The 48,664-nt window shown below is 71.7% G+C and carries 36 protein-coding genes and 1 pseudogene (1 of these 37 only partly in view); 23 read left to right on the top strand and 14 right to left on the bottom strand.

Features of this window, described 5'->3' with window-relative positions; translation table 11 throughout:
• Positions 1–128: 128 nt before the first annotated feature.
• The gene (locus ACH4SE_RS24890; RefSeq protein ID WP_398545676.1) at positions 129–803 is read right to left on the bottom strand and encodes a potassium channel family protein; all 675 of its coding nucleotides are present in this window, start codon (positions 801–803) and stop codon (positions 129–131) included.
• Positions 800–1,468, bottom strand: coding sequence for a potassium channel family protein (locus ACH4SE_RS24885; RefSeq protein ID WP_398545675.1), 669 nt, complete (start codon positions 1,466–1,468; stop codon positions 800–802). The genes ACH4SE_RS24890 and ACH4SE_RS24885 overlap by 4 nt, the downstream gene beginning before the upstream one ends.
• A gap of 238 nt (positions 1,469–1,706) precedes the next feature.
• Here ACH4SE_RS24885 and ACH4SE_RS24880 point away from each other — a divergent pair, with 238 nt between their 5' ends.
• Both ACH4SE_RS24880 and ACH4SE_RS24875 read left to right on the top strand, forming a co-directional pair.
• Positions 1,707–3,752, top strand: a complete 2,046-nt coding sequence (locus ACH4SE_RS24880) for an APC family permease (RefSeq protein ID WP_398545674.1) — start codon at positions 1,707–1,709, stop codon at positions 3,750–3,752.
• Positions 3,753–3,869: 117 nt separating this feature from the next.
• Entirely contained in the window at positions 3,870–5,189 is a 1,320-nt protein-coding gene (locus tag ACH4SE_RS24875) for a class I SAM-dependent RNA methyltransferase (protein ID WP_398545673.1), read from the top strand.
• A 100-nt stretch (positions 5,190–5,289) separates the two neighbouring features.
• On the opposite strand, the gene ACH4SE_RS24870 is transcribed toward ACH4SE_RS24875, so the two are convergent.
• The gene (locus ACH4SE_RS24870) at positions 5,290–5,835 is read right to left on the bottom strand and encodes a DUF1697 domain-containing protein (protein WP_398545672.1); all 546 of its coding nucleotides are present in this window, start codon (positions 5,833–5,835) and stop codon (positions 5,290–5,292) included.
• A 258-nt stretch (positions 5,836–6,093) separates the two neighbouring features.
• Between ACH4SE_RS24870 and ACH4SE_RS24865 the strand changes: the two are divergent.
• The 9 genes and pseudogenes from ACH4SE_RS24865 to argF all read left to right on the top strand — a co-directional run.
• Positions 6,094–7,293 (top strand): annotated as a pseudogene (locus tag ACH4SE_RS24865) (AAA family ATPase); the annotation flags it as partial.
• A gap of 359 nt (positions 7,294–7,652) precedes the next feature.
• Positions 7,653–8,057 (top strand): nucleotide pyrophosphohydrolase, encoded by a 405-nt coding sequence (locus tag ACH4SE_RS24860; protein WP_398545671.1) that lies wholly within the window; start codon positions 7,653–7,655, stop codon positions 8,055–8,057.
• 151 nt (positions 8,058–8,208) lie between these two features.
• Positions 8,209–8,670: a DUF6099 family protein gene (locus ACH4SE_RS24855; protein WP_398545670.1), complete on the top strand. Its 462-nt coding sequence runs from the start codon at positions 8,209–8,211 to the stop codon at positions 8,668–8,670.
• 33 nt (positions 8,671–8,703) lie between these two features.
• Positions 8,704–9,624: an LLM class F420-dependent oxidoreductase gene (locus ACH4SE_RS24850; protein ID WP_398545669.1), complete on the top strand. Its 921-nt coding sequence runs from the start codon at positions 8,704–8,706 to the stop codon at positions 9,622–9,624.
• Between the two features lie 123 nt (positions 9,625–9,747).
• Positions 9,748–10,608: a homocysteine S-methyltransferase gene (gene mmuM, locus ACH4SE_RS24845; protein ID WP_398545668.1), complete on the top strand. Its 861-nt coding sequence runs from the start codon at positions 9,748–9,750 to the stop codon at positions 10,606–10,608.
• 75 nt (positions 10,609–10,683) lie between these two features.
• On the top strand, positions 10,684–12,192 hold the full coding sequence (locus tag ACH4SE_RS24840) for a 3' terminal RNA ribose 2'-O-methyltransferase Hen1 (protein ID WP_398545667.1): 1,509 nt from the start codon (positions 10,684–10,686) through the stop codon (positions 12,190–12,192).
• On the top strand, positions 12,189–14,765 hold the full coding sequence (locus tag ACH4SE_RS24835) for a polynucleotide kinase-phosphatase (protein ID WP_398545666.1): 2,577 nt from the start codon (positions 12,189–12,191) through the stop codon (positions 14,763–14,765). Before ACH4SE_RS24840 ends, ACH4SE_RS24835 begins: the two co-directional genes overlap by 4 nt.
• Before the next feature lie 80 nt (positions 14,766–14,845).
• Positions 14,846–16,069: an arginine deiminase gene (locus tag ACH4SE_RS24830; RefSeq protein ID WP_398545665.1), complete on the top strand. Its 1,224-nt coding sequence runs from the start codon at positions 14,846–14,848 to the stop codon at positions 16,067–16,069.
• A gap of 154 nt (positions 16,070–16,223) precedes the next feature.
• Positions 16,224–17,234, top strand: coding sequence for an ornithine carbamoyltransferase (argF, locus tag ACH4SE_RS24825; RefSeq protein WP_398545664.1), 1,011 nt, complete (start codon positions 16,224–16,226; stop codon positions 17,232–17,234).
• A 77-nt stretch (positions 17,235–17,311) separates the two neighbouring features.
• Here argF and ACH4SE_RS24820 read toward each other — a convergent pair whose 3' ends face one another.
• Positions 17,312–18,184, bottom strand: a complete 873-nt coding sequence (locus ACH4SE_RS24820) for a geranyl diphosphate 2-C-methyltransferase (protein ID WP_398545663.1) — start codon at positions 18,182–18,184, stop codon at positions 17,312–17,314.
• A 90-nt stretch (positions 18,185–18,274) separates the two neighbouring features.
• Positions 18,275–19,330: a family 2 encapsulin nanocompartment cargo protein terpene cyclase gene (locus tag ACH4SE_RS24815; protein WP_398545662.1), complete on the bottom strand. Its 1,056-nt coding sequence runs from the start codon at positions 19,328–19,330 to the stop codon at positions 18,275–18,277.
• A 394-nt stretch (positions 19,331–19,724) separates the two neighbouring features.
• Here ACH4SE_RS24815 and ACH4SE_RS24810 point away from each other — a divergent pair, with 394 nt between their 5' ends.
• Positions 19,725–20,141 (top strand): cold-shock protein, encoded by a 417-nt coding sequence (locus ACH4SE_RS24810; RefSeq protein WP_398545661.1) that lies wholly within the window; start codon positions 19,725–19,727, stop codon positions 20,139–20,141.
• Positions 20,142–20,189: 48 nt separating this feature from the next.
• Here the strand turns inward: ACH4SE_RS24810 and ACH4SE_RS24805 are convergent, their stop codons facing one another.
• Both ACH4SE_RS24805 and ACH4SE_RS24800 read right to left on the bottom strand, forming a co-directional pair.
• Positions 20,190–21,086, bottom strand: coding sequence for a DUF4231 domain-containing protein (locus ACH4SE_RS24805; protein WP_398545660.1), 897 nt, complete (start codon positions 21,084–21,086; stop codon positions 20,190–20,192).
• 52 nt (positions 21,087–21,138) lie between these two features.
• The gene (locus ACH4SE_RS24800; RefSeq protein WP_398545659.1) at positions 21,139–21,900 is read right to left on the bottom strand and encodes a hypothetical protein; all 762 of its coding nucleotides are present in this window, start codon (positions 21,898–21,900) and stop codon (positions 21,139–21,141) included.
• A 185-nt stretch (positions 21,901–22,085) separates the two neighbouring features.
• On the opposite strand from ACH4SE_RS24800, the gene ACH4SE_RS24795 reads away from it, so the two are divergent.
• Positions 22,086–24,671 (top strand): NACHT domain-containing protein, encoded by a 2,586-nt coding sequence (locus tag ACH4SE_RS24795; RefSeq protein WP_398545658.1) that lies wholly within the window; start codon positions 22,086–22,088, stop codon positions 24,669–24,671.
• A gap of 171 nt (positions 24,672–24,842) precedes the next feature.
• Here the strand turns inward: ACH4SE_RS24795 and ACH4SE_RS24790 are convergent, their stop codons facing one another.
• From ACH4SE_RS24790 to ACH4SE_RS24780, 3 genes are all read right to left on the bottom strand, one after another.
• A complete protein-coding gene (locus ACH4SE_RS24790) occupies positions 24,843–26,372 on the bottom strand; it encodes a helix-turn-helix domain-containing protein (protein WP_398545657.1) in 1,530 nt (509 codons plus the stop codon).
• Positions 26,373–26,628: 256 nt separating this feature from the next.
• Positions 26,629–27,972 (bottom strand): hypothetical protein, encoded by a 1,344-nt coding sequence (locus tag ACH4SE_RS24785; protein WP_398545656.1) that lies wholly within the window; start codon positions 27,970–27,972, stop codon positions 26,629–26,631.
• Positions 27,969–28,790 carry a class I SAM-dependent methyltransferase gene (locus ACH4SE_RS24780; RefSeq protein ID WP_398545655.1) on the bottom strand — a complete coding sequence of 274 codons (822 nt, stop codon included), beginning with the start codon at positions 28,788–28,790 and terminating at the stop codon, positions 27,969–27,971. Before ACH4SE_RS24780 ends, ACH4SE_RS24785 begins: the two co-directional genes overlap by 4 nt.
• Positions 28,791–29,039: 249 nt before the next feature.
• On the opposite strand from ACH4SE_RS24780, the gene acnA reads away from it, so the two are divergent.
• The 10 genes from acnA to ACH4SE_RS24730 all read left to right on the top strand — a co-directional run bounded on the left by acnA (position 29,040) and on the right by ACH4SE_RS24730 (position 43,742).
• Complete coding sequence (gene acnA / locus ACH4SE_RS24775) at positions 29,040–31,757, top strand: aconitate hydratase AcnA (protein WP_398545654.1); 2,718 nt, start codon at positions 29,040–29,042, stop codon at positions 31,755–31,757.
• Between the two features lie 423 nt (positions 31,758–32,180).
• Positions 32,181–33,608: an N-acetylglucosamine/diacetylchitobiose ABC transporter substrate-binding protein gene (gene ngcE, locus ACH4SE_RS24770; RefSeq protein ID WP_398545653.1), complete on the top strand. Its 1,428-nt coding sequence runs from the start codon at positions 32,181–32,183 to the stop codon at positions 33,606–33,608.
• Positions 33,609–33,650: 42 nt separating this feature from the next.
• Positions 33,651–34,574 (top strand): carbohydrate ABC transporter permease, encoded by a 924-nt coding sequence (locus ACH4SE_RS24765; protein ID WP_398545652.1) that lies wholly within the window; start codon positions 33,651–33,653, stop codon positions 34,572–34,574.
• A gap of 10 nt (positions 34,575–34,584) precedes the next feature.
• Positions 34,585–35,508 (top strand): carbohydrate ABC transporter permease, encoded by a 924-nt coding sequence (locus ACH4SE_RS24760; RefSeq protein WP_398545651.1) that lies wholly within the window; start codon positions 34,585–34,587, stop codon positions 35,506–35,508.
• A 289-nt stretch (positions 35,509–35,797) separates the two neighbouring features.
• Entirely contained in the window at positions 35,798–37,000 is a 1,203-nt protein-coding gene (locus ACH4SE_RS24755; protein WP_398545650.1) for an ROK family protein, read from the top strand.
• 139 nt (positions 37,001–37,139) lie between these two features.
• On the top strand, positions 37,140–38,246 hold the full coding sequence (locus tag ACH4SE_RS24750; protein WP_398545649.1) for a sugar ABC transporter substrate-binding protein: 1,107 nt from the start codon (positions 37,140–37,142) through the stop codon (positions 38,244–38,246).
• A gap of 266 nt (positions 38,247–38,512) precedes the next feature.
• Positions 38,513–39,301 (top strand): ATP-binding cassette domain-containing protein, encoded by a 789-nt coding sequence (locus ACH4SE_RS24745; protein WP_398545648.1) that lies wholly within the window; start codon positions 38,513–38,515, stop codon positions 39,299–39,301.
• Positions 39,302–39,315: 14 nt separating this feature from the next.
• The gene (locus ACH4SE_RS24740; protein WP_398545784.1) at positions 39,316–40,581 is read left to right on the top strand and encodes a sugar ABC transporter permease; all 1,266 of its coding nucleotides are present in this window, start codon (positions 39,316–39,318) and stop codon (positions 40,579–40,581) included.
• 225 nt (positions 40,582–40,806) lie between these two features.
• Positions 40,807–42,738 (top strand): 1-deoxy-D-xylulose-5-phosphate synthase, encoded by a 1,932-nt coding sequence (dxs, locus tag ACH4SE_RS24735; protein WP_398545647.1) that lies wholly within the window; start codon positions 40,807–40,809, stop codon positions 42,736–42,738.
• A gap of 143 nt (positions 42,739–42,881) precedes the next feature.
• Positions 42,882–43,742, top strand: coding sequence for a DsbA family protein (locus ACH4SE_RS24730; protein WP_398545646.1), 861 nt, complete (start codon positions 42,882–42,884; stop codon positions 43,740–43,742).
• A 76-nt stretch (positions 43,743–43,818) separates the two neighbouring features.
• Here ACH4SE_RS24730 and ACH4SE_RS24725 read toward each other — a convergent pair whose 3' ends face one another.
• From ACH4SE_RS24725 to ACH4SE_RS24710, 4 genes are all read right to left on the bottom strand, one after another.
• Positions 43,819–45,945: a 3-hydroxyacyl-CoA dehydrogenase NAD-binding domain-containing protein gene (locus tag ACH4SE_RS24725; RefSeq protein WP_398545645.1), complete on the bottom strand. Its 2,127-nt coding sequence runs from the start codon at positions 45,943–45,945 to the stop codon at positions 43,819–43,821.
• On the bottom strand, positions 45,942–47,162 hold the full coding sequence (locus ACH4SE_RS24720) for a thiolase family protein (RefSeq protein ID WP_398545644.1): 1,221 nt from the start codon (positions 47,160–47,162) through the stop codon (positions 45,942–45,944). The genes ACH4SE_RS24725 and ACH4SE_RS24720 overlap by 4 nt, the downstream gene beginning before the upstream one ends.
• Before the next feature lie 108 nt (positions 47,163–47,270).
• Complete coding sequence (locus ACH4SE_RS24715) at positions 47,271–48,521, bottom strand: HRDC domain-containing protein (protein ID WP_398545643.1); 1,251 nt, start codon at positions 48,519–48,521, stop codon at positions 47,271–47,273.
• A gap of 141 nt (positions 48,522–48,662) precedes the next feature.
• Positions 48,663–48,664, bottom strand: partial view of a LuxR C-terminal-related transcriptional regulator gene (locus ACH4SE_RS24710; RefSeq protein WP_398545642.1) — a 2-nt sliver only. The gene runs 667 nt beyond the window's last position; only 2 of the gene's 669 nt are visible here; its start codon lies beyond the right edge, outside the window; its stop codon straddles the right edge of the window (only 2 of its three bases are visible, at positions 48,663–48,664).

Genomic DNA, 48,664 nt, shown 5'->3' with positions numbered 1-48,664 from the left:
CGGGCCGCGGGGGGGGGGGGGGGGGGGCCCCGCGCCCCCCCCCCCCCCGCGCCCCCGGGGGGGGGGGGGGGGGCCCGGGGGCGGGGGGGCCCCGGCCCCACCGCCGTACGCGCGCCGTGCGCGGCCGCTCAGCCGCCGTTGCGCTCCTGGACCGACAGCAGGTCCTCCAGCTGCTCCTCGCGGTGCGGTGCGGCCACGAACAGCAGCTCGTCGCCGGCCTCCAGCGCGTCGTCCTTGGACGGTGTCAGCACCCGGTTGCCGCGGATGATGGTGACCAGCGAGGTGTCCTGAGGCCACGCCACGTCGCCGACCCGGGTGCCGACGAGCGCGGCCTCCTCGGGCAGCGTCAGCTCCACCAGGTTGGCGTCGCCCTGGCTGAAGCGCAGCAGCCGGACCAGGTCGCCGACGCTCACCGCCTCCTCGACCAGCGCCGACATCAGCCGCGGGGTCGACACGGCGACGTCGACGCCCCAGGACTCGTTGAAGAGCCACTCGTTCTTGGGATTGTTCACCCGGGCGACGACCCGCGGCACGCCGTACTCCGTCTTGGCGAGCAGCGACACCACCAGGTTGACCTTGTCGTCGCCCGTCGCGGCGATCACCACGTTGCAGCGCTGGAGCGCGGCCTCGTCGAGCGAGGTGATCTCGCACGCGTCGGCGAGCAGCCACTCGGCCTGCGGGACCCGCTCCACCGAGATCGAGGTGGGGTTCTTGTCGACGAGCAGCACCTCGTGCCCGTTCTCCAGCAGCTCGGCCGCGATGGAGCGGCCGACCGCGCCGGCGCCGGCAATGGCCACCCTCATGAGTGGGCCTCCTCGGGTCCCTTGGCGAAGGCCGCCTCGACGTCCGCGACCTCGTCGGTGCGCAGCATCACGTGCACCAGGTCGCCTTCCTGCAGCACGGTCTGCGCGCCGGGCAGCATCGCCTCGCCGAGCCGGGTGAGGAACGCCACCCGGGCGCCGGTCTCCTCCTGCAGCTCGCTGATCTTGTGGCCGATCCAGGCCGGGGACGTGTGCACCTCCGCCAGCTGCACCCCGCCGCTGGGGTCGCGCCACAGCGGCTCCGCGCCGGCCGGCAGCAGCCGGCGCAGCATCTGGTCGGCCGTCCACCGCACGGTCGCCACGGTCGGGATCCCGAGCCGCTGGTAGACCTCGGCCCGCCGGGGGTCGTAGATCCGGGCGACGACGTTCTCGATCCCGAACATCTCGCGCGCCACCCGGGCCGCGATGATGTTGGAGTTGTCCCCGCTGCTGACCGCCGCGAAGGCTCCCGCCTCCTCGATCCCGGCCTCGCGCAGCGTGTCCTGGTCGAACCCCACCCCGGTCACCCGCCGCCCGCCGAATCCGGACCCGAGACGGCGGAAGGCCGTCGGGTCCTGATCGATCACCGCAACCGTGTGACCTTGCTGTTCGAGGGAGTGCGCGAGGGTGGACCCCACCCGCCCGCACCCCATAATCACGACGTGCACGACCGTCCTTCCGGCTGCCAACGTTTCTGCCTGAGACCGGCCCGCGACCGATCTGGTCGTCAAGGCTTCCTCCAGCGTCTCAGACCGCGGCCAAAGCTACACACGCGCCCGGCACCGCAGAAGGTTGCGTCCCCGCGGGCGCCCGGTGACCGGGCGCACGGCGAGCACACAAGATCGCCACAGGCCGGGTACGACCCGGGGGGATCCGCACGTATTGACGATCCCTTAACATCGCGGGGTGTCCAAACTGACCGACCTGCCGAAGCGGATCCTCATCGGACGGGCTCTCCGCAGCGACAGACTGGGTGAGACGCTGCTCCCCAAGCGGCTCGCGCTCCCCGTCTTCGCGTCCGACTCGCTGTCGTCGGTGGCGTACGCGCCGGGCGAGGTGCTGCTCGTCCTGTCGATCGCCGGCGGGGCCGCCTACCACTACAGCCCGTGGATCGTCGTCGCGGTCGCGGTGGTGATGTTCACCGTCGTCGCGTCCTACCGGCAGAACGTGCACGCCTACCCCTCCGGCGGCGGCGACTACGAGGTCGCCACCACCAACCTGGGTCCCAGGGCGGGCCTGACCGTCGCCAGCGCCCTGATGGTGGACTACGTCCTCACCGTCGCGGTGTCGATCGCCTCGGGCATCGAGAACCTCGGTTCGGCGGTGCCGTTCTTCATCACCCACAAGGTGCTCGGCGCGGTGGCCATGATCATCGTGCTGATGCTGATGAACCTGCGCGGGGTGCGCGAGTCCGGCACGATCTTCGCGATCCCGACCTACGCCTTCGTCTTCGGCGTCTTCTGCATGATCGCCTGGGGCCTGCTGAAGATCGCTACCGGGCATGACATGCACGCGCCTACGGCGCACCTCACCATCCACGCCGAGTCCTCCGGTATCGGCGGCTTCGCCCTGGTCTTCCTGCTGCTGCGCGCCTTCTCCTCCGGCTGCGCCGCCCTCACCGGTGTCGAGGCCATCAGCAACGGCGTGCCGGCCTTCCGCAAACCCAAGTCGAAGAACGCCGCGACCACGCTCGCACTGATCGGCCTGCTGGCCGTCACCATGCTCCTCGGCATCATCGCGCTCGCGGTGAACACCAAGGTCCGCATGGCCGAGAACCCCGCCTCCGACCTGCTCGACCACGGCAGGCCGGTCGGCTCCGGCTTCACCCAGGACCCCGTGATCGCCCAGGTCGCCGAGGCGGTCTTCGGCAACAACTCGGTGCCGTTCATCTTCCTGGCCGCCTCCACCGCCCTGGTGCTCTTCCTGGCGGCCAACACCGCGTACAACGGCTTCCCGGTGCTCGGCTCGATCCTCGCCCAGGACCGCTACCTGCCCCGCCAGCTGCACACCCGCGGCGACCGGCTGGCCTTCTCCAACGGCATCGTGCTGCTCGCCGCCTTCGCCTGCATCCTGGTCGTCGTCTACGGCGCCGACTCCACCCGGCTCATCCAGCTCTACATCGTCGGTGTCTTCGTCTCCTTCACCCTCAGCCAGACCGGCATGGTCCGGCACTGGAACCGGCTGCTGCGCACCGAGACCGACCAGGCCAAGCGCCGCCACATGGTGCGCTCCCGCGCCATCAACACCTTCGGCGGCTTCCTCACCGGCCTGGTGCTCGTCATCGTGCTGCTGACGAAGTTCACCCACGGCGCCTGGGTCGCCGTCCTCGGCATGTGCGTCTTCTACGCGACCATGACCGCGATCCGCCGCCACTACACGCGCGTCTCCGACGAGATCGCCGCCGACGACGAGCCCGGCGACGACTACGTGCGCCCCTCGCGTGTGCACTCCATCGTGCTCGTCTCCAAGCTCCACAAGCCCACGCTGCGCGCCCTGTCGTACGCCAAGCTCGTCCGCTCCGACACCCTGGAGGCGCTCAGCGTCAACGTCGACCCCGACGACACCAGGGCCCTCCAGGCCGAATGGCAGCGGCGCGGCATCGACGTGCCGCTCAAGGTCCTCGACTCGCCCTACCGCGAGATCACCCGGCCGATCATCGACTACGTCAAGGGCCTGCGCCGCAACAGCCCGCGCGACGTGGTGGCCGTCTACATCCCCGAATACGTCGTCGGCCACTGGTACGAGCACCTGCTGCACAACCAGAGCGCGCTGCGGCTCAAGGGCCGACTGCTCTTCACCTCCGGCGTCATGGTGACCTCGGTGCCGTACCAGCTGGAGTCCTCCGAGGTGGCCCGGGTCCGGGCCCGCCGCCGCGCCGACTGGAACGCTCCCGGCTCGATCCGCCGCGGCCCCGTCGGCCCGCGGTCGCAGCCGCCGCCCCGCGACCAGTGAGGCGCGCGGCGGCGGGTGTCCTCCCGGGCCCGTAGAGTGGACCGACGCACGACCCGGCGCGCTCCCCGCACGCCCGCCACCGCACCGGACCCACGCACCCGCAGGAGCACCACCGTCATGCAGACCGAGCCCGCCCCGTCACTGGTCGGCCAGGAGTACGAGGTAGAGATCGGGCCGGTCGCGCACGGCGGTCACTGCCTGGCCCGCAACGACGCCGGGCAGGTGCTCTTCGTGCGGCACGCGCTGCCCGGCGAGCGGGCCGTCGTCCGCGTCACCGAGGGCGAGGAGGGCGCCCGCTACCTGCGGGCCGACGCCGTACGCGTCCTGTCCGCGTCCAAGGACCGGGTCGAGGCGCCCTGCCCCTTCGCCGGGCCCGGACGCTGCGGCGGCTGCGACTGGCAGCACGCCGCTCCCGGCGCGCAACGCCGCCTCAAGGCCGCCGTCCTGACCGAGCAGCTCGAGCGGCTCGCCGGGCTCACCCCCGAGCAGGCCGGCTGGGACGGCACGGTGGAGCCCGCTCCCGGCGACAAGGTCGCCAAGGGAGAGGTGCCCGCCTGGCGGACCCGCGTGCAGTACGCGGTGGACGCCGAAGGGCACGCGGGCCTGCGCCGGCACCGCTCGCACGACGTCGAGGTCGTCGACCACTGCATGATCGCCGCGCCCGAGGTCTCCGAGCTCGGCGTCGAGGCCCGGACCTGGCCGCAGATGGCGGCCGTCGAGGCCATCGCGGCGACCGGCTCCAGCGACCGCCAGGTGGTGCTGACGCCGCGCCCCGGCGGGCGGCTGCCCATCGTCGAGCTGGACCGGCCCGTCTCCGTACTGCGCATCGGCGAGCGCGACCACGCCGTGCACCGCGTGCACGGCCGCGACTTCGTGCGCGAGCGCGCGGCCGGGCGCACCTGGCGGGTCGGCGACGGCGGCTTCTGGCAGGTCCACCCCAAGGCGGCGGACCTGCTCGTCGAGGCCGTCATGCAGGGTCTGATGCCGCGCAAGGGCGAGATGGCGCTCGACCTCTACTGCGGCGTCGGCCTCTTCGCCGGTGCGCTGGCCGAGCGCGTCGGCGAGACCGGCGCCGTCCTCGGCATCGAGTCCGGCAGGCGTGCCGTCCAGGACGCCCGCCACAACCTCCAGGACCTCCCGCGGGTCCGCATCGAGCAGGGCAAGGTCGACCACGTCCTGCCCCGCACCGGCATCACCGAGGTCGATCTCGTCGTCCTCGACCCCCCGCGCACCGGCGCCCGCCGCCCCACCGTCCAGCACCTCACGACCCTCGCCCCCCGCCGCATCGCCTACGTCGCCTGCGACCCCGCCGCCCTCGCGCGCGACCTCGCCTACTTCGCGGAATCCGGCTACCGCCCCGTGCGCCTGCGCGCCTTCGACCTCTTTCCGATGACGCACCACATGGAGTGCGTGGCGATCCTGGAGCCGGCGAAGTAGGGCGGCCACCGCCGCCTCGCCCCCCGGTGACCTGCGTCCCGGGGGCTCGGCGTCCCGCGCACTGCTCGCGCACGGCGCGTGGTCCGGGGGCCGGGGCTGCTCAGCGGCCGCAGAGCTCCAGCAGCCGGGTGACCGTGTTCCAGTTGCGGGAGGTGGCCGCGACGCCGAGGCCGCGGTCGGTGAGGCGGGCGGCGAGTTTGGAGTCGCGGATCGAGTTCGGGAAGTGGGCGTAGATCTCCCGCTCGCCCGCGCGCAGTTCGTCCGGGGCGAAGGCGGGGAGGTCCAGGGCGGCGACGCGGTCCCGCGGGACGGGCCCCGCGAGGAAGACGACCAGGAAGCGGGAGCCGTCGACGCCGGTCATGTCGAAGGGATTGGCCGCGACGACCCGCGCGAGATCCGCCGCCGTACGCACCATGCACGTGATGTCCAGGTCCAGTTCGTCGGCGAGCGCCTGCCGCAGGGCGTCCTCCAGGCGGTGCGGGTCGCCCTCCTCGTGCGTGAAGACCGCGTTGCCGCTCTGCAGATGGGTGCGGACATCCGTGGCGCCGAGGGCGGCCAGCAGCTCGCGCAGCGTCTGCATCGGGACCTTCGCCCTGCCGCCGACGTTGATCCCGCGCAGCAGCGCGGCATATCGGGTGGTGGTCACGTCCGACACGGTAACCGCCGGGTCCGACAAAAGGGTGCGGGCGCCCGGGCGGGGCCGGCACCGGCATGCCGGACGGCGGCGCGCGAGGGCGTTCCGGCGGGGGCGGCCCCGGAGCGCGCCGGGGGAGGGCGTGCGGAGGCGGCACGGGAGCGCGAACGGCGCGTTTTTTCACGGAAACACGGGTGACGTCCCTCGTTCGGATTACGACAGGGACGAGGGAACGGTTCCGCACGCCGGACGCTGGCTACCTTCGCCGCCATGAACACCAGTGCCCCCCGGCGCGTCGGCCACCTCCGCCCCGTCGTCACCGAACTGCGGCTGTCCGCCTTCAAGTCGCACCGCGGGGCGACCTTCCGGATCGGGCCGCTCACCCTCCTCACCGGCAGCAGCGGCACGGGCAAGTCCAGCGCCCTCGAAGGGCTCGCCGCGCTCGGCAGGCTGGCCTCCGGCGCGGAGCTGGCCGAGGTCTTCGACGCCGGGGTGCGCGGCGGCGCGGGCGCGTGCGTGCCGCAGGGACTCCCGGCGGACGCCGAGGGACGGCGCGGCTTCCGCCTCGGATGCACCGTCAACGGCCCGATGGGCCCCGTCCGGCTGGACGTCGCGGTGCAGGCCGAACCGTGCTTGCGGATCGTCGGCGAGCGGCTGATCGGCGCCGGCCGGACCCTGCTGACCACCGCGCTGCGCGACCCCTCCCGGCCCACGGTGCAGGCCGCGTGGCACACCGCGGGCGACGTGCCCGTGACACGCGCCCCGCTGCCCGACAACGTCCTGGCCACCGCGCTGCTGCCGCTGCGCGTCTCGGGCCGTACGGACGGCCAGCGGCAGGTGCTCGCCGCGGCCGAGCAGCTGGTCGTGGCGCTGCGCGGTGTCTTCCCCGTCGCACCGCGGCCCGAGCTGATGCGCGCGCCCGTCGTGCCCGGCGACGGGCGGCTGCGCGCCGCGTGCGACAACCTGAGCGCCGTCCTCGCCAGGACCGAGGGCGAGTGCGTCACACGGCACGCCGCGCTGGTCAACGCGGTGCGTGAGGTGTGCAGCCCGCCCGTGGAGGGGCTGACGGTGCTGCCCGCCTTCCTGCGGTCGCCGCGCGACGGGCTCGCGCCGCTGGACGCCGTGATCGCCGCCGTCGACCGCGGGCCGCTGGGTGTGGTGCCGGTCGACCGGCTCGGCGACGGCGAACTGCGCTTCGTGGCGCTCGCGCTGGTGCTGCTCACCGGCCCGGGCGTGCTCGACGTCGACACGAGTACGGAGCTGCTGCCCGCCGGCCAGGTGCTGACCGTGCTGGCCGACGGCCTCGACGTGGGGCTGGACCGCAGGCAGGTGCGCGAGCTGCTCCGGCTCGCCCGGCTGGCCGCGGCCCGCGGTCACATCCGGCTGCTCGGCACGCTGCAGGACGCCGAGTGCGCCGAGGGCACGGCCGGGGTGACCCTGGCACGGCTCGGTGCGAAGCGGCGCGTACCGGCCCAGGACGCGGGGGAGGACGGCGCGGCCGGCGCGGGGGAGGGCCGCGTCGTGGCGCCGGGCGCGCGGGCGCCGGCTCCGGCGGCGGACGGCACGGAGGAGGACACCGACGGCGGGGAGGGCGGTCCCGGCGCGGGGACGGGCTCCGCGGGGGGTGGGCCGGCGGCGGACGACGCGGGCGGGCCGGGCACCGCCGCCGTGACGGGCGGCGAGGCCGGGTGGGCCGGCGACCTCGTGCGCGGTGGTGACTCCGGGCCCGGCAGGGATTCCCCGGCGGGCGAGGAGCCGGGCGACGAGGTCGCGGGGGCGGCGGGCGGCCGGCGTGAGACCGGCGGGGGCGATGCGGTAGACCAGTCGGGGTGACCGGACACCCACTGGACGTCGCGGGCTTGCAGCGCCGCCTCGTCGACTTCGCCGCGGCTCGCGACTGGCAGCCCTTCCACACCCCCAAGAACCTCGCGTCGGCGCTGAGCGTCGAGGCCGCCGAACTGCTGGAGATCTTCCAGTGGCTGACGCCCGAGCAGGCGGCGGCGGTGATGGCCGACCCGGCGTCCGCCCACCGGGTGCGCGACGAGGTCGCCGACGTGCTGGCCTATCTGCTCCAGTTCTGCGCGGTGCTGGACATCGACGTGCTGGCGGCGCTCGACGCGAAGATCGACCGCAACGAGCAGCGCTTCCCGCGGACGCGCCGGGGCGCGGGGGAGGGCCGGCCGGGAGGAGGCGCGGGCCCGGCGGGGCCTGGAGGGGCGGCGGAGGCCGGCTGACCTGCGCCGCTGCCCGCCGGGACGGGCGGGTGCGCGAGGTTGTCCACAGGCGCCGCGAAGGCCCTTTCGCCGACTGTCCACCATCTGTCACGCTGAGTGATGTCGGCAGGTGGTGAACGGGTCACCGCCCCGTGGACGAGGGGGTAGGGCGATGGACGCGGCACGGCTGGTGGCGGAGTCGGAGCGGGTGATGCGCGGTGCGCCGCGGCCCGAGGACGTCATCGAGGAGGCCTGGCAGGCGGGCGAGCTGGTCGAGGCGGTGTCGCGGCTGCTGTCCGCGGGCCGCACGGGTGACGGGGCCGCGCGGGAGGAGCCGCAGCCGGGCCGGGCGGTGCCGCCGGTCGCGGTGCCGGGGGCCGGACCACCGCGCGCCGCCCGGCTGACGGCGGTACGCGATCCCGCGGGGACGCTGCGGGCGCTGCGGGTGCTGCTGGGCGAGATCAAGCAGGCGCTCGTGGTGCTGACGTGCGCGGTGGAGGACGAAGGGGCCTACTGGAGCTGCGTCGAGGCGCTGGACGCGGTGGACGAGGCGAGGGAGCGGGTACGGGCGCTGGTCCGTACGGGCGCGGGCGACGGCGGGGCGCGGGGCGGGGAGTCGTCATGTGGCGTTTGACGTGGCGGCGCGCGAGGGGTGCAGGATGGGGGAATGGACCTGCGAATCTTCACCGAGCCCCAGCAGGGGGCCGACTACGACACCCTCCTCCGGGTCGCCAAGGCGACGGAAGACCTCGGCTTCGACGCCTTCTTCCGCTCGGACCACTACCTGGCCATGGGCGGGGACGGGCTGCCCGGCCCGACGGACGCGTGGATCACGCTCGCGGGCCTGGCCCGGGAGACCAGCCGGATCAGGCTCGGCACCCTGATGACCGCGGGCACCTTCCGGCTGCCGGGCGTGCTGGCCATCCAGGTGGCGCAGGTCGACGCGATGTCGGGCGGGCGGATCGAGTTCGGGCTCGGCGCCGGCTGGTTCGAGGCGGAGCACACGGCCTACGGCATCCCCTTCCCGAAGGAGAAGTTCGGCCGGCTCGAGGAGCAGCTCGCGGTGGTCACCGGGCTGTGGGCCACCCCGGTGGGCAAGACCTTCGACTTCGAGGGCACGTTCTACACGCTCGCGGACTCCCCGGCCCTGCCGAAGCCCGCGCAGGCGAAGGTGCCGGTGCTGATCGGCGGGATGGGTGCCAAGCGCACCCCGGAGCTGGCCGCTCGCTACGCCGACGAGTTCAACGTGCCCTTCGCCTCGATCGCCGACACCGGCACGCAGTTCACCCGGGTGCGGGAGGCGGTGCGGGCGGCGGGCCGGCCCGCGGAGAGCATGACGTACTCCAACGCGCTGGTGGTGTGCGTGGGGAAGGACGACGCGGAGGTGGCCCGCCGGGCAGCGGTGATCGGCCGCGAGGTCAGCGAGCTGAAGGAGAACGGGCTGGCCGGCTCCCCGGCGGAGGTCGTCGAGAAGATCGGGCGCTACGCCGAGCAGGGCGCCACGCGCTTCTACCTCCAGACCCTGGATCTGCACGACCTGGACCACCTGGAGCTGATCGCCTCCCAGGTCAAGCCGCAGCTGGGCTGAGACCACCTCATGACCCCGCCGTCCGCCCAGCCGCCGGACCTTCCGCCGGGCCGCCGGCCGGGTTGTGCACCGGCTCCCGCCGCAGCGCGGCGGCGGTGGCGGCCGGCGGCGGGGGCCGCCCTGGTGCTCGACGGCGGCCTGTCCAACCAGCTGGCCGGCCAGGGCTGCGACCTGTCGGACCCGCTGTGGACGGCCCGGCTGCTGGCCGACGATCCAGGGCAGATCCGCGCCGCCCACACCGCCTACGCCGAGGCCGGCGCGGACGTCCTCACCACCTCGGCCTACCAGGCGAGTTACGAGGGCTTCGCCCGCCGCGGCATCGGCCGGGCGGAGGCGTCGGCGCTGCTGCGGCGCAGTGTCCTGCTGGCCCGGGAGGCGGCGGCCGCGCGCCCGGGGATCGCGGTGGCCGCCTCGGTCGGGCCGTACGGCGCGGTGCTGGCGGACGGCAGCGAATACCGCGGGCGGTACGGCAGGACGGTGCGGGAGCTGACCGGCTTCCACCGGCCGCGGATCGAGGCCGCGGCCGAGGCGGGGCCCGACGTTCTGGCCCTGGAGACGGTGCCGGACATCGACGAGGCCGAGGCGATGCTGCGCGCGGCGGCTCCGACCGGGCTGCCGGTGTGGCTGTCCTACACCGTCGAGGGCGGCAGGACGCGGGCCGGCCAGCCGCTCGCCGAGGCCTTCGCGCTGGCGGCGGGGCGCGACGAGGTGGTGGCGGTGGGCGTCAACTGCTGCGCGCCGGAGGAGGTCCTTGCCGCGGTCGAGCTGGCGGTCGCGGTCACCGGCAAGCCGGCGGTGGCCTATCCGAACAGCGGCGAGCGGTGGGATCCCGCGGGGCGGTGCTGGGCGGGCCCGCAGACCTTCACCGCCGAGTCCGCCCTCGCGTGGCAGGCGGTCGGCGCCCGGCTGATCGGCGGCTGCTGCCGCGTGGGCCCGGAGACGATCGCGGCCCTGCGCGGTGCGCTGGACGGCGGGCCACGGTAGCCAGGACCGGACGTACCGGGTGCCGGACGCGAAAAGGCGTCGTCACGGGGCGCGCCACGGGCGGATACTCGGCAGGTGTTCCTGACGATCTCGACGAGCGGGACTCCCGCGGGTCCGGCGACGGACCTCGGCTTCCTGCTCCACAAGCACCCCGGCAAGGCGCAGACCTTCGCCACCTCCTACGGCGACGCGCACGTCTTCTACCCCGAGGCGGACGCCGAGCGCTGTACCGCGGCGCTGCTGCTGGAGGTCGATCCGCCGGCGCTCGCCCGGCGCGGGCGCGGCAAGGGCGGCAAGGGCCCGGCGGCCGACGCGGCCCTGGCGCAGTACGTGAACGACCGCCCGTACGCGGCGTCGTCGCTGCTGGCGGTGGCGCTGCGCACGGTGTTCACGAGCGCGCTGCGCGGTGAGTGCCGGGCGCTGCCCGAGCGGGCGGCCGCGCCGCTGCCGCTGCGGATCGAGGTGCCCGTGCTGCCCGCCCGCGGTGGGGCCGCGCTCGTGGCCCGGCTGTTCGAGCCGCTGGGTTGGCAGGTGACGGCCGAGGAGGTGCCGCTGGACACGGCCTTCCCCGAGTGGGGCGCGTCGCGCTACGTGCGGCTGGTGCTGGAGGGGGAGCTGCGGCTCGCCGACGCCCTGCGGCATCTGTACGTCCTGCTGCCGGTGCTGGACGACGCCAAGCACTACTGGGTGTCGGCGGACGAGGTCGACAAGCTGCTGCGGTTCGGAGAGGGGTGGCTCGCCGCCCATCCCGCGCAGCAGCTGATCACCCACCGGTACCTGGCCCGGCGCAGGTCGCTGGCCCGGGAGGCCGACGAGCGGCTGGAACTGGTGCGGCTCGCGGACGCCGACGACGTCGCGGTCGAGGAGATCGACAACGCCGTCGCGGCCGAGGAGACGGAGGAGACGGAGGAGGGCACCCGCCCCGCGCAGGCGCCGGAGCGCTCCGAGCCCCTCGCGGTGCAGCGCCGGGAGGCGATACTCGCCGCGCTGCGCGCGGCGGGCGCCGCCCGGGTGCTGGACCTGGGCTGCGGCCAGGGCCAGCTGGTGGCCGCGCTGCTGAAGGACCCGCGCTTCACCGAGGTCGTCGGCATGGACGTGTCGGTGCGGGCCCTGGAGATCGCGGCCCGCCGGCTGCGGCTGGACCGGATGGGCGAGCGGCAGTCGTCCCGGCTCACCCTGCTCCAGGGGTCGCTCGCGTACACCGACAAGCGGCTGGCGGGCTACGACGCGGCGGTGCTCAGCGAGGTGGTCGAGCATCTGGACCCGCCCCGGCTGCCCGCGCTCGAATACGCGGTCTTCGGCGCCGCCCGCCCCGGAACGGTCGTCGTGACGACGCCCAACGTCGAGTACAACGTGCGCTGGGAGACGCTGCCCGCTGGCCACCGCAGGCACCACGACCACCGCTTCGAGTGGACGAGGCGGGAGTTCCGCGACTGGGCCCGGGCGGTGGCCGGACGGCACGGCTACACCGTCGACTTCCGGGCCGTCGGCCCCGACGACCCCGAGGTCGGCCCGCCGACCCAGCTCGCCCTGTTCACCCTGCACGGACCGCTCGACGAGAAGAAGAAGGAGGAGGCGGCATGACCGGCACCGACGACACCGGCACCGCTCCCGCCGAGGGACGCCGCCTCGCGGTCACCGACCTGTCCCTGGTGGTGCTGATCGGCGCCACCGGCTCCGGCAAGTCCACCTTCGCGGCACGGCACTTCAAGCCCACCGAGGTGATCTCCTCGGACTACTGCCGCGGCCTGGTCAGCGACGACGAGAACGACCAGAGCGCGACGACCGACGCCTTCGACGTCCTGCACTACATCGCGGGCAAGAGGCTCGCCGCGGGCCGCCGTACGGTCGTGGACGCCACCAGCGTCCAGCCCGAGGCCCGCCGGCAGCTGGTGAACCTGGCGCGGGAGCACGACGTGCTGCCCGTCGCGATCGTCCTCGACGTCCCCGAGCACGTGTGCGCCGAACGCAACGCGGCACGCCCCGAGCGTGCCGCGCTGCCCCGGCACGTCATCCAGCGGCACCAGCGCGAGCTGCGCCGTTCGCTGCGCGGCCTGGAGCGCGAGGGCTTCCGCAAGGTCCACATCCTGCGCGGTACCGCCGAGATCGAGGCCGCCCGGGTGGAGACCGAGCCGCGCTACAACGACCTGCGCCACCTCACCGGCCCGTTCGACATCATCGGCGACGTCCACGGGTGCAGCTCGGAGCTGGAGGCGCTGCTGTCGAAGCTCGGCTACGACGACGGCCGGCACCCCGAGGGCCGCACCGCGGTCTTCGTCGGCGACCTCGTCGACCGCGGCCCGGACAGCCCCGGCGTGCTGCGCCGCGTCATGGGCATGGTCGAGGCCGGCACCGCGCTGTGCGTGCCCGGCAACCACGAGAACAAGCTCGGGCGCCACCTCAAGGGCCGCCGCGTCCAGCTCACCCACGGCCTGGCCGAGACCGTGGAGCAGTTCGCCGCCGAGGACGAGCGCGACCCCGGCTTCCGGCGCCGCGTCGGCACCTTCATCGAGGGTCTGGTCAGCCACTACGTGCTGGACGGCGGCCGGCTGGTGGTGTGCCACGCGGGCCTGCCGGAGAAGTACCACGGCCGCACCTCCGGCCGGGTGCGCTCGCACGCCCTGTACGGCGAGACCACCGGGGAGACCGACGACTTCGGCCTGCCCGTGCGCTACCCGTGGGCGGAGGACTACCGGGGCAAGGCGGCCGTCGTCTACGGGCACACGCCGGTGCCCGCCGCGTCCTGGATCAACAACACCCTCTGCCTCGACACCGGGGCCGTCTTCGGCGGCCGGCTGACCGCGCTGCGCTGGCCGGAGCGCGAGCTGGTGGACGTGCCCGCCGAGCGCGTCTGGTACGAGCCGGTCCGGCCCCTGCTCAGCGAGGCGCCCGGCGGGCGGGAGGGCCGCCCGCTGGACCTCGGCGACGTCGCGGGCCGGCGGATCGTGGAGACCTCCCGCATGGGGCGGCTCGCGGTGCGCGAGCAGAACGCCGCCGCGGCACTGGAGGTGATGAGCCGCTTCGCCGTCGACCCGCGCGTGCTGTGCTACCTGCCGCCGACCATGGCGCCCTGCGCCACCTCCGCCGAGGAGGGTTTCCTCGAACACCCCGCGGAGGCCTTCGCCTACTACCGCGACGCCGGGGTGCGCGAGGTCGTGTGCGAGGAGAAGCACATGGGCTCGCGCGCCGTCGCCCTGGTGTGCCGGGACGAGACGGCCGCCGCAGAGCGCTTCGGCGCGCCCGCGGGCGTGGCGGGGGCGCTGCACACCCGCACCGGGCGCCCCTTCTTCGACGACGCGGCCGTCACCGGGGAGGTGCTCGCGCGGCTGCGGGCGGCCGTGGACGCGGCCGGCCTGTGGGAGGAGCTGGACACCGACTGGCTGCTGCTGGACGGCGAGCTGCTGCCCTGGTCGCTCAAGGCCTCCGGCCTGCTGCGCACCCAGTACGCAGCCGTCGGGGCCGCCGCGGACGCCGCCTTCCCGCCGGTGCTGGCCGCGCTGGAGACAGCGGCGGGCCGCGGCGCCGACGTGGCCGGGCTGCTGGCCCGGCAGCGCGAGAGGGCCGCGGACGCGCAGGCGTTCACCGACGCCTACCGCCGCTACTGCTGGACCACCGACGGCCTGGCGGGCGTCGAGTTCGCGCCCTTCCAGATCCTGGCCGCCCGCGGCCGCAACCTCGCCGCCGAGCTGCCGCAGGACCGGCAGCTGGCCCTGGCCGACCGGCTGGCCGCCGGTGACGGCAGCGGGCTGCTGCGCACCACCCGGCGGCTGCGGGTCGACACCGCCGACGAGGCGTCCGTCGCCGCGGGCACCACCTGGTGGCTCGACCTCACGGCGGCGGGCGGCGAGGGCATGGTCGTCAAGCCGGTCGGGACCGGGCTCCGCGAGTCCGGCGGGGCACTCGTCCAGCCGGGCCTGAAGTGCCGCGGCCGGGAGTACCTGCGGATCATCTACGGACCCGAGTACACCCGCCCCGACCACCTCGCCCGGCTGCGCGGGCGGGCCCTGGGCCACAAGCGGTCGCTCGCCCTGCGCGAGTACGCCCTCGGCCTCGAAGCCCTGGACCGCCTCGCGGGCGGTGAGCCCCTGTGGCGCGTCCACGAGCCCGTCTTCGCCGTCCTGGCCCTGGAGTCCGAGCCGGTGGACCCGCGGCTGTGACCGGGGGCCCGCACCCGCGCCGGGTGCGGGCCCGTCCGCGTGCGTGATAAAGCCCACCCCAGGTGGGAAGGTCTGATCCCATGGGATTCCACGTCGACTCCGAGACCGGGCGGCTGCGCCGCGTCATCCTGCACCGCCCGGATCTGGAGCTGAAGCGCCTGACGCCCAGCAACAAGGACGCGCTGCTCTTCGACGACGTGCTGTGGGTGCGCCGGGCGCGGGCCGAGCACGACGGCTTCGCCGACGTGCTGCGCGACCGCGGCGTCGAGGTGCACCTGTTCGGCGACCTGCTGACCGAGGCCCTGGAGCGGCCCGCGGCCAAGGCGCTCGTGCTGGACCGCGTCTTCGACGAGAAGGAGTACGGCCCGCTCGCCACCGAGCACCTGCGGGCCGCCTTCGACGAGCTGAGCACCCCGGAGCTGACCGAGGCCCTGGTCGGCGGGATGACCAAGCGCGAGTTCCTGGCGCGCCACGAGGAGCCGGTCTCGGTCCGCTTCCACGCCCTGGAGCTGGACGACTTCCTGCTCTCGCCGCTGCCCAACCACATCTTCACCCGCGACACCTCGGCCTGGATCTACGACGGGGTCAGCATCAACGCGATGCGCTGGCCCGCCCGGCAGCGCGAGACGGTGCACTTCGAGGCGATCTACCGGCACCACCCGCTCTTCGCGGGGGGCCGCTTCCACGTCTGGTCCGAGGGGCAGGGCGCCTACCCCTCGACGATCGAGGGCGGCGACGTCCTGGTGCTGGGCTCCGGAGCGGTGCTCATCGGGATGAGCGAGCGCACCACCCCGCAGGCGGTGGAGATGCTGGCCCGCAGGATGTTCGCGACCGGCTCGGCCCGCGCCATCGTGGCGCTCGACATGCCCAAGCGGCGCGCCTTCATGCACCTCGACACGGTGATGACCATGGTCGACGGCGACACGTTCACGCAGTACGCGGGCCTGGGGATGCTGCCGTCGTACACCATCGAGCCCGGTGGCGGGGAGGACGAGCTGAAGGTCACCGACCACCCGCCGGAGCACATGCACCGCGCCATCGCGGCCGCGCTCGGGCTGGACTCGGTCAAGGTGCTCACCGCCACGCAGGACGTGCACGCCGCCGAGCGCGAGCAGTGGGACGACGGGTGCAACGTGCTGGCGGTCGAGCCCGGTGTGGTGGTGGCCTACGAGCGCAACGCGACGACCAACACCTTCCTGCGCAAGCGCGGCATCGAGGTCATCGAGATCCCGGGCAGCGAGCTGGGCCGCGGCCGCGGCGGCCCGCGGTGCATGAGCTGCCCGATCGAGCGCGACCCCGTGTGAGCCGGCGCGAGCCGTGTGAGTGCGGTCTCCGCCGGGCATCGCACAGGGAGGGAAGCGGCCGTCCCGGCTGCCGGAAAGAGGGTCTGTATAAGAATGTGAGCGCTCGTATAGACTTCCATGGTTGCCGTGTACCACCAACCGAGGAGTCCCCGCCATGGCCGTCGACCTCAAGGGCCGCCCCTTCGTCAAGGAGCTGGATCTCACGCCCGAGGAGTTCTGGGGCCTGGTGGAGCTGGCCGCCGAACTGAAGGCGGCGAAGAAGGCGGGCGCCGAGCAGCCCCGGCTGCGCGGCCGCAGCATCGCGCTGATCTTCGAGAAGACCTCGACGCGTACGCGCTGCTCCTTCGAGGTCGCCGCCGCCGACCAGGGCGCGGCCACCACGTATCTGGACCCCGCGGGCTCCCAGATAGGGCACAAGGAGTCCGTCAAGGACACCGCCCGGGTGCTCGGCCGGATGTTCGACGCCATCGAGTACCGCGGCGCCAGCCAGGCGGCCGTCGAGGAGCTGGCCGCGCACGCGGGGGTCCCCGTGTACAACGGCCTCACCGACGACTGGCACCCCACCCAGATGCTGGCCGACGTGCTGACCATGGCCGAGCAGGCCGGCGGCGTCGCGGCCCTGCGCGAGCACGGTGCGTCCTTCGCCTACCTCGGCGACGCCCGGTTCAACATGGGCAACTCCTACCTCGTCACCGGCGCCCTGCTCGGCCTCGACGTGCGGATCGTCGCCCCGCGCGCCTACTGGCCGGCCGACGACGTCGTCACCCGGGCCCGCAAGCTCGCCGAGTCCTCCGGGGCCGGGATCACCCTCACCGAGGACATCGCCGAGGGCGTGCGGGACTGCGACTTCGTCGTCACCGACGTCTGGGTGTCGATGGGCGAGCCCAAGGAGGTCTGGGCGGAGCGGATCGCCGCGCTCGCGCCCTACGCGGTCACGATGGACGTGCTGCGCGCCACCGGCAAGCCGGACGTGAAGTTCCTGCACTGCCTGCCCGCCTTCCACGACCTCGGCACCGAGGTCGGCCGGCTGATCCACGACCAGTACGGGCTGAGCGAACTGGAGGTCACCGACGAGGTCTTCGAGTCGGCGCACTCCGTCGTCTTCGACCAGGCCGAGAACCGCATGCACACCATCAAGGCCGTCATGGTCGCCACGCTCGCCTGACCCGGCACGCGGGGACGGCCCCGCGGCCGGGCCCGGTCCGGGGCCCGGCACGCGGGGCCGACGGCGGGGGAGCGGCCTCAGACCCGGTCGGCGACGATCAGCAGGTACTGGAAGCTGCCGTTGCGGTAGGCGTCGAGGAACGCGTCCTCGACGCCCGTCACCAGGTGGTCCGCGGTCCTGCGCAACTCCCAGTAGGGGATCGTGGCCTGCGTCAGATCCTCCACGTGGACGGGGACGAGGCGGTGCCGGGCCATCGCACGGAAGTACTCCGACCGCGGGTGGATGTCGCAGATGTAGTGCGCGTTGATCAGTGACACCTCGCGCGAGGCGCGGCCGTAGGTGTCGTTGTAGCAGCCGGTGATCACCACGTAGCGGCCGCCGCGGCGCAGCAGCCGGGAGTGCTCGGCGAAGAGCAGGTCGAGTTCGACGTACATGGTCGACTCGTTGTTCCACGAGGCCGCGTAACCGCCGGCCGCGAAGCCGGTCTCCAGCATGTTGCGGTGGTGGTAGCGCACCTTGTCGTCGATCCCGCGGGCGCGCGCCTGCTCGTTGGCGAAGTCCGCCTGCTTGGTGGAGAGCGTCACGCCGTCGGCGTGGCAGCCGTAGCGCTGGTGCGCCACGACGCTGCCGCCGCCCCTCCCGCAGCCGGCGTCGAAGACGCGGTCGGCGGGGGAGAGCGGTCCGAGGTGCGAGGCGAGGAGTTCCGCCTGCGCGTGCTCCAGGCGGTGCAGCTCGGCGGTCACCCGCTGCTGCCGCCGCGCCGGGTCCGGGTCGTCCGCGACGGACCAGTCGACCTCACCGATCCCGTAGTGGTGGTGGTAGAGGTCGTCGATCCTGCCGAGTTCGAGGTTGACCGGATTCTCCTCGGCGTTCCAGTAGTCCGCCACGCGGGACTGGTACGTCGACTGGGCGGGCAGCGAGACGGTGGCGCCGGACTGGGGGATGGCCAACGGTGGCTCCTAGCGGTGCTGGTACCGGTACGGATACGGCTGCGGGTATTCGCCCGCGGTGGACACGCCCGCCGTCGGGGCAGGGCGCGCTCACCAGTAGTGGGGCAGGTGGTAGCGGTGGCTGTTGGTCGCGTGCCACTCGTGGTTGCCGGCCACCCAGTCGGACAGGCCCTGGGCGTAGCGGCCGACGAGCGGTGAGGTCAGCGCCAGCGCCGCGGCCTCCTCCTCGAAGGCGTCCATCACCTGGTTGTGGATCTCGATGCTGCGGAAGTAGGCGTGCTTGAGCCCGCGGCCCTCGTTGCGTGCCACCACCTGGGGCAGGTTGAGGTGGTCCGGGTCGCTCTCCAGCTCCTTGGCGAAGGAGTAGAGGTCGTTGACGATCGTCGTCGCGTTGCAGGCCAGGGCGGTGATGCGCTGCACCTCGGGCCGGGCGTAGAGCGCCTCGGGCAGCTCGTAGCCGTCGACCGCGTCCACGATCGACAGGCACGGGCGGAAGTTGTTGAACTGCCGCATCACCAGGTACTCCCACACCTTGGGGGCATAGCGCGTCTCGGCCCAGGCGGCCTCGGCGAGGTACCCCAGGTGCAGCCGGGCGATGTCGTGCACGAACCGGTCGGTCTGGCTCGGCGTGGCGAAGCGGCCGAGGTCCTTCATCGCCCCGTGGTACGAACGCAGCGGGCCGTCCGTCTGGACCCCGAGCCGCCAGTCCTGCTCCAGCTCCGGCGTGCCGTGGAAGGGGTCGATCGCCGACTGCGCGAGCAGCAGCGGGCCGCCGAGGCCGTGCCGGGAGGCGCCGCGGCCCTCGTCCTCCTCGCAGTAGCAGCTGTCGACCAGGTTCTCCGCGAGCAGCAGCTCGCCGGCGACCGTCAGGCGCTCCAGGTCGAGGGCGTTCGGGTGCTGGAGCACCACCGCGCGGCCGAACTGGAAGCCCGCGAAGTCGCCGTTCCAGGCCGGCGGGAAGAGGTCCAGCTCGCGCGCCCAGGCCTCCAGCCGCTCGTCGACGGCCGCGGCCTTCCGGGGGTCCGCGGGCGGTACGGGCCGGTGCCTGATGCCGGGGATCACCCCGCGGCGGCGCAGGCCGGCGGGCCGGAGAACCGGCGGCCCGGGCAGCGGGCGCCGCGGCCCGGTGTTCGCGGGGGCGCTCATGGCGTACTCCACTCGGTCACTCGGCCGCGGGGCCGATCCGGATCGTCGCTCGGACGCCCGCCCCGCCCCACGGCACCGGTGCCGTGGGGCCCGGGGGCCGTCCACGGGGCCAAGTCAAGCAGCGGGTGGTGCGGCCGGGTATGGCGTGAAAGGGGGAGCTACGCGCAAGTGGTGGTGTAAACCTGCCAGTTGAGGCAGTGTGCTCCGGCGTACGCCTCCGCACGCCGGGGGTGCACGGGAACCTTCGCACCGGCCGTCGCGCCGGGTGCGCCCGGTCGTCCACCGTGTGGCTGACGCTGCGATCGTGTGCTCGATACGATGGGCGCGGGCCTGTGTCGCGCTCGGTCGGGCCCGTGTCGTGTTCTGGTCGTGTTCGGGTCGGGTGGGGGTTGCTGTGGTTGCGGGTCGAGTGCTGCGTTTCGACAGTGCCCGGGGTTACGGGTTCATCGCCCCGGAGTTCGGTGGTGAGGACGTCTTCCTGCACGTGAACGACCTGCTGATCCCGGAGTCGTACCTCCGCTCGGGGCTGCAGGTCGAGTTCGACATCGAGGAGGGCGACCGCGGTCTGAAGGCCTCCTCCGTACGCCTGCCCGAAGGCGCCGAGCGGCCCCCGGCCCCGTCCCACGCGGGGGTGTCGGGCCCGGTCGTCGACGGCGAGCCGATGTGCGACGTGCTCTCCCGGGAGGACTTCACCCGTGAGTTCACCGAGGCCCTGCTCGCGGCGGCGCCGTCCCTCACGGGCGAGCAGATCCTCCAGGTCAGGCGCCGGGCCGTGGACTTCGCCCGCGGCCACGGCTGGGTCGAGGACTGAACCGGCGGCCGGGGGGCCGGGGCGCCTGGGGGCCGCCGGCCGGAACCGTCACCCCCCGTACGCCCCGCGGGAGGCCCGCCACATCGTGTGCTCGCGGCTGATCGCCTCCTCGGCGTCGGCCGCGTGCACGGCCCACTCGGTCTCGGAGTCGATGGTGCGCAGCCCGTTGTGGATGGTGCCGAGGTCCTTGGCGGCGAAGGCGTACGCTCGTGACTGGGCGTCGTACTGGCGGACCGCCAGCCAGGCCGTTCCGGCGCCCAGCAGCGCGGCGAGGATGCCGGGCAGGTCGACGTCGACGACACCGGAGGCCCTCAGCGAGGCGGCGATCACCCCGAGCGCCTCGATGAGGATGAGGGCCAGCCGCCAGCGGCGGGCCCGGTCCGCGTTGAACCGGGCCTTGGTGGAGTACCAGGTGAGCTGGTCGCCGATGCGGTTCTTCAGGTAGAGGTCGCGGCGGGTGGTGAGGCCGGTGTGCCGGAGGGCGCGCATCGCGTCGGTGACACCGAGCGGCGCGGTCACGATGACGGACGTCGCCGGGGCGTCGTCGATGAGCTTCTCGGCCGCGGAGACGTAGTGCCGTTCGGCCTGCTCGTCGGACAGGGATGCCGAGAACGGGGTGGCCGCGACCGCGTACCGCCAGGAGAGCGTCTTGACGGACTCCGCGAGCGCCCTGCCGTCGTACCAGTCCCGCTCGGGTCTGCGGCCCAGCAGCCAGATCTCCAGGACCAGCGTCCCGAGGAAGATGACGGCCACGATCAGCGCGGGCAGGTCCCAGCCGTCCCCGATCTCCAGGCTGACGGCGGCGAGGACCGCGGCCGCGACCGCCAGGACGAGCCTGAGCCGGGTGCCGCGGATGGAGAGCCGCTGCCCTTCCAGGGAGGCGGCGTCGGCGACCCGGAAGAGTTCCGGGAGATCGGAGCTGTGCAGGCGCTGGTCGTCGGTCACGGCACTCTCTTCTCTTCTGCGGTACGGGCGTTCGGAGACGGGCGGAGGCTGCTCAGGCGTCCTGCGCCGGGCCCGCGGTCCCCGGGAACGTGCTGTGCATCAGGTCCTGGAGCCAGACGGAACCGGTCTTCGACTTCAGCTCGCCCATGAGGACCATCAGGCTGTCCCGCTGGAGGTGCCCCTGCTGCACCCACATCCCGATGACGTTCTGGAGGAGCGCCAGGTCCTGCTGGGCGGAGGTCTCGGCGGAGGGCCGGCTGAGCTGCCGCTGGATGCTCTTGACCACCTCGAGGATGTCCGCCACACCGCGCTCCTCGGCCTTGCCCGAGCTGCGGAGTTCGGCGAGGTCCATCGTGTACGTCATGGGGGTGTGCACGGCCTCGCCCGCCTCGATGTTCCTGATCGCCCGGACGATCGCCTCCCGGGCCTCCGCGGCGCTGTCCAGGTCCCGGTGGTCGAGCTCGATGGTCCGCAGACCCTGTACGTCGAACGGAATGGCCTGGCCCGCGGAGATGATCTGGATGAAGGGCTTGCCGGTGGTGTGCCGCACCGCGAGTTCGTAGAAGACGTTCGGGTTCTGGTCGGTCAGATCGGCGATCACCAGTCCGTCGCCGAGGATCCGTTCGAGGACCTGTGTGCTGATCAGGCCGGAGGAGTCGATCTCGTCGGCCCTGGTCGCCTCATATCCGCATTCCAGCGCGGCCGGTTTCACGATGTGCCGGAGAACCTGGTCGCTGCGTCGCCGGATGTCCGAGCCCGTCGCGCCGATCGGCGCTATGTAGAAACAGCGGTGGGTCGCGGCTGGCGTTTCCATGTTCCCCCCAGGTCCATGAAGCGGGCAGCCCAGTATAGGGTGTTGGCACTTTGTGGGTATTCGTCGTACCTGATGGTGAATCAGGGTGATACGTCATGAAGCGTACTTCGGGGCGACGCACAGACAGGTGCCTGACGGGACACTATGCTGGCGGGCGAAGGTGCACGGAGCCGGGGGGTTGATCAGTGGACTTCACTTATACCGAGCAGACCTTGCCCCGCGCGGTGGCCTGGCTCTTCGAGTCGAACGGCTATTCGGTCACCGAGGACGTCACGGTTCAGGACATGGTTTTCCCGCTCCTTGCGAAGCAGATGGCGGGACTGGGCGAGCAGCAGGTATTCATCGAAGTCACGATCGACCAGGTGAACATGGTCAAGCACGCGGGACTGATGGCGAGACTTGCCACGGTACGGAAACAGGTGCTCGGCTCGCAGCAGGTTCTCGTGTCGTCGGGTGGATTCACCGACGAGGCGCGCGACCACGCGCGAATGGAAGGAATTCTGGTCTACACCTTCCAGGAACTCTTCCGGCAGTTCGAGCGCACCGACCCGTATATCGAGCACGTCCTGGGGAACGGTGACTTCGCCGAGTCCCTGCGCGATCTGGACGAGGTCTACGAGGAGCCCAACTTCGACGACGCCCAGGGTGTGCACCGCGCCACCGAGTGGCTGACCCGCTGGGTGGGCGACGAGTCCGAGCCGTCCCGCTGGGTGGTGGTCGTCGGCGAGTACGGCACGGGGAAGACCGCCCTCACCCGCGTCCTGCAGCGGCGCTGGATGAGCGACTACCGCGAGGGCCGGCTCACCAGGCTGCCGTTCCGGGTGGAACTCAGGGACTTCAGCCGCCAGTTCGACGCCCGCGGCCTGCTCCACCACTTCCTCGACCGCAACGAACTGGCCCACCTCAACATCAGCTTCGTCGAGTCCATGATCGCCAATGGGCGCGTCATGCTCATCCTCGACGGCTACGACGAGATGGCCCAGTTCCTCAACGTGCGGGAACGCCGGTCCTGCCTGGAGGCGCTCACCGAACTCTCCGGTGACGGCGTCCGGGGCATCCTCACCAGCCGGCCCAACTACTTCACCGAGGCAGAGGAGCTCCAGGTCTTCGAGGTGCTCTACCGGAACCTCGCCACACGGTCCGAGATCGGCGCCGCAGCCCTCGACAAGGAGGTCCTGGAGCAGGAGAAGCAGGTCGACCGGATGCTGGAGCAGTTCGTCATCCAGCGCGCCGAGCGGCAGCTGCGCGACCTCAGCCCGGACCAGACGTTCCATCTGGTCAAGAGGCGGCTCGGGGACGACCCCGCGGGCGAGAAGGCGGTCACCGGCATCCTCAGCCGGGTCTTCCGCCCGGAGAGCACCCGCGAGCACTCCCTCAGCGGCAAGCCCGTCATCGTCAGCTACCTCCTGGACGTCGTCGAGGAACTCAAGCGCGACGAGGCCAGCGGCAGCGGCGGCAAGCTCACCGAGTGGCAGATCTACGAGCTGATCATCAACAAGCTGATGCTGCGCGACTGGGCCCGGGTGAAGAACCTCCCCCCGTCGGACCGCCTCGAATTCCTCCGGCATCTCGCGGTCCGGCTCTCCTCCGAGAGCCGCCGGTCGGTCCGCGAGGCCGCCTTCCGGGAACTCATCGAGGAGCGCTTCCCCGGCTACCTCGCCAAACAGCGGGCCGCCGGCGCCGCCGACGCCGCCGACGCCCTCTTCGACGACCTGCGCTCCTCCTCCACGCTCACCCGCTCCCGCGAACCCGGTGAGTACGCCTGGCAGTTCTCGCACAACTCCCTGCGCGAGTACCTCGCCCTCACCTTCATGGTCAGCGAGCACCAGGCAGGCCGCTCGCTGCCGCGGCAGATCCAGCTCACCGACGCGATGCTGACCTTCGCCCGGTCGATGCCCAAGGAGACGCTGGAGGGCTCCCTCGCACAGCTCGCCATGGGCTGGCCCAACCGCAGCTACAGCAAGAGCCTGGACCGCATCCTGACACTGCTCTGGCCCGCCCTCCTCCAGAACGCCCCCGCCGCCGAGGACAAGCGGGACATCCTCGCGCGCATCGTCGGCCCCGGTCTGGACATCTCCAAGTCCCGGCTGAGCCAGGTCGACCTGTCCGCCGACACCCGCCCCTCGGACCTGCACCGGCTGAACGCCTCCGAGACCGAACTGTCGGGGGTCTCCTTCCGCGGGGCGCGGATCGAGCGGTCCAACTTCTCCGACTCGATCTTCGAGGCCTGCAACCTGTCCCAGGCGGTGGCCGACGAGGCCTCGTTCAAGCGGGCCCTCATCATGGACTGCGACATCACCGGCATCCAGTGCGCCGAGGCCGACTTCACCGACCTGGACCGGGACTCGACCGCTGTGGTCAAGACCTCCCGGGGCACCCAGATCATCACCGGCGAGCACCTCCTCGGCCATCTGCGGGCGCAGGGCGCCATCACCGACGACGTCAACCCGTACTACGTGTTCGCCGTCAACTCCGACTTCGAGGTCATCGAGAAGATCTGCAAGGTCCTCGCGGACGGCGCGCAGCACCAGCGCCGCGGGGTCCAGCAGCGGGGCGCCGCCGAGCGGAACGTGCCGCTGGCCCGCAAGTTCCTCGAGTACCTCTTCGGCTGCGGCTATCTGACCGTCAAGGGCGGGCGCAGCGAGATGATCAGCGCCACCAGCAGCGGGCGGCAGGCCTGCCACCAGCTGGCCGTCGAAAAGAAGGTGGACGACACCCTGGGCCGCTTCCTGGAGGAGAACCTGGGCCGCCCGCGCAGGGCCGCCGGTTAGCCCCGTCGGTACGGCACGGCGCTCGCCGTGCCGCCTGGAGCGGGCCGGGCCGGCGCCTGCGCCGCGCCCTCGCCCGGTGACACAGCACCCCCGGGGGCGCCGAACGCGCCCCCCGCGCCCGCGCGTCGGGGCAGGCCGCAGGGGGTGCGCCGGCTCCGTGCCGGGGGGCTCTCAGATGTCCCGGAAGATCTCGATCTGCGCGCCGATCGAGTTGAGGCGCTCCGCCAGGTCCTCGTAGCCGCGGTTGATCACGTAGACGTTGCGCAGCACCGAGGTGCCCTCGGCGGCCATCATCGCGAGCAGCACCACGACGGCGGGGCGCAGCGCGGGCGGGCACATCATCTCGGCGGCGCGCCAGCGGGTCGGGCCCTCGACCATGATGCGGTGCGGGTCCAGGAGTTTGACGGACGCGCCGAGCCGGGTCAGCTCGGTGAGGTAGATCGCGCGGTTGTCGTAGACCCAGTCGTGGATGAGGGTCGAGCCCTGGGCGGTCGCGGCGATGGCCGCGAAGAAGGGCACGTTGTCGATGTTCAGCCCGGGGAAGGGCATCGGGTGGATCTTGTCGATCGGCGAGCGCAGCTTGGAGGGGCGCGCGGTGAGGTCGGTCAGCCGGGTACGGCCGTTGTCCGCGCGGTATTCGGGGGCCAGCTCGAAGTCGAGGCCCATCTCCTCCAGCACGGCCAGCTCGATCTCCAGGAACTCGATCGGCACCCGGCGGATCGTCAGCTCGGATTCGGTGACGACGGCGGCGGCGAGCAGGCTCATCGCCTCGACCGGGTCCTCGGACGGGGCGTAGTCGACGTCGCGGTCGATGTGGGAGACGCCGTGGACGGTGAGGGTCGTGGTGCCGATGCCCTCGACCCGGACGCCCAGCTCCTCCAGGAAGAAGCACAGGTCCTGGACCATGTAGTTGGAGCTGGCGTTGCGGATGACGGTGACGCCGTCGTGCCGCGCGGCCGCCATCAGCGCGTTCTCGGTCACGGTGTCGCCGCGCTCGGTCAGCACGATCGGGCGGTGCGGGGTGATCCCGCCGGCCACCTCGGCGTGGTAGGAGCCGTCGGTCGCGGTGACGTCGAGGCCGAAGTGCCGCAGGGCGTTCATGTGCGGCTGGACGGTACGGGTGCCGAGGTCGCAGCCGCCCGCGTAGGGGATGCGGAAGCGGTCGGTCCGGTGCAGCAGCGGGCCCAGGAACATGATGACGCTGCGCGTGCGGCGGGCGGCCTCGGTGTCGATCGCCGCGAGGTCGAGGGTCGCGGGCGGCACGATCTCCAGGTCGTTGCCGTCGTTGACCCAGCGGGCCTTCACGCCGATGCTGCCGAGCACTTCGAGGATGCGGTAGACCTCCTCGATCCTGGCGACCCGGCGGAGTGTGGTGCGTCCGGCGTTGAGCAGCGTCGCGCACAGCAGGGCGACGCCGGCGTTCTTGCTGGTCTTGACGTCGATGGAGCCGGACAGCCGGCGGCCGCCGACGACGCGCAGATGCATCGGACCGGCGTAGCCGAGGGACACGATCTCGCTGTCCAGTGCCTCGCCGATTCTGGCGATCATCTCAAGGCTGATGTTCTGGTTGCCCCGCTCGATCCGGTTCACCGCGCTCTGGCTGGTGCCGAGGGCTTCCGCGAGCTGGGTCTGTGTCCAGTTCCGGTGCTGCCGGGCATCCCGGATGAGCCTGCCGATACGTACCAGGTAGTCGTCGGTCATGAGAGTGACCCTATCTCATATATGAGATGAGGCAACGCTGGTTCCGCCATCCGTGGCGTGCCTCATACGTATGTGGCGTGTCCGCTGGTGCCGACGGACCCACCGTATCCACGCGGTTCCCGCACGCAACCTCCGCACCAGCCGTCACACTCGGGCTGACCTGGGGGTCCGTGGCGCGCCACGCCGCGATCCCCGGGCTCCCCGGTCCGTCTTCCCCGCTTCGCCGTCCCCAGCCATCCGGGTGAGGCCGGCCCGCTCACCCCTCGTTCGGTACGGCCGCCGCCCCGGCCGGCTCCGCCCCCGGGAGCACGGGGGGCTCGGGCAGCGCGGCGGCGGCCGCCGCCGCGGCCTGCCGGGCCCCCCGCACCGCCCGGCGGGCGGCCGTCCGGCGGCGTACGGCGACGGCCGGGGCGCGCCTGACGCGTGGCACGATCACCGCCAGCAGGCACGACAGCGCCAGCCCGATCAGGCCCGTGACCACGCCCAGCTTGGTCGCGAGCGAGACCTGCGGCAGCAGGAAGACCGCGATGTCCAGGCCGAACGACGCGGCGCTCACCACGGCCAGCGCCGCGGCCACCCGGTTCAGCCGGGTGTCCAGCTCCTCCGCCCGCTGGGAGGAGGCGGCCTGCAGCGAGTTGCTGACGTAGCCGAGCAGCCGGTCGGCCCGCTCCTGCGTGTCGTCGAGGCCGATCACCTGGCGTGCGGCGAGGTAGCTCGCCCGGTGCGTCTGCGTCGACTCCATGCGGTAGCCGTCGAGGTGGTGGAAGTCGGCCCACAGCCCGTCCAGGAAGCGGCGGAAGGCGTGCACGTCGGTGCCCTCGGGGTGCCCGTGCGCGAGGTCCGCCAGCACCCAGCGCCCCGCGATGAGCGCCCCGATCAGCAGCGACTGCTGGGCCACGGCGATGTCGGTCGGCTCGGTCATGGCCAGCAGGCCGTCCAGCGGCGCGGCCGGGTCGGCGTCCCAGGCGTAGGTGTACGGCAGCAGGATCCGGCAGCGGGGGCCCGCGATGAGCGCGGGCACCCGCGGGTCGGGCGCCCACGGCGGGTCCTGGGTGACGAAGTGGCAGTTGTAGCGGGCGGACTGGCGGTCGACGGGCGACCGCTCGCCGCTCAGCGCGAGATCCGGCCGCAGCGCGATGTCCTGCAGCAGCCCGCTGCTCACCGCGGCCGACAGCACCGCCGTGAGCAGCGGTGCGTCGGCCTCCCTCAGCGTCCTGTTGACCTCGGCGTCCAGCGCGTCGAGCGCCACGAGGTCGAGGGCGCGCAGATCCTGCTCGTGCCGCAGGGCGTAGACGACCAGGATCGTGCCGGCGGTCAGGATGCGGGCGTGGCAGGCGACGATCTCGGTGCCCGGCAGCGACACCGCGCGCCCGACCACCGGTGTCAGGTCGATCTCCACGGTGCCGTCGGGGTTGTACGCCAGGGTGCTCAGCGTCCCCGCCACCGGCCGCAGCTCGCCCAGTCCCGGCACGGGCACCGGCTCCGGGGCCGCGCGGGGGGAGCTGTGGTGCAGCGGGTAGGCGCGGCTCTGCAGGTGCAGCACCGGGTACGCGGCGCCGGCCGGCGCGTCCCCGGCCGCGGGCGTTACGGAGCCGCTCATCCGGCCACCGCCACGGCCACGTACTCCGGGATCAGCTCGGACTCGGGCACCTGCACGCCCCCCAGATAGCGCCGCTGGAGGTCCTCCGGCCCGAGGTCCCGCAGCGGGCACCCGAAGAGCTCGGTCAGCTCCGCGTTGGTCTGGTACGAGGCCTCCGGCGGCACCTGCCGACTGCGGAACCACTCCCGCTGCGCCGCCAGCACCCGGCTGCCGGAGGCGGCGGAGGGCCAGTAGCTGACCGCGCTCACCGCGGTGCCGCCGAAGGCCGCGCCCAGCCCGGCCACCGCGAGCGCGTCCGCGGGCGGCAGGTAGAACAGCACGCCCTCCACGACGTAGGCGACCGGACGTCCGGCGGACAGCTCGCGCACGGCGGCGGCCACCGCGTCCCGGTCGGCGGCGCTTCCCAGGTCGGCCCCGAGGTGCCGCACCTCGCGGCGGGGCAGGGTCCCCTCGGCCATGAGCTCGGCGGCGCGGTGCTCCTTGGCGGCGGCCATGTCCGGCAGGTCGACCTCGACGGCGGTGTGGAAGGGGAGCAGCCAGGGGTAGGAGGAGAAGCCCGCGCCGCACACCACCAGCACCGTGTCCGGGTCGGCGGCGAGCGCCTCGGCGAGGACGTCCGCCACGAAACGGCCACGCAGCGCGACGACCAGGTCGTCGTGCGGGTAGACGGTGTCCGCGAAGCCCTGCCACAGCTCCTTCACGCCCGGCCGGTCGGGCTCCGGGATCCATGTCGCGGCGAGCGGGTCGGCGGCCAGCTCGGGCCGCCGGGCGCGGGACTCGTTGACGAGGTAGGCGGTGAGTGCGACTCCGGTGTGCATGCGGCGGTCCCCCCGGGTTGGCGTGTGCACGCAGGGACATGACGTCCCGTCATCCTCTTTCGTACCATCGCGCCACCCGTCCGGCGCAAGGCGGGCGTCCGGAGCCGTGGCCCCACATGAACCTCCGGCGGTCATGTACTAGAGTTATCTCGACATCGAGATATCTGCCGAGCCGTACCGGGACCGTGGTGCAGACGGTCGCGGGGACACGCGCGCACGCACGCAACACGACGCATGAAGGAGACTGCCGTGTCGGCGAACAGCTTCGACGCCCGCAGCACGCTGCAGGTGGGCGACGAGTCGTACGAGATCTTCCGGCTGGACAAGGTGGAGGGCGCCGCCCGGCTGCCCTACAGCCTGAAGGTGCTGCTGGAGAACCTGCTCCGCACCGAGGACGGCGCGAACATCACCGCCGACCACATCCGTGCGGTCGGCGGCTGGGACTCGCAGGCGCAGCCGAGCCAGGAGATCCAGTTCACGCCGGCCCGCGTGATCATGCAGGACTTCACCGGCGTGCCCTGCGTGGTGGACCTGGCCACCATGCGCGAGGCGGTCAAGGAGCTCGGCGGCGACCCGGCGCGCATCAACCCGCTCGCGCCCGCCGAGCTGGTCATCGACCACTCGGTCATCGCCGACCGCTTCGGCACCCCCGACTCGTTCGCGCAGAACGTGGAGCTGGAGTACGGCCGCAACAAGGAGCGCTACCAGTTCCTGCGCTGGGGCCAGACCGCCTTCGACGAGTTCAAGGTCGTCCCGCCCGGCACCGGCATCGTTCACCAGGTGAACATCGAGCACCTGGCCCGTACGGTCATGGTCAGGAACGGCCAGGCCTACCCCGACACGCTCGTCGGCACCGACTCGCACACCACCATGGTCAACGGCCTGGGCGTGCTCGGCTGGGGCGTCGGCGGCATCGAGGCCGAGGCCGCGATGCTCGGCCAGCCGGTCTCCATGCTCATCCCGCGCGTCGTCGGCTTCAAGCTCACCGGCGAGCTGCCCGCCGGCACCACCGCGACCGACCTGGTGCTGACCATCACCGAGATGCTGCGCAAGCACGGTGTCGTCGGCAAGTTCGTGGAGTTCTACGGCGAGGGCGTCGCCGCGACCTCGCTCGCGAACCGCGCCACCATCGGCAACATGTCGCCGGAGTTCGGCTCGACCGCCGCGATCTTCCCGATCGACGCCGAGACGGTGAGCTACCTGCGGCTGACCGGCCGCTCCGAGCAGCAGGTCGCGCTCGTCGAGGCCTACGCCAAGGAGCAGGGCCTGTGGCTGGACCCGGCCGCGGAGCCGGACTACTCCGAGAAGCTGGAGCTGGACCTGTCGACGGTGGTGCCGTCGATCGCCGGCCCCAAGCGCCCGCAGGACCGGATCGTGCTCGCGAAGGCCGCCGAGCAGTTCGCCGTGGACGTCCGCAACTACGTCACCGACGACCAGGAGGCCGGCAAGGAGTCCTTCCCGGCCTCCGACTCCCCGGCCCTGTCGAGCAACGGCGTGCCGACGAAGCCGACCCTGGTCACCGCCGAGGACGGTTCGACCTATGAACTCGACCACGGCGCGGTGACGGTCGCGGCCATCACCTCCTGCACCAACACCTCCAACCCGTACGTCATGGTCGCCGCCGCGCTGGTGGCCAAGAAGGCCGTCGAGCGGGGCCTGACCCGCAAGCCGTGGGTCAAGACCACGCTGGCCCCCGGCTCGAAGGTGGTCACCGACTACTTCGACAAGGCCGGCCTGACGCCGTACCTGGACAAGCTCGGCTTCAACCTCGTGGGCTACGGCTGCACGACCTGCATCGGCAACTCCGGCCCGCTGCCGGAGGAGGTCTCCAGGGCGGTCAACGAGGCCGACCTCGCCGTCACCTCGGTGCTCTCCGGCAACCGCAACTTCGAGGGCCGGATCAACCCGGACGTCAAGATGAACTACCTGGCGTCCCCGCCGCTGGTCGTCGCGTACGCCATCGCCGGCTCGATGAAGCTGGACATCACCAAGGACGCGCTGGGCACCGACCAGGACGGCAAGCCGGTCCACCTGGCCGACATCTGGCCGTCGGAGTCCGAGGTCAACGACGTGGTCGCGTCCGCGATCGGCGAGGACATGTTCCGCACCTCCTACAGCGACGTCTTCGCGGGCGACGCCCAGTGGCAGGCGCTGCCGATCCCGACCGGCGACACGTTCGAGTGGGACGCGGAGTCCACCTACGTCCGCAAGCCCCCGTACTTCGAGGGCATGACGCCGGAGCCGGTGCCGGTCACCGACATCTCCGGCGCCCGGGTGCTCGCCAAGCTCGGCGACTCGGTCACCACCGACCACATCTCCCCGGCCGGTGCCATCAAGGCCGACACGCCGGCGGGCCAGTACCTCACCGAGCACGGCGTGCAGCGCCGCGACTTCAACAGCTACGGCTCGCGCCGCGGCAACCACGAGGTCATGATCCGCGGCACCTTCGCGAACATCCGGCTGCGCAACCAGATCGCCCCCGGCACCGAGGGCGGTTTCACGCGCGACTTCACCCAGCCGGACGCACCCGTGGCGTTCATCTACGACGCCTCGCGCAACTACATCGAGCAGGGCATCCCGCTGGTGGTCCTGGCGGGCAAGGAGTACGGCTCGGGCTCGTCGCGCGACTGGGCGGCCAAGGGCACCGCGCTGCTGGGCGTCAAGGCGGTCATCGCCGAGTCCTACGAGCGCATCCACCGCTCCAACCTGATCGGCATGGGCGTGCTGCCGCTCCAGTTCCCGGAGGGCGAGAGCGCCCTGACGCTGGGCCTGACGGGTGAGGAGACGTACTCCGTCACGGGCGTCACCGCGCTCAACGACGGCAGCACCCCGCGCACGGTGAAGGTCACCACGGACACCGGCGTGGAGTTCGACGCGGTGGTCCGCATCGACACGCCCGGCGAGGCGGACTACTACCGCAACGGCGGCATCATGCAGTACGTCCTGCGCTCGCTGATCCGTCAGTAGGACGGCGCCCGCACGGCTGTTGTAACTCGCCAGTAACACGGACCGCGTCCCCCTCGGTGGGGGACGCGGTCCGTCCGTTTTGCGCGAGCCAATCCGCCGATCGTCCGCCATCGACTGGTTGACGTCGCTCTGACCTGCTGTTTTGTCGTCCCACATTTCGGACAGGTCTCAACTCGGGAAAGCTTGCCGCCCAAACACGCACTTGATCTTGCCCTGCCCGAGAGAAGTGGACTATACCTGTCGGCGTCCGAGGAACCCGCTTCTGAGCGGGTTCGGGCGGGGGAATCGGCAAGCCGGCGCAGCCGGAGTTCGGATAGCGTCCCCGCCTCACTGGATGCACGGTTTCACTCAAGCTTCAACGTTCGCGGTCGTCGGCGGGTGTCGCTGCACCGCATGAGTCCTGGAGAAGGCGAGGACTTGAGCATGGGATCCGAGATCAACCGGCGCGATGCAATCAAGCGGGCGATGGCGATCGGTGTGGTGGCCATTCCGTCGGCGTCGGTGCTGACGGCGTGCGCCACCTCCAGTGGCGGTGACTCCGACAAGAAGAAGCCGGCTCCGGCCGGCACGAAGTCGGCGAGCAATCCGCTCGGTGTCAAGAACGGCGCGCCGCTCGAGGCATTCGTCTTCAAGGGCGGTTTCGGCGACGACTACATCAAGGCCGCCGAGGCCCAGTACAACAAGACCTACGGCGCCAAGGTGCAGCACACCGGCACGCAGGGCATCGGCCCCAAGCTGCAGCCGCGATTCGCCAACAACACCCCGCCGGACTTCATGGACAACTCCGGCGCCGACAACCTCGACACCGCGGCCCTGGCCAAGGAGAGCAAGCTCCTCGACCTCACCCCGCTGCTGGACGCGCCGACCATCGACGACCCGTCGAAGAAGGTCCGCGACGTCCTGATCGCCGGCACGGTCGAGCAGGGCCAGTTCGGCTCGCAGCAGATGTACGCGCTGAACTACGCCTTCACCGTCTACGGCAGCTGGTACAGCAACAAGCTCTTCAAGGAGAAGGGCTGGACCTACCCGCAGACCTTCGACGAGGCCGTCGCGCTCGGCGCCAAGGCCAAGGCCGAGGGCATCGCGCTGTTCACGTACCCGGGCAAGTACCCGTACTACGTGCACTTCGACATGTTCCACCAGTTCGGCAAGGTCGGCGGCAAGGAGGTCCTGAACGCCATCGACGACCTGGAGGACGGCGCCCTCCAGGTCGACGCGGTCAAGCAGGTCATCGAGTACTACGAGGAGCTGGCGGCCAAGAAGCTGTTCCTGACCGGCTCCGAGGGCAAGACCCACATCCAGATGCAGACCGACTGGACGAAGTACAAGGCCGCCCTGGTGGCCGACGGCTCGTGGGTGGAGAACGAGGCCGCCCCGACCATGCCGAAGGACTTCGACCTCGCGGTCGGCCCGCTGGTCGGCGGCGGCCCGAGCGACAAGATGCCCTTCGGTACCGTGTACGCGGCCGCCGGCGAGCCGTTCATCGTCGCCGCGAACGGCAAGAACCCGACCGGCGGTATGGAGCTGCTCCGCATCATGCTGTCCAAGCAGCAGACGGACAACTTCACCACCACCATCAAGTCGCTCACCTGCGTCTCGGGTGCGGCCGAGGGCCTGTCCCTGACCCCGGGCCTCGCCTCGGCGAGCGCGGCGCTCAAGGCCGCCGGTCCCAACGTGCTCAACGCGCGTATCCAGGACTGGTACAAGAAACTCAACAACGAGACCCTCGGCAACCTGACCGCCAAGCTGCTGACCGGGCAGATCAAGGCGGCGCAGTGGATCGAGCAGGCCCAGAAGGCCTGCGACGACACCAAGAAGGACTCGTCCGTGCCCAAGTTCAAGCACGTCTGATCCGCATTCCCCCTAACGGCTGAGACGAGAGCGACCGGCGACATGCGACACGGCAAGTACCGGTTCATCATCGGATTTCTGGCGATTCCTGTAGCGCTGTACGGGGTCTTCGTGATCTCGCCATTCGTCCAGGACTTCCAGATCTCCATGACGGACTGGACCGGACTCACACCCGACAGGCACTACATCGGGCTCGGGAACTACCGGAAGATCATTCACAACCACCTCTTCTGGCAGTCGCTGTGGCACAACGTGCTGCTGCTGCTGATCGTGCCGGTCGTGACGCTGGCACTCGGTCTGTTCTTCGCTTTCATGCTGAATGTCGGTGGCCGGCGCAGAGGCGCGTCGGTCACCGGCGTCAGGGGCTCGGGCGCATACAAGATCATCTTTTTCTTCCCGCAGGTGCTGTCGGTCACCGTGATCGCCATCCTGTGGCAGCAGATCTACAACCCCGACCCGGACGAGGGCGTGCTGAACGCCGTGCTGTCGAACGTCGGCCTCGGCTCGCTGACCCAGTCCTGGCTGGGCGACCCGCACCTCGCCCTCGGCTGCATCATGGCCGTGATGGTGTGGGCGAACGTCGGCTTCTACGTGGTGCTCTTCTCGGCGGGCATGGCCTCCATCCCGACCGAGATCTACGAGGCCTCGCTGCTGGACGGGGCCAGCCGCTTCGTCACCTTCTTCAGGGTCACCCTGCCGCTGCTGGCGGACACGGTGGCCACCGGATGGGTGTACATGGGCATCATCGCCATGGACGCCTTCGCCTTCGTCCAGCTGATGTCGGTCAACTACGGCGGTCCCGACGAGAAGACCGACGTGGTGCCGCTGCTGCTGTACAAGACCGCCTTCCGGGACAACAGCCAATACGGTCTGGCGGCAGCCATGGGTGTCGCCATGCTGATCGTCACCCTGCTGTTCGCCGTACTGACGCTGCGGCTGTCGCGCCGCGAGCGCATCGAGTTCTAGGGGTTCCGCGATGACCACCGAGACGATCGACGAGCTCCCGGAGTCGGCACCCCGCAAACCGGGCTCGCCCAGCACCTCCGCCACCCGCTGGAAGTGGCGCTACAGCGAGGGCGGTGTGCTGAACGCCTTCAGTCACATCTTCCTGCTGGTGTGGGGTCTGATGGTCGGCCTGCCGCTGCTGTGGGCGCTGTGGAGCTCCTTCAAGAGCTCCGGGGACATCCTCAGCCACCCGCTGTCCTTCCCGACCCACTTCCACTTCGACAACTGGTCCCACGCCTGGTCCAAGGCGCACATGGGCCGCTACTTCGTCAACACGATCATCGTCGTCGGCTTCTCGACCTTCGGCACGATGCTCTTCGGCTCGATGGCCGCCTACGTGCTGGCGCGCTTCGAGTTCCCGTTCAACCGGCTGATCTACTTCATCTTCGTCGCCGGCATGGCCTTCCCGGTCGTGATGGTGCTGGTGCCGCTGTTCTTCGTGACCACCAACCTGCACATCATCAACACCCTGCCGGGCCTGATCCTGGTCTACATCGCGTACTCGCTGCCCTTCACGGTCTTCTTCATGACCTCCTTCTTCCGCACCCTGCCCACCTCGGTGGCGGAGGCGGCGCTGGTGGACGGCGCGTCGCACACCCGGACGTTCTTCCAGATCATGGTGCCGATGGCCAAGCCCGGCATCATCAGCATCGGGATCTTCAACATCCTCGGGCAGTGGAACCAGTACCTGCTGCCCTTGGTACTGAACCAGGGCAACACGGACAAATGGGTGCTCACCCAGGGGCTGGCGGACCTCGCCGTGCAGCAGGGCTACCAGGGCGACTGGGGCGGCCTCTTCGCCGGCCTGTCGATCGCCATGCTCCCGGTGCTGGCCGTCTACGTGGTCTTCCAGCGCCAGGTGCAGGCCGGGCTGACCGCGGGGGCGCTCAAGTAGCGCGCCCCGCCGACGCTGCCGGACCGGCGGCCCCGTCCTCGGACGGGGCCGTTTCGCGGTGTTCGCACCGGCTTGCGGAACGGGCGATTCCCATAACGGTGTGGCTCTCCCCCTTGACGGGACATCACCCCAAACACTCAACTTAGAGTTCACATGTTGTAGACGACGGGGTCTTACTGGTGTGCTGCTGCCGTCAAGGGGCCATCAGGGTCCAGCCGGCCGCACCAGACCGGCCCCGTCCCGTGCGGGCAAGCGGGCACTGGCCGCCTGCCGGGCAGGAGTGGATGTCGTGGAGACACCGGGTTCGCAGTCGTCGCTGCACCGGGCCAACCTGGAGCGCGTCGTACGCGCGGTCCGGCTGGCCGGATCGCTCACCCAGGCGGAGATCGCCCGCAGCACCGGCCTGTCGGCCGCGACAGTGTCCAACATCGTACGCGAGCTGCGGGACAACGGGACGGTGCAGGTCACGCCGACCTCCTCGGGAGGTCGGCGGGCCCGCAGCGTGGCGCTGTCCGGGGACGCGGGCATCGTCGTCGGGGTGGACTTCGGCCACTCCCACCTGCGGGTGGCCGTGGGCAACCTGGCCCACCAGGTGCTGGCCGAGCAGTCCGAGCCGATCGACGTGGACGCCTCCGCCTCGCAGGGCTTCGACCGTGCGGAGCAGCTGGTCGCGCGGCTCGTGGAGTCCACCGGGATCAGCCCCGGCAAGGTGCTCGGCGTCGGCCTCGGCGTGCCCGGTCCGATCGACGTGGAGACCGGCGCGCTCGGCTCGACGGCGATCCTGCCCGGCTGGAGCGGCATCAATCCGCGCCAGGAGATGTCCGACCGGCTCGGCGTCCCGGTGCAGGTCGACAACGACGCCAACCTCGGGGCGCTCGGCGAGCTGGTCTGGGGCGGCGGCCGCGGGGTCAAGGACCTGGCCTACATCAAGGTGGCCAGCGGGGTCGGCGCCGGCCTGGTGATCGACGGCCGGATCTACCGCGGCCCGGGCGGCACGGCGGGCGAGATCGGTCACATCACGCTGGACGAGTCGGGCCCGGTCTGCCGCTGCGGCAACCGCGGCTGCCTGGAGACCTTCACCGCCGCCCGCTACGTCCTGGAGCTGCTGCGCGGCAGCCACGGGGAGGGGCTGAGCATCCCGCGGATGGTGCAGCTGGCGCGCGAGGGCGACCCCGGCTGCCGCCGGGTGACGGGCGACGTCGGGCGGCACATCGGGATGGGTGTGGCGAGCCTGTGCAACCTGCTGAACCCCTCCCGGGTGGTGCTGGGCGGCGACCTGGCGGAGGCCGGTGAGCTGGTGCTCGGCCCGATAAGGGAATCGGTGTCCCGTTACGCTATCCCCAGTGCCGCCCAGCGGCTGTCGGTGGTGCCGGGGGCCCTGGGAGCGCGGGCGGAGGTGCTGGGGGCGCTGGCCCTGGTGCTGAGCGAGATGGGCGACTCCACCCTGCTGGACGGCACCCACCCGGTCGACACACCGGCCGTTTCGGCATAACTGAGCGTTCACACTGCTAACGAAACGCGCCGTTGCAATCTCGTTAAGTGTTTACTTCTTGACGACAGGGTGTCAGCCGGAGTTGACTCACCTCCACCTCGGCCGCAGTGTTGCGGCCCTGTCAGGGAGGCAACCTCAGATGAACGCAATGACGCGTCGGATCGTCATCGGCACCGCGGCCGTTTCGCTCGCCCTCGGTGCGGCGGCGTGCGGCAAGGCCGGCGGCGGCGACGACAAGGGCTCCGACAAGGGGTCCTCCAAGGGCAGTGCCGACAAGTCGATCGGCCTGCTGCTCCCGGAGAACGCGACCACGCGCTACGAGAAGTTCGACCGGCCGCTGATCACCAAGAAGATCAACGAGCTGTGTCCCGACTGCTCGGTCGAGTACGCGAACGCCGCCGCCGACCCGGCGAAGCAGGCTCAGCAGGTCAGCACCATGATCGCCAAGGGCGTCAAGGTCCTGATCGTGGACGCGCAGGACTCGAAGGGCATCAAGTCGTCGATCCAGGCCGCGAAGGACAAGGGCATCAAGATCGTCGCCTACGACCGCCTCGCCGAGGGCCCCATCGACGCGTACGTCTCCTACGACAACGAGAAGATCGGCGAGCTGCAGGGCCAGGCGCTGCTCGACGCCATGGGCTCCAAGGCGACGCCGTCTGCCAACGTTGTCATGATCGACGGTGACCCCGCCGACCCGAACGCCGCCATGTTCAAGGCGGGCGCGCACAAGATCCTCGACGGCAAGGTGAAGATCGCCTACGAGCAGTCGGGTCTGTGGAAGGGCGACATCGCCAACCAGAAGATGACCGCCGCCATCAACCTGATCGGCAAGGACAAGATCGCCGGCGTCTACTCCGCGAACGACGGCATGGCCGGCGGTGTCGCCACCGCCCTCAAGGGCGCCGGCATCAACCCGCCGCTGACCGGTCAGGACGCCGAGCTCGACGGTCTGCAGCGGATCCTGGCGGGCACCCAGACCGCCACGATCTACAAGGCCTACCAGCCGGAGGCGGACGCCGCCGCGGAGATCGCGGTCGACCTGCTCCAGGGCAAGGACTTCAAGACCGTCGCCGACGCCACCGCCAAGCAGCTGACCGGCGCCGAGGTGCCCGCCAAGCTCCTGCCCGCCACCTCGGTCACCACGGCCAACATCAAGGACACGGTCATCAAGGACGGTCTGTACACCAAGGACCAGATCTGCACCGCGGACTTCGCCGCCAAGTGCGCCGCCGCCGGCATCAACTGATCCGACGGCCCGTCCGGTCCGCACGGTCCCGGCCGCTTCCACGGCCTGAACCGTCTTCGTGAGCCTGTCCGGTGCCCGTTCCGTACAAAACACCCCGCTAACAGGGCGGGCACCGGACGGAAACGCTTGCGGGAGCGGCTTTTTGAAGAACAGGGGTCTACCCCACCCCCGTTCACTTTGTAATCTTGTCACCCGTGCATTGCGCACTCCCTCCGCGGCTGTTCGACGCAGCACGCGGCATCCCCGCCGGTCAGGCGGCGAAGGAGATGGTTCACGTGTCCGCTACGCCCGTGCTGGCGTTGCGCGGAGTCTCCAAGCGATTCGGTGCGGTCCAGGCCCTCACCGACGTCGACCTGGAGGTTCACGCCGGAGAAGTGGTCGCCCTGGTGGGCGACAACGGCGCCGGCAAATCGACCCTGGTCAAGACCATCGCGGGCGTGCACCCCGTGGACGAGGGCGTCATCGAGTGGGAAGGGCGGCCCGTGCACATCAACCGCCCGCAGGACGCCCAGCATCTCGGTATCGCGACCGTCTACCAGGACCTCGCGCTCTGCGACAACCTCGACGTCGTCGGCAACCTCTACCTCGGCCGGGAACTGCTGCGCTTCGGCAGCCTCGACGAGGTCACGATGGAACAGCGCTCCCGCGAACTTCTGAACACGCTGTCCATCCGGATCCCCAGCGTCCGGATCCCGATCGCGAGCCTCTCGGGTGGCCAGCGGCAGGTCGTCGCCATTGCCCGCGCGCTCATCGGCGACCCCAAGGTCGTCATCCTCGACGAGCCCACGGCCGCCCTCGGCGTGGAGCAGACGGCGCAGGTGCTGGACCTCGTCGAGCGGCTGCGCGAGCGCAACCTCGGCGTGATCCTGATCAGTCACAACATGGCCGACGTCATGGCGGTCTGCGACACCGTTCACGTGCTGCGCCTCGGCAGGAACAACGGTGCCTTCCCGGTCAAGGACACCACCAACGAAGAGATCATCGCGGCCATCACCGGCGCCACGGACAACGCCGTGACCCGCCGTCTGGCGCGCAACGCGGAGGCAGCCCAGTGAGCGACAAGACCACGATGAGCAAGCCCGTGGACGAGGTGCCGCCGCCGGCGGTCCCGACCGTCGACCCCCGGCTGCTGGTCCGGGAAGAGGGCTTCAAGGGCTACATCACGGAGTTCAAGCGCAAGCTGAAGGGCGGCGAGCTGGGCTCGCTCCCGGTGATCGTCGCGCTGATCATCATCTGGACCGTCTTCCAGGTCCAGAACAGCCTGTTCCTGAGCTCGCAGAACATGGTCAACATCGGCTTCTTCATGGCCGGTACGGGCATGCTGTCGATCGGCCTGGTCTTCGTGCTGCTGCTCGGCGAGATCGACCTGGCGGTCGGCTCGGTCAGCGGTCTGGCCTCGACGGTCTTCGCCATCCTGACCGTCCAGCACGGGGTCGACCCGACGCTCGCGGTCCTGCTGACCCTGCTCACCGGCATCGTCATCGGCGCCTTCCACGGCTTCTTCTTCGCCAAGATCGGCGTCCCGGCGTTCGTCGTCACCCTGGCCGGCTTCCTCGGCTGGGCGGGCGTCATGAAGTACCTGCTGCGCAGCACGGGCAGCCTCACGATCCAGGACAAGGGCCTGCTGCACACCCTGGGCCAGCGCTCCTTCTTCATGAACCAGAGCATCGCCGGCGCCTACATCCTGGCCACGCTCGCCGTCGCCGCCCTGCTGATCGGCTCTCTCATCGAGCAGCAGCGGCGCCGCAAGGCGTCCGTGCCCTTCCGGCCCACCGGGGAGATCCTCTTCCGCACGGTCGCGCTCGCGGTCGTCGCCTACGTGGCGGCGTACGTGCTGAACAAGTCCTCCGGCGTGCCGAACTCCCTGGTGATCTTCCTGGCCGCGCTGGTGATCTGCGACTTCGTGCTGCGCCGCACCACCTACGGCCGCAAGATCTTCGCGGTCGGCGGTGGCATCGAGGCCGCCCGCCGCGCCGGTATCAACGTGGCGATGGTCCGTATATCGGTCTTCGCGATCTCCGGCTTCTTCGCGGCCCTCGGCGGTCTCTTCCTCGCCGCCCAGCAGTACACCGCGACGCTCCAGGCCGGCAGCGGCAACCTGCTGATGCTCGCCATCGCGGCGGCCGTCATCGGTGGCACCAGCCTCTTCGGCGGCCGCGGCAGCGTCTGGTCGGCGCTGCTGGGCATGCTGGTCATCGAGTCCATCCAGATGGGCCTGAACCTGCTGAACAAGGACGACTCGATCAACGACATGATCACCGGCGCGGTGCTCCTCGCCGCCGTCGTCGTCGACTCGATCTCCCGCCGCACCCAGCGCAGCTCCGGCCGCGCCTGACCTGCCGCACGCACCACCCGGACCGCCGGGCGGACCTGGATCCCAGGACCGCCCGGCGGTTCCGTCGTTCGCGGGGCGCGCCGGGAGCGCCGACACGCCGCCCCGGGGCCCGGGGGGAGCGGCACGTGACGGACGTCGCACGGGTCGCCCGACGCGCCGGTAACCCGAACATTAGACTCTTCCGAAGGCCAGATCGGCCGGGAGCGACAGGCTAAGGAGGAACGGGTGGCACTGCTGACCCGTATCAACGGACCGCGCGACCTCGACCGGCTCAGCCCGCAGCAGCTCGTGGAGCTGTCCGCCGAGATCCGCTCCTTCCTCGTCGACGCGGTGTCGAAGACCGGCGGCCACCTCGGCCCCAACCTGGGCGTCGTCGAGCTGACCGTGGCGCTGCACCGGGTCTTCGACTCCCCGCGCGACCGCATCCTCTTCGACACCGGCCACCAGGCCTACGTGCACAAGCTGCTGACCGGACGGCAGGACTTCAGCCGGCTCAAGAGCACCGGCGGCCTGTCCGGCTACCCCTCGCGGGCCGAGTCCGAGCACGACGTGATCGAGAACAGCCACGCCTCCACCGTGCTGGGCTGGGCGGACGGCCTGGCCAAGGCCAACGAGCTGCTGCGCCGCGACGACCACGTCGTGGCCGTCATCGGCGACGGGGCGCTCACCGGCGGCATGGCCTGGGAGGCGCTCAACAACATCGCCGCCGCCAAGGACCGCCCGCTCGTCATCGTCGTCAACGACAACGAGTGGTCGTACTCGCCGACCATCGGCGGCCTCGCCAACCACCTGGCGACCCTGCGCACCACCGACGGCTACGAGCAGTTCCTCGCCCGCACCAAGGAGGTGCTGGAGCGCACCCCGCTCATCGGCCGCCCGCTCTACGAGACGCTGCACGGCGCCAAGAAGGGCCTGAAGGACTTCATCACCCCGCAGGGCATGTTCGAGGACCTGGGCCTGAAGTACCTCGGCCCGATCGACGGCCACGACGTCGAGGCCGTGGAGTCCGCGCTGCTGCGCGCCAAGCGCTTCCACGGGCCCGTCCTGGTGCACTGCATCACCGAGAAGGGCCGCGGCTACACCCCGGCCGAGCGGGACCGCACCGACCGCTTCCACGGCATCGGCCCGATCCACCCCGACACCGGCCTGCCGCTGTCCGAGGGCGGCGCCGACTGGACGTCGGTGTTCGGCGACGAGATGCTCGCGCTCGGCAAGGAGCGCCCGGACATCGTCGCCATCACGGCCGCGATGCTGCACCCGGTGGGCCTCACCAAATTCGCCGAGGCCTTCCCCGAGCGGGTCTTCGACGTCGGCATCGCCGAGCAGCACGGCGCCGTCTCGGCCGCGGGACTCGCCACCGGCGGGCTGCACCCGGTTTTCGCGGTCTACGCGACCTTCCTCAACCGCGCCTTCGACCAGGTCCTGATGGACGTGGCCCTGCACAAGTGCGGTGTCACCTTCGTCCTGGACCGGGCGGGCGTCACCGGAAGCGACGGGCCCTCGCACAACGGCATGTGGGACATGTCGATCCTCCAGGTCGTCCCGGGCCTGCGGATCGCCGCGCCGCGCGACGCCGAGCAGGTCAGGGCGCAGCTGCGGGAGGCCGTCGAGGTCCGTGACGCGCCCACCGTGGTCCGCTACTCCAAGGGCGCCGTCGGCCCCTCGGTGCCCGCGGTCGGCCGGATCGGCGGCATGGACGTGCTGCGCGAGCCGGCCGCCGGCGAGCAGCCCGACGTGCTGCTGGTGTCGGTCGGCGCGCTCGCCCCGATGTGCCTGGAGGCCGCCGCGCTGCTGGACGCCCAGGGCATCACCAGCACCGTCGTCGACCCGCGCTGGGTCAAGCCGGTCGACCCCGAACTGTCCGGGCTCGCGGCCCGGCACCGGCTCGTCGTCACCGTCGAGGACAACGGGCGGGCCGGCGGTGTCGGCTCCGCGGTCGCCCAGGCGCTGCGCGACGCCGAGGTGGACGTACCGCTGCGGGACTTCGGCATTCCGCAGCGCTTCCTGGAGCACGGCTCCCGCAAGGACGTGCTGGCCGCGGTCGGCCTGACCGCGCCGGACATCGCGCGCCAGGTCACGGGCGTGGTCGCGACCATCGACGGCCGCTTCGCCGACGAGGCCGCCGACCCGGTGCCGGCCGAGCCCGAGGCGGGCTGACCCGAGGCTCCCGCCGCCCGTCCGCCGCCGCGGCGCACCGGGCGGCGGCCGGCCCGCTCCCGGCGGGAACCCCGTTTCCCGGGGGTGCGCGGCCGATGGTAGAAATGCGCGAAGGCAGTGCGGATGATCGAGGTGGCGTAAGCATGACGGAGTCCAAGGGGCCCGGCACCAAGGGCGGTTCGGCAGCCCCGAAGAAGAAGCGCAAGGGGCCCCTCGCCCGGCTGCGGCCCTACGCGGTGGGCATAGCGGCCATGGTCGTGGTCTTCGGCGTCTCCGCGCTGATCGGCGCCCATGTCCGCGCCGGCAAGGACGACAAGGTGTCCGAGCCCACCGGCGCGGTGGGCCCTGCGACGAGGCCGACGGCCGCGCCCCTGGCGCCCGACGCGAGCCCGACGCCCACCCCCACGGCCGCCGGCCCGAAGCTGGGCATCCCCGTGAAGCCGAGCGTCCCGGTCACCCTCACCGTCTACGAGGACCTCCGCAGCCCCGACTCGAAGGCCTTCCAGGACCAGTACGGCGACACCCTCCAGCAGATGCTGGACTCCGGCCAGGTGCAGCTCCAGTACCGCCTGGTGACGTCGTCCGACAAGCAGTACGGCGGCAAGGGCTCCGCGGTGGCGGCCAACGCCGCGGCCTGCGCGCAGGACCAGGGCCGCTTCGCCGCCTTCGTCGACGAGCTGTGGAAGGTCCAGCCGGCCGACCCGAAGGACGACGCGCTCAGCAGCGAGAAGCTCATGGAGAAGCTGGCCCGCAAGGCCCACAAGATCAAGGCCGGCACCTTCGAGCCGTGCGTGGAGCAGCGCGACCACGAGGGCTGGGTCCTCAGGTCCCAGCAGGACTTCACCGCCGCCGGCCTCGGCTCGGCGCCGGTCGTCGAGATCAACGGCGAGCCGGTGAAGGACGCGAAGACGCTGACGCCTGCCTCCCTGCGCAAGCAGGTCGGTGCCGAGGTCAAGCGGGTCGTCGCGCTCGACGCCGAACCGCAGCCCGCGCAGGCGGGCTGAGGCCCCGCCGCCCCGAACGCGACGAAGGGGGGCCGGTCCACCGCGGTGGACCGGCCCCCCTTCGCTGTGCCGCGCGTCAGGCCGGGACGCTCGCCACGCCCGGCGCGAGGAACGGCTTGCCGTTGACCCGCTGGGAGACGCCCTCGCGGTCCAGGTACGGCGTCACGCCGCCCAGGTGGAAGGGCCAGCCGGCGCCCGTGATCAGGCACAGGTCGATGTCCTGGGCCTCGGCGACGACGCCCTCGTCCAGCATCAGCCCGATCTCCTGCGCCACCGCGTCCAGCACCCGCGCGCGCACCTGCGCCTCGGTCAGCACACGGTCGCCCTGCTTCAGCAGCGCGGCGACCTCCGGGTCCAGTTCGGGGCGGCCGGAGTCGTAGACGTAGAAGCCGCGCTTGCCGGCCTTGACGACGGCCGCCAGGTTCTCCGAGACGGTGAAGCGCTCCGGGAAGGCCGCGTGCAGCGTCTCCGACACGTGCAGGCCGATGGCGGGGCCGACCAGTTCCAGCAGCACCAGCGGTGACATCGGCAGGCCCAGCGGCTCGACGGCCTTCTCGGCCACGGCGACCGGCGTTCCCTCGTCGATGACGTTCTGGATCTCGCCCATGAAGCGGGTCAGGATGCGGTTCACCACGAAGGCGGGCGCGTCCTTGACCAGCACCGCGGTCTTCTTGAGCTTCTTCGCCACGGCGAACGCGGTCGCGAGCGACGCGTCGTCGGTGGTCTCGCCGCGGACGATCTCCAGCAGCGGCAGGATCGCGACCGGGTTGAAGAAGTGGAAGCCCACGACACGCTCGGGGTGCTCCAGCTTCGCGGCCATCTCCGAGACCGACAGCGAGGAGGTGTTGGTCGCCAGGATCGCGTCCGGGCGCACCACGGCCTCCAGCTCGGCGAAGACCTGCTGCTTGACGCCCATGTCCTCGAAGACCGCCTCGATGACGAAGTCGGCGTCCCCGAAGGCCGCCGCCTTGTCCGGGTGCCCGGTCACGAGTGCCTTGTACCGGTTGGCGGCGTCCTGCTTCAGCCGGCCCTTCGCGAGCAGCTTGTCGATCTCGGCGTGCACGTAGGCCACGCCCTTGTCGATCCGCTCCTGGTCGATGTCGGTCAGCACGACCGGCACCTCCAGCCGCCGCACGAACAGCAGCGCCAGCTGCGAGGCCATCAGGCCCGCGCCCACGACGCCGACCTTCGTCACCGGGCGGGCCAGCGCCTTGTCGGGCGCGCCGGCCGGGCGCTTGCCGCGCCGCTGCACCAGGTTGAAGGCGTAGATGCCGCTGCGCAGCTCGCCGCTCATGATGAGGTCGGCGAGCGCCCGGTCCTCGGCCTCGAAGCCCTGCCGCAGATCGCCGCTGCGGGCCGCGGAGACGATCTCCAGCGCGCGGTAGGCCGCCGGGGCCGCGCCGTGCACCTTGGCGTCGGCGACGGCGCGTCCGCGGGCCACGGCCGCGTCCCAGGCCTCGCCGCGGTCCACCTCGGGGCGGTGGACCTCGATCTCGCCCCGGAGGACGGACGCGGTCCACGCGAGCGACTGCTCCAGGAAGTCCGCGGCCTCGAACAGCGCGTCGGCGATGCCCAGTTCGTAGACCTGGGGGCCCTTGAGCTGCCGGTTCTGGTTGAGCGAGTTCTCGATGATCACGGTGACCGCGCGGTCGGCGCCGATCAGGTTCGGCAGCAGCGTGCAGCCGCCCCAGCCGGGTACCAGGCCGAGGAAGACCTCGGGCAGCGAGAAGGCGGGCACGGAGGCGGACACGGTGCGGTAGGTGCAGTGCAGGCCGACCTCGACGCCGCCGCCCATGGCCGCGCCGTTGTAGTAGGCGAAGGTGGGCACCGCGAGCGACGACAGCCGCTTGAAGACGTCGTGGCCGCCGCGCCCGATGGCCAGCGCGTCCTCGTGCCGCGCGAGCAGCTCCACGCCCTTGAGGTCGGCGCCGACGGCGAAGATGAACGGCTTGCCGGTGATGCCGGCGCCGGTGATCGCGCCCTCGGCGGCCTCCTTCTCCACCTGGTCGATCGCTGCGTTCAGGTTGGCGAGCGACTGCGGGCCGAAGGTGGTCGGCTTGGTGTGGTCCAGGCCGTTGTCGAGGGTGATCAGCGCGAAGCGCCCGGCGCCGGGCAGCTCCAGGTGCCGCACGTGCGCGGAGGTGACGACCTCGCCGGGGAAGAGCTCGGCCGCGCCCTTGAGGAGTTCGGTGGTGGTGCTCACTTGACGCTCCCGTCGAAGTTCGGGTTCTCCCAGACGACCGTGCCGCCCATGCCGAAGCCGACGCACATCGTGGTGATGCCGTAGCGCACCTCGGGGTGCTCCTCGAACTGCCGGGCCAGCTGCGTCATCAGCCGCACCCCGGAGGAGGCCAGCGGGTGGCCGAAGGCGATGGCGCCGCCGTACGGGTTGACGCGCGGGTCGTCGTCGGCGATGCCGTAGTGGTCGAGCAGCGACAGCACCTGCACCGCGAACGCCTCGTTGACCTCGATGAGGCCGATGTCGTCCATCGTCAGGCCCGCGCGGGCCAGCGCCTTCTCGGTGGCCGGGACGGGGCCGATGCCCATGACCTCCGGCTCGACGCCCGCGAAGGCGTACGCGACCAGGCGCATCTTGACCGGCAGGGCCAGCTCGCGGGCGACGTCCTCGGCGGCCAGCAGCGAGGCGGTGGCGCCGTCGTTGAGGCCCGCGGAGTTGCCCGCGGTGACGCGGCCGTGCGGCCGGAAGGGGGTCTTGAGGCCGGCCAGCTGCTCCAGCGTGGTGCCGGGGCGCATGGGCTCGTCGGCGGTGGCCAGGCCCCAGCCCGTCTCGCCGCCCTCGGGGGTGGTGCGGCGGATCGCGACCGGGACCAGATCGGGCTGGATCCTGCCGTCCGCGTAGGCCTTGGCGGCCTTCTCCTGGCTGCGCACCGCGTACTCGTCGGCGCGGGCCTTGGTCAGGGCGGGGAAGCGGTCGTGCAGGTTCTCCGCCGTCATGCCCATGAAGAGGGCCGACTCGTCGACCAGCTTCTCCGACACGAAGCGCGGGTTCGGGTCGACGCCCTCGCCCATCGGGTGCCGCCCCATGTGCTCGACACCGCCCGCGACGACCACGTCGTAGGCGCCGAACGCGATCCCGCCCGCCGTCGTCGTCACGGCCGTCATCGCGCCCGCGCACATGCGGTCGATGGAGAAGCCGGGCACGGTGGTCGGCAGCCCCGCCAGGATGCCGGCGGTGCGGCCCAGGGTCAGCCCCTGGTCGCCGATCTGCGTGGTCGCGGCGATCGCGACCTCGTCGACACGGGCCGGGTCCAGCCCGGGATTGCGCCGCAGCAGTTCCCTGATGCACTTGATGACCAGGTCGTCGGCCCTGGTCTCGTGGTAGATGCCCTTCGGGCCCGCCTTGCCGAACGGGGTACGGACGCCGTCGACGAAGACGACGTCCCTCGCAGAACGCGGCACGACTAGCTCCCTCTATGTGTGTTCACTCGCCTCCCGGCACATGCTACTCGCGGGTAACCGAACGGGACAGTGCGACCCCGCGAAGCGGCGTAGGTCACACCGGAAGGGTTACCGCTCCGCGGCGGGGCGGGCGGCGAGGGCCTTCGTGATGAGCGGAGTGGTCAGCTGGACCTGCCAGGGGCGGGCGCCCAGGTCGGCCAGCGCGGCGGCCACCGCCTCGGGGGTGAGGTCGGCCGGCGGGGCCCAGCACACCCGGCGGACGGTGTCCGGGGTGATCAGGTTCTCCTGCGGCAGGTGCAGCTCGTCGGCCAGCGCCGTCACCGCGGCCCGGGCCGCGGACAGCCGGGCGGCCGCGGCCGGGTCCTTGTCCGCCCACGCGCGCGGCGGCGGGGGACCGGTGTAGGCGGCGGTGGGCTGCGGCAGCTCGCGCTCCGGCAGGCTGCGGGCGCGGTCCACCGCGGCCTGCCACTGGTCGAGCTGGCGGCGGCCCATGCGGTGCCCGAAGCCGGGCAGCGCGGCGAGCGCGTGCACGTTCGGCGGGTTCTCCAGCGCGGCGGTGACGATCGCGGCGTCGCTGAGCACCCGGCCGGGGGAGATGTCGCGCTCGCGCGCCGCCCGGTCGCGGGCCAGCCACAGCTCGCGCACCACGCCGATCTGCCGCCGCCGGCGCACCTTGTGCATCCCCGACGTGCGGCGCCACGGGTCCACCCTGGGCGCGGGCGGCGGAGCGGCGGCGATGGCCGCGAACTCCTGGAGCGCCCATTCCAGTTTGCCCTGCTCGCGCAGCTCCTCCTCCAGCGCGTCCCGCAGGTCCACCAGCAGCTCGACGTCCAGCGCCGCGTAGCGCAGCCACGGCTCGGGAAGCGGGCGGGTCGACCAGTCCACCGCGGAGTGGCCCTTCTCCAGGGCGTAGCCGAGCACCTGCTCCACCATGGCGCCCAGGCCCACGCGCGGGAAGCCGGCCAGCCGGCCGGCGAGCTCGGTGTCGAACAGCGAGGACGGGCGCATGCCCAGCTCCGCGAGGCACGGGAGGTCCTGGGTGGCGGCGTGCAGCACCCACTCCGTGCCGCTCAGCGCGGCGTCCAGCGCGGACAGGTCGGGGCATCCCACGGGGTCGATCAGCGCGGTCCCTGCTCCGGCGCGGCGCAGCTGGACCAGATAGGCCCGCTGCCCGTAGCGGTAGCCGGAGGCACGCTCGGCGTCGACGGCGACCGGACCCGTGCCCGCGGCGAAGGCCGCGACGACCTCCGCGAGCTCCTGCGGGTCTGCGGTCACCGGCGGGATTCCCTCGCGCGGGTCCAGCAGCGGGACCGGCGCCGCCGCGGTGTCAGCGGATGCGGTGTCTTGGGCGTCGGTCACCTGTCAAGGGTAGCCTTGCGCCGCACCTGCCGGTGGGGCTCGCCCTGTTCGTCCGGTTACGCCGGACTTGTCGGAATGGGCGGCGGGCGGGCCCGCCAGGGGGCGGAACGTTACGCCGCCCCCTGAGGCGGCGCCCGGCGGTC

Origin of the sequence: Streptomyces sp. NPDC020983, from assembly GCF_044333485.1 — a bacterium.
GTDB lineage: Bacteria > Actinomycetota > Actinomycetes > Streptomycetales > Streptomycetaceae > Actinacidiphila.
This window is presented reverse-complemented; position numbering and strand designations above follow the sequence as displayed.

Excerpts from the sequence above, each read along its gene's own strand:
- ACH4SE_RS24890 (WP_398545676.1), bottom strand. The coding sequence starts at position 803 with ATGAGGGTGGCCATTGCCGGCGCCGGCGCGGTCGGCCGCTCCATCGCG.
- ACH4SE_RS24875 (WP_398545673.1), top strand. The coding sequence starts at position 3,870 with ATGCAGACCGAGCCCGCCCCGTCACTGGTCGGCCAGGAGTACGAGGTA.
- ACH4SE_RS24855 (WP_398545670.1), top strand. The coding sequence starts at position 8,209 with ATGGACGCGGCACGGCTGGTGGCGGAGTCGGAGCGGGTGATGCGCGGT.
- ACH4SE_RS24850 (WP_398545669.1), top strand. The coding sequence starts at position 8,704 with ATGGACCTGCGAATCTTCACCGAGCCCCAGCAGGGGGCCGACTACGAC.
- ACH4SE_RS24835 (WP_398545666.1), top strand. The coding sequence starts at position 12,189 with ATGACCGGCACCGACGACACCGGCACCGCTCCCGCCGAGGGACGCCGC.
- ACH4SE_RS24830 (WP_398545665.1), top strand. The coding sequence starts at position 14,846 with ATGGGATTCCACGTCGACTCCGAGACCGGGCGGCTGCGCCGCGTCATC.
- argF (WP_398545664.1), top strand. The coding sequence starts at position 16,224 with ATGGCCGTCGACCTCAAGGGCCGCCCCTTCGTCAAGGAGCTGGATCTC.
- ACH4SE_RS24815 (WP_398545662.1), bottom strand. The coding sequence starts at position 19,330 with ATGAGCGCCCCCGCGAACACCGGGCCGCGGCGCCCGCTGCCCGGGCCG.
- ACH4SE_RS24800 (WP_398545659.1), bottom strand. The coding sequence starts at position 21,900 with ATGGAAACGCCAGCCGCGACCCACCGCTGTTTCTACATAGCGCCGATC.
- ACH4SE_RS24790 (WP_398545657.1), bottom strand. The coding sequence starts at position 26,372 with ATGACCGACGACTACCTGGTACGTATCGGCAGGCTCATCCGGGATGCC.
- ACH4SE_RS24785 (WP_398545656.1), bottom strand. The coding sequence starts at position 27,972 with ATGAGCGGCTCCGTAACGCCCGCGGCCGGGGACGCGCCGGCCGGCGCC.
- ACH4SE_RS24780 (WP_398545655.1), bottom strand. The coding sequence starts at position 28,790 with ATGCACACCGGAGTCGCACTCACCGCCTACCTCGTCAACGAGTCCCGC.
- ngcE (WP_398545653.1), top strand. The coding sequence starts at position 32,181 with ATGGGATCCGAGATCAACCGGCGCGATGCAATCAAGCGGGCGATGGCG.
- ACH4SE_RS24765 (WP_398545652.1), top strand. The coding sequence starts at position 33,651 with ATGCGACACGGCAAGTACCGGTTCATCATCGGATTTCTGGCGATTCCT.
- ACH4SE_RS24760 (WP_398545651.1), top strand. The coding sequence starts at position 34,585 with ATGACCACCGAGACGATCGACGAGCTCCCGGAGTCGGCACCCCGCAAA.
- ACH4SE_RS24750 (WP_398545649.1), top strand. The coding sequence starts at position 37,140 with ATGAACGCAATGACGCGTCGGATCGTCATCGGCACCGCGGCCGTTTCG.
- ACH4SE_RS24745 (WP_398545648.1), top strand. The coding sequence starts at position 38,513 with ATGGTTCACGTGTCCGCTACGCCCGTGCTGGCGTTGCGCGGAGTCTCC.
- ACH4SE_RS24740 (WP_398545784.1), top strand. The coding sequence starts at position 39,316 with ATGAGCAAGCCCGTGGACGAGGTGCCGCCGCCGGCGGTCCCGACCGTC.
- ACH4SE_RS24730 (WP_398545646.1), top strand. The coding sequence starts at position 42,882 with ATGACGGAGTCCAAGGGGCCCGGCACCAAGGGCGGTTCGGCAGCCCCG.